Source organism: Arthrobacter sp. PGP41, assembly GCF_002953935.1.
Taxonomy (GTDB): Bacteria; Actinomycetota; Actinomycetes; order Actinomycetales; family Micrococcaceae; genus Arthrobacter.
Window position 1 is genome coordinate 451342 of record NZ_CP026514.1, and the last position, 55150, is coordinate 506491.

Genomic DNA, 55150 nt, shown 5'->3' on the forward strand with positions numbered 1-55150 from the left:
CTCCTTGGCGTGGACGGTCGGTACCGGTTACAGGGCGAGCCTATAACCGGGAGGGATTGTTTTATAAGCAACCTTATGATTTCCTTCTTCTGAGTCTTGCCGCAGGCTTTCGGACCCCCGACCCGAGGGAACCAACGACAATGCCCGAATACCTTCCCGCACTTGCCGCGGATACTACGGCCGCCCACCAACATCAGCCCGAATTCATGGGAAATAGCCCGTCCCGGGCCAAAATGGGACGGCTGCGCCAGACCTTCGAAAACGATCTTGTCCTCGGCTACCTTGACCTGGCCGAGGCCTTGGCCGCCCGCTTCGAAGCCCGCGGACGCGAACGGGCCGACCTGAACCAGGTGGCCTATCTGGGCCTGGTCAAGGCGGCCCGTGGCTTCGACCAGGCAAAGGGCGAGAGCTTCCCCGCCTATGCTGCCCCCACCATCACCGGGGAACTCAAGCGGTACCTTCGCGACCGCACGTGGGTGGTCCGGCCGCCCAGGAACATCCAGGACTTGCGCTCCCGGATGTTCCGGGCAGAGCCGGAGCTGACCCAGTCGCTGGGACGGAACCCCAGCGTGGCCGAACTTGCCGGGGTGCTCGATGAAGATCCCGCCGCAGTGCAGGAGGCAATCTCGGCCTCCAGCAGCATGCACCCGGACTCCCTGGACGCCGTCAACCCGCATTCGGACGCGCCGTCCATCGGTGAAGTGCTGGCATGCCCCGAAACACCGCTGGAGCGCCTGGAGGAGCTCGCCTGCCTGCGCGACGCGATCCAGGACCTGGACACAGCGGACCGGGAGCTCCTCTATCGCCGTTACTTCTGCGAGGAGACCCAGGTGCAGCTGGGGAAGCAGCTGGGCATGTCCCAGATGCAGGTCTCACGGCGCCTTGCCAAAGTCCTGGTGGAGCTCCAGCGAAGGCTTGAGGGCAGCTCGCACCCGCGGGAACTGGACGCAGTCCGAGGGAACACAGTCCACGGAACCGGAGGCCATGGCGCAGGCAGTGCAGCGGCGTCCCAAGCGTCCTTGCGGTCCGTCCACGGGCCGGACAATCCTGCCACGCCGGGTGGGAACCCGGCCCGCAGGGGCACAGCCAGGGGCACAGCCCGGGCAAGGAAGAAGTAGCTGCCCCGCTCCCGCCGGAGCACCGAAGCAGCCCGTCCCGGGACGGGGGGGAGAAGCGGCAGCAGGCAATCCGAGCGCTATCTTGCCTGCTCAGGGGCTTGGCGCCAGTAACGGCCGACAGGTGAGAAAACCGTCCGGCCCCGTTTAGGAGCAGCGGCAGCGGGGAACAGGGAGGACATGGGAAGCACCGAAACATCCAGGCTCAGGGCTGTCCTTTTCGACCGGGACGGGACCCTGGTGGTCGATGTCCCCTACAACGGGAACCCCGACCTTGTCCGGCCAGTGCCTGGCGCCAAAGCCGTGCTGGACGCCCTGCGGTCCGAGGGCATTGCCACCGGCGTGGTCAGCAACCAGTCAGGCATTGCCCGGGGCATGATCACTGCCGCCGATGTTGCCAGTGTCAATGCACGGGTGGATGAACTGCTGGGCCCCTTTGACGTGTGGGAGGTCTGTCCCCACGCCGAGCAGGATGGCTGCCCTTGCCGGAAGCCGGCGCCGGGCATGGTCCACAGCGCATGCCGGAAGCTCGGCATCCGCGAAGCTGAGGCAGCGCTGATCGGTGACATCGGCGCGGACGTCCGCGCCGCGGAGGCAGCCGGCGCCACGGGAGTGCTGGTCCCTACGCCCGTGACCCTTGCCGGGGAAGTGGCTGAAGCCCGCCTGGTGGCGCAGGACCTGGCGGGCGCCGTGCTCCTGCTGCAGGAGGGGCGGTAATGGGGCGCGTCCTGGTGGCCCGCCTGGACAGCATGGGTGATGTCCTGCTGGCTGGTCCTGCAGTCAGGGCCGTGGCCAACGGCAGGATCCCGGACGGCAGCAGGCCCAACCACGTCGTCTTGCTGTGCGGCAGGCAGGGGGAAGCGGCGGCCGGCGTGCTGCCGGGAGCCGCGGAGGTCTACAGCTGGGACAGCCCGTGGATCATGAATCCGGCACCAAAGATGACCGGACCGCACGCCGACAGGCTGATCGACTATGTCCGGAACTCCAGGATTACCGAAGCCGTCATCCTCACCTCCTTCCATCAGTCGCCCCTGCCGCTGGCGCTTTTGCTGCGGCTGGCGGGCGTTGAGCGCATCACCGGGGCTTCCACCGACTACGCGGGATCCCTCCTGGACGTCCGGCTCAAACCGGGGGAGGACTTCCCCGAGGACCAGCCCGAGGCGGAACGCGCCCTGGGCATCGCCGAGGCCGCCGGGTTCAGGCTCCCGGCCAGCGACGACGGCAAGCTCCGCCTTGCGTCCGTGCCGGATGTCCGGGACCTGGTGGGCGGGGAGCCTTATGTGGTGGTCCACCCCGGCGCAGCGGTTCCCGCGAGGGCCTGGCCGCCGCTGCATCACGCGGCCGCCGTCGAACTCCTCCAAGGCGCAGGGCACCGCGTGGTGGTGACGGGCGGTCCCGGGGAAACGTCGCTGACCGCAACGGTGGCAGGGCCCTCGGCGCTGGACCTCGGCGGCCGGACGGACCTGCACACGCTGGCGGGCGTCATGGCGGGGGCGGAGGCGGTGGTCACCGGCAACACCGGTCCGGCGCACCTCGCGGCCGCCGTGGGCACGCCCGTTGCCTGCCTTTTTTCGCCGGTGGTGCCGGCCATCCGCTGGGCGCCGTACGGGGTTCCGTTGGAGCTCCTCGGGGACCAGAACGCAGCCTGCAGGATGACCCGCGCCCGCCTCTGCCCGGTCCCGGGCCACCCCTGCCTGGACTCCGTTTCCCCCGAGGACGTGGTGGCGGCTGTGGAGCGCCTGATGGGCGGAGTGAGCTCTTTCAGTACCCACGTCAGTACCCGTAGAAAGGCCCGTAACAGATGAAGATCCTGCTCTGGCATGTCCACGGTTCCTGGACGGACGCCTTTGTGCGCGGCCGTCATGAGTACCTCCTTCCTGTCCTGCCGGGGGGTGGGCCCTGGGGGCTTGGCCGTGCCGGCAGGGACTGGCCGGCATCTGTGCGGGAGGTGGACCTCGCGGCGCTGGACGCGGAGGAGGTTGACGCCGTCGTCCTTCAACGCCCGGATGAAATCGATGAAGTTGCCCGGCTGCTGGGCCGGCGGCCGGGCGCGGACCTGCCTGCCGTGTATGTGGAGCACAACACCCCCAAAGGCGATTTCCCCAATACCCGCCACCCCCTTGCGGACCAGCGCAGCATCCCGCTGGTCCACGTGACGCACTTCAACAGGCTGGCCTGGGACAACGGCTCTGCGGTTGCAACGGTGATCGAGCACGGAATCCCGGACCCCGGACAGCTCTACACGGGGGAACTGCCCGAACTGGGGGTGGTGGTGAATGAACCCATCCGGCGCGGACGCGTTACCGGAACGGACCTGTTGCCCGCTTTCGCGTCGGTGGCGCCGCTGCAGGTCTTTGGCATGAAGACTGCCGGACTGGCCGCCGCCACCGGGATCGCAGAGTCCCGGCTGACCCCGCGGGGCGACCTGAAGACCCGGGAACTGCACCGTGAACTGGCCAGGTGCCGGGTGTACATCCACCCGATGCGCTGGACCTCCCTGGGATTGTCCCTCCTGGAGGCCATGCACCTGGGCATGCCGGTGGTTGCCCTGGCCACTACCGAAGCGCCCCGCGCCGTGCCGCCGGAGGCCGGCGCCGTCTCCGCCGACATCGACGAACTGCTCCGCTGCGCGCAGCGGCTGGTGGCCAATCCGGAGGAAGCACGACGGCGGGGCGTCGCCGCCCGCGAGGCGGCACTGGAACGCTACGGCCTGGGCAAGTTCCACGACCGCTGGGATGAGGTCCTGGCGGACCTCGGCACCCAGTCCATCCACCGCCACAATGAACGCCTGGACGAGCGGATCCTTGTTCCGGCGCGGGAGAGGAAGGCCCCATGAGAATCTCGATGATTTCCGAGCACGCCAGTCCCTTGGCGGCGCTGGGCGGAGTGGACGCCGGCGGACAGAACGTGCACGTCGCGGCACTGTCCGAAGCCCTCGCCAGGCGGGGCCACCACGTCACCGTCTACACGCGCAGGGATGCAACGGAGCTTCCCGCCAGGGTCCGGGTGGGCCGCCGCCTTGAGGTGGTCCATGTGGATGCGGGACCCCCGCGACACGTCCCCAAGGACGAACTGCTGCCCTTCATGGGCGAGCTGGCCGACGGCGTGGCCAGGGACTGGAGCCAGCGGCCGCCGGATGTGGTGCACGGCCACTTCTGGATGTCCGGCCTGGCCGCACTGGACGCAGCAAGGCGCCCGGATGACGGGTGCCGCGTTCCCGTCATCCAGACCTTCCATGCCCTCGGCACCGTCAAGCGGCGGCACCAGGGCGCAGAGGACACCAGCCCGCAGGAACGCCGCTGGCTTGAACCAGGTGTGGGGCGGTCCGCGGACCGGATCATTGCCACCTGCTCGGACGAGGTGTTTGAGCTCAAGGCCATGGGCATCAGCACCGCCAAGATCTCCATTGCCCCCTGCGGTGTGGACCTGGGCTTTTTCTCTGCTGAGGGACCCGCGGATGCCCGGGCACGCCGGCACCGCATCCTGTCGGTGGGGCGCCTGGTGCCGCGCAAGGGCGTGGATTTGGTGATCAAGGCGCTGCCGTACCTGCGCGAGGCAGGGTTCGACGACGTCGAGCTCCTGATAGTGGGCGGCGGCGGGGATTCCGGGGCGCTCCATGCCGACCCCGAAGTGCGCCGCCTGATGGACCTTGCCTCCGAACTGGGGGTCTCGGAGCAGGTGAGGCTGCAGGGCCAGGTGCCGCGGGGGGCCATGCCGGGGATATTCCGCAGTGCCGATGCCGTGGTGTGCGCCCCGTGGTATGAGCCCTTCGGCATCGTTCCGCTGGAGGCCATGGCCTGCGGCGTCCCGGTGGTGGCCGCGGCCGTGGGCGGCCTCCGTGACACCGTGGTGGACCACGGGACCGGGCTGCACGTGCCGCCGCGGGATCCCGAGGCCATCGCGTCCGCCCTTGCCATGCTGCTGGATAACCCCACGCTGCGGGCGGAGCTCGGAAATGCGGGCAAGCTCCGGGCCCGCACCAGGTACTCATGGGACCGGGTGGCCGCCGAGACCGAAAAGGCCTATCAGCTGGCAGTGGCGGGGGCTCCCGCCGGCGTTGCCCAGATGGAAGGAGCGGCACTGTGACGGCAGAATGGTCCCTTCGTGAAACCGACCTGCGGATGTTAGCCGCCCCGCCGCCCCTGCCCGCAGCCCTGCCCGGATCCGGCTTTGCGGACCCGGTCAGCTCGGACATCGTCTTGACGCACCTGGACAACGTGATGCCGGCGCTGGATTCGCTGCGGAGCCAGTCCAGCCGCCTTGCCGCCTGGGGCGTGGAGCTGGCCCAGCGCCTGCTGCGCGGGCAGCGGCTGCTCGCAGCCGGGAACGGCGGTTCAGCGGCTGAGGCACAGCACCTGACTGCCGAGCTGGTGGGCAGGTTCGACGGCGAACGCGTCCCGTTTTCCGCGATCTCGCTGCATGCCGAATCCTCGGCAGTAACGGCGATCGCCAACGACTACGGCTTCGATGACGTCTTCGCGCGGCAGGTGCGTGCGCACGGCCGGTCCGGCGACGTGCTCATGCTGCTGTCCACCAGCGGCAAGAGCGCCAACCTGCTGCGCGCGGCGGAGGTTGCCGCCCGGCTGAACATCGCCACCTGGGCGCTGACCGGCGTCGGCCCCAATCCCTTGGCGGATGCCTGCGATGAAGCCGTGATGGTTGACGCCCTCAACGCCAACGCCCAGGAAGGGCACCTCATCGCCCTGCACGCGATGTGCCGCGCCTTCGACCTGGAAGTGGGCCGGCGCAGCGGTGCCGATGCGGGCCTGTCACTGCGGGGAGGCCGGCCATGAGGATCGTCGTGGTGGGCGACGTCATGCTGGACGTGGACCTGTCCGGCGACGCCACCCGCCTCAGCCCTGATGCGCCTGTTCCCGTGGTGGACGTTTCCGGCATGAAGCGGCGTGCCGGCGGCGCCGGCCTGGTGGCGCGGATGCTCGCCCAGGACGGCTGGCCCGTGACGCTGGTAACGGTCCTGGGCGATGACGACGCCGGCCGGCAGCTGGAATCCCACCTCACCGGAATGCGGCTGGTTTCCGGTCCCAGCGGATGCTCCTCGCCGGTCAAGACCCGGGTCCGGGCGGGATCGCATCCCGTGGTCCGTTTCGACCAGGGCTGCGGGAAGGCCCCCGTCCCGGACGCCAGCCCGGCCATGCTCCGCGCCGTCGAGAAGGCCGGCGTGATTATCGTGGCCGACTACGGCAGGGGCCTGGCGGCGAACCCCCAGCTACGGGAACTCCTCGCCCGGCTGGCCGGCACCATCCCCATTATCTGGGACCCGCATCCCGCCGGCCCGGATCCCGTGCCGGGCGTCGCCGTGGTGACCCCCAACCTCGCCGAGGCCGGCAAAGCGGCCCAGGCGTTGGCCGGGGAACGCCGGCAGGCCCCGGTGCCCGGCGGCCCCCGCCGGGACCTCCACGGGTCGGAAGCGCATTCGCCAGAGCACCAGCCGGAGGACCCGGCTGTCCAGGCCGGCAGGATCCTGCTGGAGCACTGGCAAAGCCGCGCCGTCCTGGTGACCAAGGGCGAACACGGCGCGGTGCTGCTGCGGGAGGGCGGGAGTTCTCCTGAGGCAGTTCCGGCGCCCCGGGTGGAAGGGGGCGATCCCTGCGGTGCGGGCGACCGGCTCGCGGCCAGCCTGGCCGTGCACCTCCTGGCGGGCAGGGACCTCGGGGAGGCCGCCAGGCTCGCAGTCCATGATGCCGCCGACTTCCTGGCGAGCGGGGGAGTGTCCGCCCTGCCGGACCCCGATTCCGGCCGCGACGCGGGAGCCGCCTCCGACGCCGAAGCCGCTTTCGACGCCTCGACTGCGGCTCCGTTGAGGCCCCCGATCCCCGTGGGCGGCAAGCGGCGTATCAGCGAACCGCTCCTGCTGGCCCGGGTGGTGCGGGACAACGGGGGCAAGGTAGTGGCTACCGGCGGCTGCTTCGACCTCCTGCATGCAGGCCATGTCAGGTCCCTTGCGGCGGCGCGCGAGCTGGGGGACTGCCTGATCGTCTGCCTCAACTCTGATGATTCTGTACGCCGGCTCAAGGGCCCGGAGCGGCCCATCATCGGCCAGCAGGACAGGGCAGAGCTGCTGCTGGCCATGGAATGCGTGGACGCCGTGCTGATCTTCGATGAAGACACCCCGGAAGCGGCCCTGGAACGCCTTCGCCCCGACGTCTGGGTCAAGGGCGGCGACTACGAGGGCGCCCGCCTCCCGGAGGCCGGCCTCGTGGAGAAATGGGGCGGGCGTTGCCTTACCGTCCCCTACCACCCGGCCCGTTCCACCACCGGACTGGCCGACGCCCTCGCCAAGGTGAGCTGACCAGCTGGCCGCCCACCCGCCCCCAAAGTTTTGTATTTCCCAGTGAAAGGAACACCATGACTGCAGAAATGAACGTGCCCGCCCCGAACACCCCCGGCCGCGTGCTCGTAACGGGAGGTGCCTCCGGACTGGGGGCCGCCGTCGTCGACGCCGTCCTCAAGGCGGGCGGCACGCCCGTGGTGCTGGACCGGGACATCAGCAGCGTCTCCGGCGTGAAGGCCTTCGAAGTGGACGTCTCGGACCGCGCCGCCGTGGAGGCCGCCGTGAAGGACGCCGCCGAATCACTGGGCGGTCTGGAAGCCGTCGTCACCGCAGCGGGCATCGACCGCTGCGGCAAGCTCGCCGACGTCGACGCCACTGAGTGGGAAAAAGTGATCGGCGTAAACCTGATGGGCACGGTGTCCGTCGTCCGGGCTGCCCTGCCCTACCTCAAGGCCACGCACGGCCGGGTGGTGACCGTTGCCTCCACCCTGGGCAAGCGCGCGGTGGCCGACGCAACGGCCTACTGCGCCTCGAAGTTCGGCGTGGTGGGCTTCAGCCACGCGCTCGCCGCCGAGACCGGTGGAGAGATTGGCGTGACCACCATGATCCCCGGCGGCATGAAGACGCGCTTCTTCGATGACCGCACCGAGCAGTACAAGCCCCAGGACGATTCCCGCCTCAACGACCCGGCCAACACGGCGCAGGCCATTCTGTTCGCGCTGAACCAGCCCGCCGGCTGCGAGGTCCGCGAAATGCTGATCTGCCACGAGGAAGAAGGCTCCTGGCCCTAAAGGCACCAGACCACCAGACCGGAAACAACGGGAGGAACACCATGCCTACCACTGCCATCGAAACAACAACGGACCAACAACAGGCCGGGCTCGCCGGAATCACCATCCACAACCCGCGCACCGGTGAGGTCCTCTGGACCGTGCCCGAGGCCAAACCGGACGCCGTTGCCCGGACGGTGGAGGCAGCCCGCGGCGCTTCGCCGGACTGGGCGTCCACTGCCCCGGCCCTGCGGGGGGCCGCGCTCAAGGCAGCCGCCCGGGCGCTCGACGCTGCCGCCCGGGAACTGGCTGGATTGAATGCCAGCGAAACGGGCCGGCCGGTGGATGAGTCGCTGGCGGGGATTGCTGCCGGAGTTTCCACCCTGGAGCAGTATGCAGAACTCGGCCCGGTCCACCGCGGCCTCAGCCTCCGTGGCAACGCGCTGGCCTCGGATTACACGGTGGCGGAGCCGCGGGGAGTGGCAGCGCTCCTTACACCGTGGAATGATCCCGTGGCGGTGGCGTGCGGACTGATCGGCGCCGCGCTGGTCACCGGCAACACGGTGATCCACAAACCCAGCGAACGCTGCCCGCGGCTCGGCGAAGCCCTCGGGGAGGTCCTGGCACCGGCATTCCCGCCGGGTGTCTTCCAGACAATTTCCGGTGGAGCCGGCGTTGGCGCGCTACTGGCACAGGCTGAAGTGGACGTCATCGCGCACGTGGGCTCCAGCGCTGCCGGTGCCCGCATTGCCACGGCCGGCGCGCTGACCGGCGCGCATGTCATCCGGGAAAGCGGGGGGAACGATCCCCTGCTGGTTGACCGCGACGTCGATCCCGTCTGGGCGGCAGAGCAGGCGGCAATCGGCGCCTTCAGCAACAGCGGCCAGATCTGCGTGGCGGTTGAACGGATCTACGTCCACGAGGCCATCGCCAGGCAGTTCTGCGCCGCCCTGGAAGCGGAAGCAGCACTCCGCAACGGCAACGGCACGGTGGCCCCGCTGGTGGACGGGCGGATGCGGGACACGGTCCACGCCCACGTGGCCGACGCGCTGCAGCAGGGAGCCCATGCCGTGGAGGGCGGCGTCCTTCCCGACGGTCCGGGCTCTTTCTACCCAGCCACGGTGCTGACCGGATGCACCGACGCGATGGAGGTCATGAGGGAAGAAACGTTCGGGCCGGTTGCCCCGGTGCAGGTAGTGGAAACGTTCGACGACGGTCTCCGGCTCGCGTGCAGCGGCAGGTATGGACTCGCCGCCACGGTCCTGTCCGGCAATATCGCCCACATCCAGCAGGCGGTGGCCGCACTTCCCGTGGGCACGGTGAAGATCAACGAGGTGTTCGGCGGTGCCCCCGGCGGCGCGGCCCAGCCCCGGGGCATCAGCGGCGCCGGTTTCGGCTACGGCCCGGAACTGCTGGATGAGTTCAGCCGGGTGAAAGTGGTGCACATCGCGGCGCCGCCGGCCGCGGACCCCCGTCAGGACCGGTCGTGAACACGTTGCGGGAAGCCGGGGACCTTTCGCAGCAGCGGGCACTCGCCGAGTGGCTGCCCGGGCGGCTGGCGGCGGAAAATCCGGCCATCCTGGTGATCGGTGACGTGATGCTGGACGGCTGGTGGAGCGGCAGCATCGAGCGGCTCTGCCGTGAGGCACCCGCACCGGTGGTGGACCTCCAGTCCCGCCAGTCAGTGCCAGGCGGGGCCGCCAACACTGCAATGAACCTGGCCGCGCTGGGAGCACGGGTGTCCGTTGCCGGCATCATTGGAACGGACGACGCCGGCGTGGACCTCCGGAACCAGCTGGTGGCGGCGGGGATCGACGTCACCTACCTGCTGGACCACCCGGACATGGTCACCACCACCAAGATCCGCATCAGCAGCGGCGGACAGGTGATGCTGCGGATCGACGACGCGGCCAAATCCGTGCCCGCCGAGGCGCTGGCGGAGCTGGCCGCTTCGGTGCGGGCCGCCGTCGAACACCAGGACTCGGTGTTGGTCTGCGATTACGGCACCGGCGTCCTGGCCAGCCCTGTCCGCCGTGGACTGGACGAGGCGCTGGCGGGCAGGGGGCGCGGCGATGCCGAAGGGCGCCCCCTGCTGGTGGTTGATTCGCACGATCCGCGCCCCTGGGCGCCGCTACGTCCGGACCTGGTGACGCCCAACGCGATGGAAACGGCGCGCATGCTGCAGGCGCGGCTGCCCGAGGGGCAGGACAGGGTGGCCGAGGTGGGCAGGCAGGCGGATGCGCTGCTGCAGGCCACGGGCGCAAGGGCCGTGGTGGTCACGCTGGACCGCGACGGCACCGTCCTCTTAAGGCCCGACGGCGTCACGCACCGGACGTGGGCCCGTCCGGCGGCTGAGAAGCAGGCCTCGGGAGCCGGCGACACTTTTGTGGCGGCCCTGACCCTGGCCCGTTCAGCAGGCCTGCCGTTGACGGCGAGCCTGGACCTGGCCCAGTCGGCTGCGGACGTGGTGGTGCACCAGCCCGGCACGTCGGTCTGCAGCACGGCACAGCTCAGCCGCTACCTGAAGGCGTTCGCGGACACCGCCCTGGGTGCCGATGAACTGGAACGGCAGCTGGAACTGCACCGGGCCGAGGGCCAGCGGATCGTGCTGACCAACGGCTGCTTCGACGTACTGCACAGCGGCCACACCCGGTACCTCAACCAGGCCAAGCAGCTGGGCGACATCCTGGTGGTGGCGCTCAACAGTGACGGCTCCGTGCGGCGGCTCAAGGGCACGGGACGGCCCATCAACGCGGTGGCGGACCGGGCCGCCGTGGTGGCGGCCTTGAGCTGCGTGGACTACGTGACCGTCTTCGATACCCCTACCGCGGCCCCGCTGATCCGGCAGCTGCGGCCCGAGGTGTACGCCAAGGGAGGGGACTACACCCCGGAGATGCTGGCCGAAACCCCGGCCGTGGAGGAGTACGGCGGCCGCGTGGCCATCCTGGATTACGTGGCAGAGCGCTCTACCACTGCCGTGGTGAACCGGATCCGCGAAGGTGAAGGGGCGGTGCAGACCAACTAGGGTGGGATATTCGAACTGGTTGGGCAGACTGAAGCGGGGCACGGGCAATGGCGAAACGCGGAAAGCCGGGGGGCCGCGGCAGCCGTCCTGCGGCGGGCGTGGTGGAAATGCCGAAGGGGACCCGTCCGAACGGTCCGGTGGAGGGTGTGTACTACATCGACACCGGGGACTGCGAGCTGATCGCAGACCAGGACAACTCCACCGGCTGGCTCCTGAAGATCAATGGCGTCATGAGTTCGCACATCGACCTGGCGGACCCGCTCTTCCTGGACTTTGAGTACATGCGCTGGATGGCTGCGCTCATCGAGTCCCGTTGGCCGCCGTCGGTCGCTTCCTCCGGTGGCGTGCAGAATCGTGAAGCCCCAAAGCTGCGCGGCCTGCACCTGGGCGGCGGTGCCTGCTCGCTGGCCCGCTACTTCCATGCCGTCTACCCGGACGCCCGGCAGGTGGTGGTGGAACTGGACGGCAAGCTGGCGGAGTACGTGCGCGGCTGGTTCGACCTGCCCAAGGCGCCGCTGCTGCGCCTTCGCGTGGGGGAGGCCCGGGAAGTGACCGAAACCTTGACGGCGGATACCCGCGACTTCATCATCCGGGACGTTTTTGCCGGGGCCGTGACCCCGCGCGCCCTGACCACTGCGGAATTCACACAGCACATTAAGCGCGTCCTGGCTCCCGGCGGGCTGTATGTGGTGAACTCCGGTGACGCGCCGGACCTGAAAAACGCCCGGGAGGATGCCGCCACCATCGCGGCCTCCTTCGAGCACACCGTCATCATCGCCGACCCGGCCATGCTCAAGGGCCGGCGCTACGGCAACATGGTGATGGCCGGCAGCGATACACCGTTCGGCGACGATCCGAAGCTGGCCCGGCGGCTTCTGGGCGGTGCTGTCCCGGCGCACCTGTGGGACGATGCGCAGGTCCGAGCCTTCGCGGCCGGAGCCCCGGCCCGCCACGACCCGCTTGCACCGTCCATTGCTCCGTAGCTGCCGTTTTCACGCCTGAAAACGGCAGCTACGGAGCAACGGAGGAGGGTTTGCCCCGGCCTAGCAGTTTCTCCCGGTGCGCGGCCACCTGTTCCCGGAGCGCCTGGACTACTGCCGCCACCGCAGGCCTGCGCAGCGAGTCCGGCCGAAGCACCATCCAGTAGGGCAGCAGTTCGGCGATTTCGGTGGGCAGGAGGCGGACCAGATCGTCGTGGAGGTCGCCCATGAAGCAGGGCAGGAAGCCGATGCCCGCTCCGGCCCGGGTCGCCTCCACGTGGACAAAGACGTTGGTGGACGTCACGCCGTCCCGCATCCCGGGCACCAGCCGGCGCGGCGCGTCCAGGTCGTCCACCTGCAGCATCGAATCCACGAAATAGACCAGCGGGTGCTCGTTGAGCTCGGCCACGCTGGCCGGGGTTCCGTGCTCGGCCAGGTACGCCCGCGAAGCGTACATCCCCAGCATGTAGTCGCCCAGCCGCACCGCTTCGGCCCTGTGCACCTGCGGTTCGCCCACCACCACTTCAATGTCCAGCCCCGAGCGCTGCTGCAGAGCCCGCCTGGTCATGGTGACCACCTCCACGCACAGCCCCGGGTGGTTCCGCCGCAGCCGTGCCACGGCAGGAGCCGCGATGTAGGCGCTGAACCCGTCCGTCGCGGTCATGCGTACCACGCCGGTAATCGGGTCAGGTTCCTTGCCGGCAGGTCCCAGCGAGCCCACCGCCGCCTCCACCTGTTCGGCTACCCGTACCGCCTGGGTGCCCAGGTCGGTCAGTTCCCATCCCCCCGCCGCCCGTGCCAGCACCCTTCCGCCCAGCGCCTTCTCCAACGCGGCTATCCGGCGGGACACCGTGGTGTGGTTCAATCCCAAGGATTGTGCCGCCGTCGTGAATTTTGCTGACCGTGAGACGGCCAGCAGGACCAGCAGGTCGTCCGGGTTGATTTCCATATCTGCAATTCTGCACACAAAGGGTGCCCGTTTGGCCATTGAATCGCAGACTTTCTGCGGCAATACTCATCTGAGCCCATCGAGTGCTGTGGATCACGGCGCGTGTCGACGCGGACACTAAGGAGAAACCATATGAGCGTAGGACAACGCTCTGCATCAACGGCCGAGTCCGCCCCAAAGGGCGCCGGCCTCAAGAAGATCGTCGCAGCCTCCATGGTGGGCACCGTCGTGGAATGGTACGAGTTCTTCCTCTACGCAACCGCAGCAACCCTTGTCTTTGGCAAGTACTTCTTCCCTGCAACCGGCAACGAGCTGGACGGCATCATCCAGGCCTTCATCACGTACGCCGTGGGCTTCGTCGCACGGCCGCTCGGCGGCATCGTCTTTGGCCAGATCGGCGACAAGCTGGGCCGCAAGCCCACCCTGCAGCTCACCATCGTGATCATCGGTGTGTCCACCTTCCTGATGGGCTGCCTCCCGGGCTTCGCCGAGATCGGGTACCTCGCACCGGCGCTGCTGGTGTTCCTCCGCTTCATCCAGGGCTTCGCGCTGGGCGGCGAATGGGGTGGCGCCGTGCTTCTCGTCGCAGAGCACAGCCCCAACAAGTCCCGGGGTTTCTGGTCCAGCTGGCCCCAGTCTGCCGTTCCGGTGGGCAACCTGCTGGCAACCCTGGTGCTGTACATCATGTCCTCCACCCTCAGCCAGGAGGCATTCCTGGGCTGGGGCTGGCGGGTGGCCTTCTGGCTCTCAGCCGTGATCGTCTTCGTCGGCTACTACATCCGCACCCACGTCACCGAGGCGCCCATCTTCCTGAAGGCCAAGGAACTGGTGGAGCAGGAGCAGGCCGTCAGCTACGGCGTCTTTGAGGTGGTCCGCAAGTACCCGAAGGGCATCCTGCAGGCCATGGGGCTGCGCTTCGCGGAGAACATCATGTACTACCTGGTGGTCAGCTTCGCGATCGTCTACCTCAAGAGCGTCCACAAGTACGACACTTCCTCGCTCCTGTTCGCCCTGCTGATTGCCCACGTCATCCACTTCCTGGTGATCCCTCAGGTGGGGCGGCTTGTGGACAGCTGGGGCAGGAAGCCGGTCTACCTCACCGGCGCCATCGCAGGTGCCACCTGGCCCTTCTTCGCCTTCCCCATGTTCGACACGAAGAATGCGGTCATCATTGTCCTCGCCGTGACCATCGGCCTGTGCCTGCACGCGTTCATGTATGCCGGGCAGCCGGCCATCATGGCCGAGCTCTTTCCCACCCGGATGCGCTATGCAGGGGTGTCGCTGGGCTCACAGGTCACCTCGATCGTCGCCGGCTCGCTGGCGCCGCTCCTGGCAACCCAGTGGCTCAAGGACACGGGCTCATGGGTTCCCACCGCCCTCTACCTGGTGGTGGCCTGCGCCGTTACCACCGCGGCCGTGTTGAGCCTCAAGGAAACCAAGGGCATAGCCCTTGAGGACGTGGACAGGGCCGACGCCGAACGCGAAGGCCTGGCGGTAGCAGCCACCACACGCTGAGCTGCTTGGGTTCGGCCTGCTCCAGTCATACCGGAGCAGGCCGGTTCGTTGACAATCTTTGAACTGGAAGGCTGGGTTAATGGAAGACACGCTGAACGGCCGCAAGGCACTGGTCACCGGAGGAGCAGGCGGGATCGGCGCTGCCAGTGTGCGCGCCCTCGCCGCACGGGGGGCCAAGGTAACGATCGCGGACGTTGACGAGGAAGCCGCGGCAGCGCTCGCGGACGAGGTGGGGGGCACCTCCTGGGCCGTCGACCTGCTGGACGTGGATGCCCTTTCGGCCCTCAGCCTGGACTGCGACATCCTGGTGAACAACGCAGGAATCCAGCGCATCAGCCCCATTGAAGAGTTCGAGCCGGCCGATTTCCGCCGTATTGTCACCCTCATGCTCGAGGCACCCTTCCTGCTGATCCGGGCGGCGCTGCCGCACATGTATGCCAACAATTTCGGCCGGATCATCAACCTTTCTTCGGTGCATGGAATCAGGGCGTCCCCGTTCAAGAGCGCGTACGTTTCCGCCAAGCACGGGCTGGAAGGGCTCAGCAAGGTGACGGCGCTTGAGGGCGGGGCCCACGGCGTCACCTCCAACTGCATCAACCCGGGCTACGTGCGCACCCCGCTGGTGGAGTCGCAGATCGCAGACCAGGCCAAGGTCCACGGCATCCCCGAAGCCGAGGTGCTGGCGAAGATCATGCTGACCGAGTCCGCCATCAAGCGCCTCGTGGAGCCGGAGGAAGTGGCCTCCCTGGTTGCCTGGCTGGCGTCCGACCACGCCGGCATGGTGACCGGCGCCAGCTACACCATGGACGGCGGCTGGTCGGCGCGCTAGCAGGTTGCGGGCGGCACCCAAAAAGCTGGACCGGCCCCAAGGGGCTAGTCCAGCTTTTTGAGCTGCCGGTGGTCGTAGAAGAACACGCCGTGGACGGTGTCCACACCCACGGACGTGCCCTGCAGGAACACCACCAATCCCTCGCGGCGCCCTTTGAAGGGGTCATCCGCCACGACGGCATCACCGATTTTGTAGGGGGACCGTGGGGCGAAGGACCTTGTGACGCGGTTCCATGCCTGCACCAGTACTTTGCTCAGGCTCACAGGCCGGCCCAGGCTGGACGGGTCCTGGATGACGGCTTTGACCATGCGTACCACTCCTCGAAAGCGGCACAGGCCGCTAACCCGCGGTGCAGGTTGCCGGAACGCTCCCAGCAGAGGGCGGCCCTCCCATTCCGGCTGAGCACCTTACGCCAAGGCTAGGCGCTATTCACATCAGTCACACCAGTAACAAGTACTCATTTCGTGACGGCACAGACACTTGCTTGCGGATCCCTTTTTCAGGGTTGGCCGTTGACAATGTCGTCGGCGTTCTCGAAGGCCCAGGCCACCAGCGGAACCAGCAGGGCACTCAATTCGTAGCCGCGTTCGGTGAGGCTGTAGTCCACCCGCGGCGGAATGACCGGCTGCGCCTCCCGGCGGACCAGGCCGTCCCGCTCCAGCGTCTTGAGCGTCTGGGCCAGCATCTTCTCGCTGATTCCCTCGGCCCGGCGCCGCAGGTCGCTCCACCGCTGCTCACCCTCGGACAGGGCGAGCAGGATAAGGACGCCCCACTTGCTGGTGATGTGGTCCAGCACTGTCCTGCTGGGGCACCCCGCCGGGAATACGCCGTCGGCAAGGGCCACGGGAAGGGGCGCCGCCTGCGCAGCGGCCTGGGCGGTACTAACTTTCATGTCAGTACCTTACCTCAAAGTGCGTACTCTCTTTCGGGAAGTATTCCCGTATGGGTGCGGTTGTGAACCATGACAGACACCCCATCGGAAGGAATTTTCATGAGCATCGTCATCACCGGAGCAACGGGCCAGCTGGGCCGCCACGCCGTCGAAGCCCTGCTGGAGCGCAACGTTCACGCGGAGGACATCGTGGCTGCGGGCCGCTCCGTGGAAAAGCTGGCCGGCTTCGCCGGGAGGGGCGTTCGGGTCAAAGCCATGGACTACGCAGATGCCCAGTCAGTGGCGGCCGCACTGAAAGGCGCCCGGAAGGTACTCCTCATCTCCGGCAGTGAGGTCGGCCAGCGGGTGGAGCAGCACCGCACAGTCATCGAGGCGGCAAAGGCTGAGGGCGTTGAGCTGCTGGCCTACACCAGCATCGCCAATGCCGACACCACCGCCATGCTGCTGGCGGCTGAGCACCGGGCCACTGAAGCCATCCTGCGGGAGTCCGGTGTTCCTTTCGTCCTCCTGCGTAACGGCTGGTACCTGGAGAACTACACGGACCAGCTGCCCGGCACGCTGGCGCAGGGTGGCCTGGCCGGCAGCGCCGGAGACGGCAGGGTCAGCGCAGCGTCCCGTGCTGACTACGCCCATGCCGCTGCTGCTGTGCTCGTCGCTGAAGAGCAGGCAGGCAAGGTCTATGAACTGGGCGGTGACAACGCCTTCAGCATGGCGGACCTTGCAGCCGAAATCACCGCTGCCACCGGCAAGGCCATCACCTACCAGGACCTTCCTGCGCCGGAATACGCCGGAATGCTGGCCGGGTTCGGAGTGCCGGACGCATTCGCGGAAATACTGGCGGATTCCGATCTCGGCATTGCCCGCGGCGACCTCCTTGTCAGCACCGGGGACCTGCGCAGGCTGATCGGCCGCCCGGCAACGTCGCTGTCCGAGGCCGTGCGCGCGGCCGCTGCTGCCGTGGCTGCCTGACCGCATCCCCCAGCGCAACGCCGACGCTCTCTCACTTTCCCCAAGCGAGTGAGCGAGCGTTGGTTCATAACCGACATTAAGTGAGAGAGCGTCGGTGGTTGTTCGGAGCTGAACGCCGGTTCCTTGTAGGGCGCGGCAACCACCGGCAGCGGAGAGGCTTCATCCAGGGGCTCCCGCCCGCCGGTCTCTTCGGCAGGGCTCGATGGCCTTGTCTGTCATCCCGGACAGGAGAAGTATCGGGGTGTCACTGCCATTGACCAGGAGGGCGCAAGCTTAAGTACGGGATCCCGGATAACGCCGGGATGTTCCGGCAAGTAATGAGGAGGATCCGTTGTTGGCTACGGAAGCAGGGCGGGAGGCCGGCGGCGACGTGAAAGCAGCGCCAAAGGCGGCCTCAAAGGTGACGTCCAAGGTCCCCGCCGCAGAGAACACGCTGCGCATCCTCAAACTGCTGGCTTCACGGCGGGGGCCGATGGCGGCGTCGCAAATCGCTTCATCACTGGGCCTGCCGCGCTCCAGTGTTTACCACCTGCTGGGAGTGATGGAGGCGAACGGGTTTGTGCTCCACCTGCATGAGGAGCAACGCTACGGGCTGGGCATCAGCGCCTTTGAGCTCAGCTCCGCTTACTCGAGGCAGGAGCCCTTGTCGAGGCTGGGCCGTCCGCTGCTTGCCTCCCTGGTGGATGCGGTCGGCGAGAGTTCCCACCTGGCCGTGCTCCACGGCCGGGATGTGCTCTATATCGTGGAGGAGAGGGCCAAGAACCGCCCCTCCCTGGTGACCGACGTCGGCGTCCGGCTTCCCAGCCACCTCACCGCCAGCGGGCGTGCCATCCTTGCGGCGCTGCCCAAGTCCCAGGTGCGTGCGCTCTACCCCAATGCCGCGGCTTTTACTGCCAGGCATGAGGTGGAAGACGCCATCATGAAGTACTCGGCACTGTCTTCCCACCTGGACCAGGTCAGGCAGCGCGGCTACGCCACCGAACACGGCGAGGTCACGCCCGGCTTCGGCTCCATCGCAGCCGCGGTCACGGACCACCTGGGATGGCCGACGGCGGCAGTCGCCGTGACGTTCCTCGAGGACAAAGTGCCGGCGGAGCAGTGGCCGGTGCTGGCCGGGCGCGTCCAGAAGGTCGCCGACGAACTCTCGGTCCGGATCCACGGCCGCCCCGCAAAGTAGCCACACGCCAGCCACCCAGCCCAACCCAACTAAGTAGCGCTAAGTGTCGTTTTGAGCTGCCAAAACGACACTTAGCGCTACTTAGTTGAGCGGTGGGGGCACGGGTCTGGAATGCCGGACATGGCCCTTCCGAAACCCCTATAAAGCCGTTCCGCAACGGGCTTTAGTTGATACAGAACTTCTTCCACACCACAGACACGAGACGAAAGGAGCCACCATGGCACCCGCCGATTTCACCACCGGTGCCCGCCCGGTCAAAGCAGCCCGCGGCACCGGGCTCACCGCCAAGTCCTGGCAAACCGAAGCGCCGCTGCGCATGCTCATGAACAATCTGGATCCCGAAGTGGCCGAACGCCCCGATGACCTGGTGGTCTACGGCGGCACCGGCCGCGCCGTCCGCTCCTGGGCTGCCTTCGATGCCATCACCCGCACCCTGGAAACCATGGAAAAGGACGAGACCCTCCTGGTCCAGTCAGGCAAGCCCGTGGGCGTGTTCCGCACCAACGAGTGGGCCCCGCGCGTGCTGCTGGCCAACTCCAACCTGGTGGGTGACTGGGCCACCTGGCCCGAATTTCGCCGGCTCGAGGCCGAGGGTCTGATGATGTACGGGCAGATGACGGCGGGATCGTGGATCTACATCGGCACCCAGGGCATCCTGCAGGGCACGTTCGAGACCTTCGCGGCCGTTGCCCGGAAACTCACCGGGGATGAGAACGGCACCCTTGCCGGGACCCTGACCCTGACCGGCGGCTGCGGCGGCATGGGCGGCGCACAGCCGCTGGCCGTCACTCTCAATGAGGGCGCGTGCCTGATCGTCGACGTCGATGAGACCCGCCTGCGCCGCCGCGCCGGCAAGCGCTACCTCGACGAGGTGGAAACCGACCTCGACGCCGCCATCGCCAAGGTGCTCAAGGCCAAGGAGGAGCGCCGCGGCTGGTCCGTGGGCTACGTGGGCAACGCCGCCGAAGTGTTCCCGGAGATCCTGCGCCGGCACAACGCCGGCGAGCTCACCGTGGACATCGTCACCGACCAGACTTCCGCCCACGATCCGTTGTCCTACCTTCCCGAGGGCATCTCCGTGCAGGAATGGCACCGCGAGGCCGAGGCCGATCCGGAGGGCTTCACCAAGAAGGCCCAGGCCTCAATGGCCCGGCACGTCCAGGCGATGGTGGAATTCCAGGACGCCGGCGCCGAGGTCTTCGACTACGGCAACTCCATCCGCGACGAAGCCCGCAAGGGCGGCTACACCCGCGCCTTCGAGTTCCCCGGGTTCGTTCCGGCCTACATCCGCCCGCTGTTCTGCGAGGGACTCGGCCCGTTCCGCTGGGTTGCCCTGTCCGGTGACCCCGAGGACATCCGCGTCACGGACGAGGCCATCAAGGAACTGTTCCCGGAGAACAAGCACCTGCACCGCTGGATCGACGCCGCCGCGGAGCGCGTCGAGTTCGAAGGCCTGCCGGCACGGATCTGCTGGCTCGGCTACGGCGACCGCGCCAAGGCCGGGCTGCTGTTCAACCAGCTGGTCAAGGAAGGCAAGGTCAAGGCACCCATCGTGATCGGCCGCGACCACCTGGACTCCGGCTCCGTCGCCTCCCCCTACCGGGAGACCGAGTCCATGGCGGACGGCTCCGACGCGATCGCCGACTGGCCGCTGCTCAACGCCCTGCTCAACACCGCCTCCGGCGCCACCTGGGTGTCGATCCACCACGGCGGAGGTGTAGGCATCGGCCGCTCCATCCACGCCGGCCAGGTCTCCGTCGCGGACGGCACCGACCTCGCCGCCCAGAAGCTCGAACGCCTCCTCACGAACGACCCCGGCATGGGCGTCATCCGGCACGCCGACGCCGGCTACGAGCGCGCCCTCGACATCGCCAGGGAACGCGGCGTAAGAGTTCCCATGAAAGAAAGCAAGTAATCATGACCGCCATTACCCACGAACCGCTGACCGTTACCCTCGGATCCAGCGGGGTCACGCCTGAGGACGTGCTCGCCGTCGCGCGCCACAACGCGAAGGTGACCATTTCCCCGCAAGCCCTGGAAACGGTGGCAAAAGTCCGCGCCCACATCGACGAGCTCGCAGCCAGCGACATCCCGGCGTACGGCATCTCCACCGGCTTCGGCGCCCTGGCCAACCGGCACATCCCCAATGAGTTGCGCACCCAGCTGCAAAAGAGCCTGATCCGCAGCCACGCCGCCGGCATGGGCCCGGTGGTGGAACGCGAAGTGGTGCGCGGCATCATGTTCCTGCGCGCCAAGACCCTGGCGTCCGGCCGCACCGGCGTCCGGCCAGTGGTCCTGCAGACCATGGTGGATGTGCTCAACGCCGGCATCACGCCGCTGGTCCGCGAGTTCGGTTCGCTCGGCTGTTCGGGCGACCTCGCACCGCTGTCCCACTGCGCCCTGGTGCTCATGGGCGAGGGCGAGGCGGAAGGGCCCGACGGCGTGACGTACGGCGGGCGCGGCGAACAGCCTGTCGCCGTACTGCTTGCCGAACACGGCATCGAACCGGTCACCCTCGCCGAAAAGGAAGGCCTGGCCCTGGTCAACGGCACCGAAGGCATGCTGGGCATGCTCCTCATGGCCATCGCGGACCTTCGCCAATTGCTGACGACGGCGGACATCACCGCGGCGATGAGCGTTGAGGCATTGCTGGGCACGGACCAGGTTTTCCTGCCGGAGCTGCATGCCGCGCTTCGTCCGCACCCGGGGCAGGCTGCAAGTGCCGACAACATGCTGCGTGTCCTGTCCGGCTCGCCCATCGTCGCTTCCCACAAGGTTGGCGACTCCCGGGTCCAGGACGCCTATTCGCTCCGCTGCGCCCCGCAGGTTGCCGGTGCCGTGAGGGACACGGTGGACCACGCAGCGCTGGTGGCATCCCGCGAACTGGCGGCCGCCATCGACAACCCGGTGGTGCTGCCAGACGGAACGGTCAGCTCCAACGGCAACTTCCACGGTGCGCCGGTGGCCTACGTCCTGGACTTCCTGGCCATCGCCGTCGCGGACCTGAGCTCCATAGCGGAACGCCGGACGGACAGGATGCTGGATCCGGCCCGCTCCCACGGCCTGCCGGCCTTCCTCGCGGCCGACCCCGGCGTGGATTCAGGGCTGATGATTGCCCAGTACACCCAGGCCGGGCTGGTCTCGGACAACAAGCGGCTTGCTGTCCCCGCCTCCGTGGACTCCATCCCCAGTTCCGCCATGCAGGAAGACCATGTCTCGTTGGGCTGGCATGCCGCACGCAAGCTGCGGAAGGCGGTGGAGAACCTGCGCCGGGTCCTGGCGATCGAGCTGGTGACGTCGGCACGCGCCCTGGACATCCGCACCGGGCTCTCCGGTGGGGTCTTGACGCCGGGGCCCGCGGGCGCCGCCGTCGTCTCCGCTTTGCGCGGCGTGGTGGAAGGGCCGGGGACGGACCGCTTCCTGTCACCCGAGCTGGAGGCCGCGGACAAGCTCGTGGCCTCCGGGGAGGTCCGCAGGGCGGCCGAATCCGCCGTCGGAACCCTCTCGTGAATCCGAAGAATCTTCAGCGTATGCGTACGAGGCGTCCACCTAATGGAATTTCATCCGACACGTTCCTCCGAGGGGCGCCGAGTGTAGTAGAACTGAAGGTGTAGTGAAAGTCACATCAAAGAGGCTGTGGCGCCGAACGTATACAAAGGGGTAGAAGTTCAAATGAAAGCACGTGGGGCAGTCCTATCAAGGCGCAACGCCCATTCCGCCGCTGTTTCCGACTGGAGAACCCTCAAGGCCGGGGACCGCGTGGAGATCATCAAGCATGCGCATGTGGTTGCCGCCGGGGAGGTGGAGGAGGTGTCCCAGAGCGGAAACGTTCTGTGGCTGGTGCCGGCCGGTCCGTCAGAGAAGCAGCTCTTCCTGAAATCCGACGGCGTGCAGGTGCGCCGCGGGTAGCAGCCCCAGGAGGCACAACAACAGAAATCCCCGCCTACTGTTGACGCAGGGCGGGGATTTCGATTTGTCCGGGGCTTGCCCCGGCAGGATTGCTGGTCAGGCGGCGATGGCCTCGTAGGTCTCGCCGAACGGTACCGATTCGTCCAAGGCTACGGTGTAGCGGCCCGGATGCAGCCTGGTGACCAGGATGCCGCAGGAGGCCTCCTGCGCGGCCACTTCAATCAATTCTGCGACTGCTTCTTCCAGGCCAGCGTGCACTTCGCGGGCGCTGGAAAACTGCAGGTCGATGGTCCGGTTCGCCGGTGCTTCCACAAGGTCGGAAGCAGCCGGAATTCGTTCCAGGGTGGCTGTAGTCATCTACTGAACTTTCTGTGTCTTGTCCCCCAAGGGCCTTCCCATTCTACCGGACGCCGGAGATATGTCAGATGACTGTCCAATGGGAGGCTTGTCCGGCAGGGGCGCCATTCGGGGTCAAGGGCGCGGGCAGGCGTCGTCGACGAGCAGCCGGGCCATGCCGAGGGCGCGCCGGCCGGTACGCGGCGCCATCGAGGACAGCGCCCGTGGCGTAGGCGCCGTTGAGGACAATGAGCAATTCGTCGGCGAGCTGATCCGGGTCCTGCGCCTGGGCGTCGACGGCCAGGGAGAGGAACCAGTCCCGCACTTGCTGCTTGTGCCCCGTGGCCGCGAGGTGGGCCGGGTGCTGGCCTTCCGGGAACTCGGTGTTGGTGTTCAGCATCGGGCACCCGCGGTAGGAGGGTCCGGCAGTATCCCCGGCGAGTACCTCAAAGACTGCGAGGATTTTGTCCCGGGGGACGGGTATGCCAAGGACTCTGATACCCTCGGCGAGCAGATCCAGCGCGCTTTCCCCGCCGCCCGTTGGTCAAGTCGCTCAACACACTTAACACCGACCTCGTGGCCCGCCCGGACAGCCTTCCCGAGGCCAGCACGGTCTTCGTCTCCGGGAATGATGCCGAAGCCAAGCAGACGGTCACGGAACTGCTCACGGAGTTCGGCCATCAGGACGTCATCGACCTCGGCGACTTTACGACCGCGCGGGGCACGGAAATGCTCCTGCCTGTCTGGCTCCGCCTCTGGGGCGCACTCGGCACGCCGGCCTTCAACTTCAAGATCGTCCGCTGATCGCACGGACCACGCGGCAGGCCCGGTTTAACCATCAGGTTAAACCGGGCCTGCTGTAATTAAGTGGATCTAACCGGCTTTCACAGCCAGCACAGGACAGTCCGCTTCGAGGAGGATGCGCTGTGACACGCTGCCCATGATCAGCTTGCCCACCGGTGTCCGCCGGCGCAGCCCGATCACTATCAGCTCTGCATTGTTCTCCTCCGCCGCATCCAGGACCTCGGCGGCGGCGTCATGGCCGCGCACCGGCTGCTTGATCACGTGGTCGATGCCCTGGGTGGCCAGCCGGTCCTCAATGCTCTGGATCTCCGGCTCCTGGGCGTAGCGGTTGTCCACCAGGGCATCGCCCTTGGACGAGTTGATGACCAGCAGCCTCGAGTTGCTCTTCCGGGCTTCGGTGATGGCCTGGGTCAGGGCTGCTTCGCCCTCGGGGGTCGGGACGTATCCCACCACGATCGTCATGGTGTCTCCTTGTTCTGCTGGTTGTCGGTGAGTTGTGCGTCCGGTGCCTGTGGCGCCTTAGCCGTCACTGCCGCCGTCGGCCGTTCCGTCCGCGCGGTGGCTGCCGTGACTTACGCTTCCGCGCGCTTCCAGCGGCACGGTCGCGCCGGAGTTGGCGGGAACCACCGTGCGTGCCGGCCGGTTCCGCCGGACCAGCTTGAACAGCAGCGGCCACAGCAGGATGAGCCCCACAATGATGTAAATTACGACGGCGATCGGCTCACTGAAGAGCCCTGCCGGATCGCCTGCGCTGAGCTGCAGGGTCTTGCGGAGCTGGCCTTCGATGCGCGGGCCCAGGATGACGCCGAGGATGAGCGGCAGGACGGGCAGCCCGAACCGGCGCATCATGAACCCGAGGGCGCCGAGCACCAGCAGGATCACCAGGTCGAACGCCTGCAGGTTCACCGAGTAGGCGCCGAGCGTGGCAAAAAAGAGGATGCCCGCGTACAGGTACGGCCGGGGGAGCTGCAGGAGCTTGGCCCACAGGGGTGCCAGCGGCAGGTTGATCAGCAGGAGCAGCAGGTTGCCGATGAAGAGGCTTGCGATCAGCGCCCACACCAGCGGTCCCTGGCTGGAAAACAGCTGCGGGCCCGGCTGGATGCCGTACGAGGTGAAGGCTGCCAGCATGACGGCGGCCGTGGCGTTGGTGGGCAGGCCCAGGGCCAGCATTGGCGTCAGGGTGCCGGCGGCGGCAGCGTTGTTGGCCGCTTCCGGCCCGGCGACGCCCTCGATGGCGCCCTTGCCGAACTCTTCCGGGTGCTTGCTGAGGCGCTTCTCGGTGACGTAGGAAAGGAACGTGGGGATCTCGGCGCCGCCGGCGGGGAGGGCGCCGAACGGGAAGCCGAAGGCGGTCCCGCGCAGCCACGGCTTCCAGGAGCGGCTCCAGTCCTTCTTGCCCATCCAGGGCCGGCCCACCGGAATCACATGCAGCGGGGTGCGGCGCAGGTGGGCGGCAACCCACAGGGCTTCACCGACGGCGAAGATGGCCACGGCCACCACCACGATGTCCAGGCCGTCCGCGAGCAGCGGCTGGCCGAAGGTCAGGCGGCGCTGGCCGGTGACCGAGTCCATGCCCACCAGGCCGATGGCCAGGCCAAGTGCCAGCGAGGCAAAGCCGCGGAGCCGGGACGAACCAAGGACTGCGGTGACGGCCAGCAGGGCCAGGACCATGATGGCGAAGTAGCTGGGTGCACCCAGGCTCACGGCGAACTTGACCACGATCGGGGCGAAGACGGCCAGCAGTGCGGTGCCGATGGTGCCGGCAACGAACGAGCCGATGGCCGCCGTCGCAAGCGCCTGCGCCGCCCGCCCCGCCTTGGCCATTTTGTTGCCCTCGATTGCCGTCACTACGGACGACGATTCTCCCGGCGTATTGAGCAGGATGGACGTGGTGGAGCCGCCGTACATGCCGCCGTAGTAGATGCCGGCGAACATGATGAAGGCGCTGGTGGGCTCAAGGGCGTAGGTGACGGGCAGCAGCAGGGCCACAGTCATGGCCGGGCCGAGCCCTGGGAGGACGCCGACGGCGGTGCCCAGGACCACGCCGATCACGGCGTAGAGGAAATTCATGGGGGTGAGGGCGGTGGCGAAACCGTCCATCAGTGAGGACCAGACGTCCATCAGAGGATTCCTTCCAGGAGTCCGGCGGGCAGGGCGATGCCGAGGCCGAGGTAGAAGCCGTAGAAGGTCAGCAGGGACAGGGCTACGGAGATGAGCCCGTCGCGGATGTAGTGCCGGCTGCCCAGTGCCAGGACGCTGCCCCAGAACAGGACGGTGCCGGAGATGACCCACCCGGCCCAGTCGATAAGCAGGATGTTCAGGATGAAGGCTCCGGCCAGGGGCAGGATGGTTTTCCAGTCGGCGGGGTGGGTGAGGTCAACATCCTCGCCGCCTTCCGCCTCGCCCTGGCCGCCCCGCATCACGTTGATGGCCAGCAGGACCGCGCATGCAACCAGCAAGCCGGCCACGATGTACGGGACTGTTTTGGGACCCACGGGGTCCGACTGGGAATACGGGGTCACCAGGCCGTTGGCGTCCAGGAAGACAAGGACGCCGGCCGCGCCGAGCAGGAGGGAGACTCCCAGCTCGGCGCGGCCCTTAAGGCCTGTGGTCAGCGGGCTCACGCCAACCCAAGCTTGGTGAGGACGTCCGCCACCCGCTTGTCCTGCTCGGTAAGGAACGTTTCGAACTTCTCGCCGGTGATGAAGGCGTCGGTCCAGCTGTGGGTCTTCAGTGCTTCCTTCCAGCCCTCGGTGGCGTGCATCTTTTCAAGGGCGGCGATCAGGGATGCCTTGTCCTGGTCGCTGATGCCCGGAGGGGCCACGATGCCGCGCCAGTTGGTGAACACCAGGTCGATGCCTGATTCCTTCAGCGTCGGGGCGTCGACGCCCTCGAGCCGCTTTTCGCCGCTGGTGGCCAGGACCCGGACTTCGCCGGACTGGATCTGCTGCAGGTATTCGCCGGCGCCGGAGGCTGCAAAGCCAAGCTTGTTGCCCAGGATCGCGGGCAGGAGGTCCCCGCCGCCGTCGTAGGAAACGAAGTTCACCTTGGTGGCGTCAATTCCCACGGCGCCTGCAAGCTGCATGGGCAGCAGGTGGTCCGGGCCGCCGGGGGAGGAGCCGCCGCCTACGGAGATGGAGCCCGGGTCAGCCTTCCAGGCCTTCACCAGGTCGTCGATGGTCTTGTACGGGGAATCCTTGCCGACCATGATGGCCCCGGGCTCTTCGATGAGCCGCGCAAGCGGGGTGGTCTCGGTCAGCTTGGACTCCGACTTGTTGGTGTAGCTGGCGCCCACCACGCCAAGGCCCATGAGCATGGCGAGGTCGCCGTTGCCCTTCTCGTTGACAACGCGGGCAAGGCCCACCGTGCCGCCGGCACCGGCGAGGTTGAAGACCTCGGTGTTGGTGGAGATCTTCTCGTCGTCGAGGACCTTGGCTGCGGCGCGTGCGGTGGTGTCGTAGCCGCCGCCCGGGGTGTTGGGGACCATGATCTGCAGCCCGGTGATGGGCCCGGCTGCAGCGCTGGAGCTTTCCGAACCGGTGGAGCTCTTGCCGGTGGCACCGCAGCCGGTGGCCATCAGGGCGATGCCGGCAGCGACGGCGGCGACTCGCAATGCGCGGATCTGGCGCATGGTGTTCCTCTTCTCAGTAATGCAATTCTCTACAGGATGATCAGCGGACCTGATCTGTGCTTCCGATGCTAGGGCCCGCCGTGACGGACCTCACTCTTGTGTACGCAGAGAAAGTTAAGTTCATTGCGTTCACGTTTCCGGCGCCCCACCGGGCACCCCGCCCGGCGACCCACCAGGTACCCGTACAAGGCCGGCACGGGGAAGCCTCCTGCCGGAGCCCGGGCGGCGGTGGGATATAGTTCCCGGTACTGCCGCAGGGCCGGCCCACGCGCCAGGAACAGGCACGGCGCCAGGAACAGGCACGGCACCAGGAACAGGCATCAAGAAACAAAAGGAACCACCGCAGTGACTCGACGAAGAGGAATGTCCCTCGCCGGGCAGTACCTTGTGCTGCAGTTGCTGATTGTCCTGGCCGTGCTGGTGGCGGTGGTGGCCATCTCGCTTGCCCAGTCCGCTGCCGCCTTTGAACGGACGGAGGGCCGCAGGGCCCTCTCGGCCGCGGAAGCGCTCGGCAACAATCCTGCGGTGCGGGCGCTGCTGCCGGACGCCGAGCCACGTGTCGGTTCAGCGCTTCCCGCCGTAGCCGAGTCGGTCCGCACCGTCTCTGGCTCGTCCCACGTCACCCTCGCGAAGCTGGACCGCACGGTGGTTGCGGCGTCGGACCCGGGCCTGCTGGGCGAGCCGCTGGAACTGGGCGCCAGCAGGGTCATGGAAGGGCGCGCCTGGACCGGTGTGGTGGACCAAGGCGGCAACGCCGTCCTGTCCGCGCACGTTCCAGTCCTTGACGATGCTGGAAAGATGATCGGGATCGCAGCCATTGGCCGCAACTACCCGTCCACCCTTGAAAGGCTGGGCGACGCCGTCCCCAACCTCCTGACGTACCTCGGCGTAGCCAGCGTCCTGGGAGTGGCGGGATCCCTGCTGCTCTCCCGCCGGGTCAAGCGGCAGACCCTCGGCATGGAGCCCAGCGAGATCACCGGGCTGGTGGAAAACCGGGAGGCGATGCTGCACGGGCTGAAGGAAGGCGTGGTGGCGCTGGACCCCAATGAGCGCATCACGGTAGCGAACGACAGTGCGCGGGAGCTCCTCGGACTGCCGCCGGACTGCGTGGGCAGGAAGCTCGGATCCCTTCCCGTGGACCCGGCGCTCAAGGTGGTCCTGACCCGCGAACAGCCGGACCCGGACCAGCTGGTCCTGGTGGGGGAGCGGCTTGTGGTGCTCAACCGTGTTCCCATCCGGTCCCGCGGCCGGGACATCGGCTCGGTCACTACCCTCAGGGACCGGACGGAGCTGTCCTCCCTCGAACGTGAGCTTGGCGCCACCCGGACTGCCACGGACACGCTGCGCGCCCAGGCCCACGAGTTTGCCAACCAGCTGCATGTCATCTCCGGCCTGATCCAGATCGGCGAATACGATTCCGTGGTGCAGTTCGTCAACGGCGCCACGGTGGACCGGACCAGGCTGAACGACGAGGTAACCAGCCGGATCCAGGACCCTGCGCTCGCCGCACTGCTGATTGCCAAGTCCAGCCTCGCCACTGAACGCGGCGTGGCGCTGCAGCTTGACCCGGCGTCCGCCCTGGGCCCGGTCAGCGACGAACTGTCCCGCGATCTCACCACGGTGGTGGGGAACCTGGTGGACAACGCGTTCGACGCCGTGACGGGACTTCCGGAGGCCGCCGTCAGGGTGCTAGTGGAGGACGGCAGGGACCACGTCACCGTCACGGTGCGGGACACCGGACCGGGCGTTCCGGGCGAGTCCGTGGAGGACATCTTCCGCCAGGGGTTTTCCACCAAGGAGGCAGGCCCGGCCGAGGGCCGCGGATTCGGGCTGGCCCTCTCGAGGGTGGTCTGCCGGCGCTCCGGCGGGGACCTCACGGTGGCCAATGACAACGGAGCAGTCTTCACCGCACGGCTGAGGAAAGGGGCAATGAAGCCATGATCAACGTGCTGATCGTCGATGACGACTTTATGGTGGCCAAGGTCCACGCCGGCTTCATCCAGCGGACGCCGGGCTTCGCCGTGGTGGGCGTGGCCCACACCGGTGCCCGGGCAGTGCTCGAAACGGAGCGGCTGCAGCCGGACCTGGTGCTGCTGGACATCCACCTGCCGGACATCAACGGGCTGGAGCTCATGCACCGGCTGCGGGAGGTGGCCCCCGAACTCGACGTGCTGGTGATCAGCGCCGCCCGGGAAGTGGAGACCGTCCGCAAGGCCCTCCGCGGGGGCATTGTGCACTACCTCATCAAGCCGTTTTCCCAGTCGGACCTCCAGGAGCGCCTGGAGCACTACCGGAGCGCCTACCATGGCCTGGACTCGGCCAAGGATGTGGCCGAGCAGTCGGACGTCAACCGCGTCTTCGGACTGGACCGCACCGAGCGTCCGCTTCCCAAGGGCTGTAGCATCGAAACGCTCAAGCTCGTGGAGGCCACCCTCAACGCCGCCGAAGGTGATCTTTCCGCGGCCGAGGTCGCGGAGCAGCTGGGAACCTCCCGGGTCAGCGCCCGCCGCTACCTTGAGTACCTGCACGATGAGGGGACGCTGGAGGTCAGGCTTAAGTACGGCGTGGGCCGCCCGGAGCGCCGCTACGTGCTCAAGGGCAGGTAGCCCCGCCCCGGGGCCCGGTTCAGCGCAGCAGGGTGTCCAGCAGCCGGGCAGCAACCCGGGCGGTCCTGCCATCGATATCAAACTCCGGGTTCAGCTCGGCGATGTCGAGGTGCAGCAGCTTCCCCGACCCCGCCACCTGCCGGCACACTGCGCTGATGACCGGCAGCGGCACGCCATACGCTGCGGGTGCACTCACGCCCGGCGCCACCGCTGCAGGCAGCACGTCAAGGTCGATGGTCAGGTAAAGCACGTCGATGCCGGCCAGGAAGCCCGCCACGAACTCCCGGACGCGCTCTGCGCCGCAGTCCTCGTCCAGCAGGTACTGCACGCCCAGCTTCCGGGCAGTATCGAAGAGGGCGCGCGTGTTGTTGGGTTCGGAAATTCCGACGACGGCGTACCGGAAGTCGCGCCCGGCGGCTGCTTCCGCGCGGGCCATCTGGAGGAACGGCGTCCCCGAGCTGGGCGCTGGCTCGTCGCGGAGGTCGAAATGGGCGTCCAGGTTCAGGATCCCGAGCCGCTGCCCGCCCTGCACCGCCGCGGAGGAGCTGACCCCAAGGTAACTGGCATACGCGGTTTCATGGCCGCCGCCCAGCACCGCGGGAAGCTGCCCGGCGTCGAGCAAAGCAGCGACAGCCCTCCCGGCGCGTTCCTGGCCGGCTTCAAGGGCGCCGCCGGACACCACAACATCCCCCGCGTCGGCCACGGTCCGGCCGAGGTGGAACGCCAGGGGGCCCAGGGCATGCCGGATGGCGGCCGGCGCGGCCGCCGCGCCGGTGCGGCCCTTGTTCCGGCGCACGCCCTCATCGCTGGCGAAGCCAAGCAGGGCAGCGGGTTTTGCTGTGCGGACCGCGCCCTCGCCGCCCGCACCCTCCTGCGCCCCGCCGTCGTAGGGAACCACCGCCTGCCACCAGCGGCGGTGGCTGGCGTCGTCGCCGTCGAACCTGCCCGTCCAAGGCTGGGGCGGGACATCGACGGCAGGTATCCGAGGGGTCATACCCCAAGCTCACCGTAACTGGACAGCGAAAACCAGCATCGCCGCCGTCGACCTGTCTGGAATCGAAGATCATCGGCGCCTGCCGGCAGCAGGGGCTATTGTGGATCAGTCCCTCCCCGGGGGCCGTACCACCTTGCCTGCGCCGAACGGGCGCAAAAAACAGGCCGGAGAACAGCTTTATGTTTGAAGCCCCCAACATCCTGTTTGCCGCCGCCGGCGTCGCAGTGTTCGTGGCCGCAGTACTCCCCAAGCTGCTGCGCAACATGCCCTTTTCCATGCCGATGGTCTTCCTCGGAGCGGGTATGGCTGCTTTTGCCCTGATCCCCACCCTTCCCGATCCGGACCCCTTGGCGCACAGCGACTTTGCCCTTCATCTCTCTGAAGTGTGCGTGATCATCTCGCTGATGGGCGCCGGACTGGCGCTGGACCGGCCGGTGGGACGCCAACGCTGGGCCACCACCTGGCGGCTGCTGGGAATCGCCATGCCCCTCTGCATCATTGGGCTCACGCTGCTGGGGCTGTGGTTCCTGGGCCTGGGCCTCGGTGCAGCACTGCTGGTGGCCTCAAGCCTTGCGCCCACGGATCCCGTCCTCGCCTCCGAGGTGCAGGTGGGTGAACCGGCGGACCACGACGACGGCACCGACAAAGAGGACGAGGTGCGTTTTGGCCTCACGTCGGAAGCAGGCCTCAATGACGGGCTGGCGTTTCCCTTTGTCTACCTGGCGATCGCCATCAGCATCGTCGGGTCATCCCCGTCGGCGTGGTTCCCGGAATGGTTCGGCGTGGACGTCCTGTGGCGGCTGGCGGTCGGGCTGCTGCTGGGCTTCCTGACCGGGAAGTTGCTGGCGCGGATTTTCTTCTCTGCCCGCGCAGACAGCCTGCGGCTGTCCAACCATTCCGAGGGCTTCGTGGCCCTCGCCGCCACGTTCCTGACCTACGGTGCCACGGAGATGGTGGAGGGTTATGGCTTCATCGCGGTCTTTGTCTGCGCTGTGACCATCCGGGCCGCCGAGCATACCCACGGCTACCACCGGGTGCTGCACTCCTACGTGGAGCAACTGGAGCGGCTCCTGACGGTGGTGATCCTGGTCCTGCTGGGCGGTGCGATTGCCCGAGGGCTGCTGGAAGGGATCGGCTGGGCCGAGGTGCTGGTGGCGCTGGCATTCCTGCTGGTGATCCGCCCGCTGGCCGGCTGGGTGGGGCTGCTGGGCGGCAAGACCGGCCCGCGGGAGCGGATTGCGCTCTCCTTTTTCGGGATCCGGGGGATCGGCTCGCTCTACTACCTTTCCTATGCGCTGGGCAAAGGGAAGTTCGCTGACCAGGCGGAGTGGCTCTGGGCATTCGTGGGGCTGGTGGTGGCGCTGTCGATCGTGGTCCACGGCGCCACCACCTCACCGCTGATGAACCGGCTGGACAGGCTCCGCGAGAAAAAGGCCCGCGCAGTGTCCGGTGATGAGGGGCTGGCCCCCAACACGCCCGTGTAGGTCGGCGCAGTGCCGTGCGGGGGTGTGGGTTCCTGTCCAGACCGCCGCGCTACATCCCCAGGGCGGCCTCGATGGGGCCGACGGCGAAGAACAGCAGGAAAGCAGCGGCCACCGCCCACATCAGCGGGTGGATCTCCTTGACGCGTCCCTGGACGGTGCGGATCAGCACAAAGGCGATGAACCCGGCGCCCAGGCCGTTGGCGATGGAGTAGGTGAACGGCATCAGCGTGAAGGTCAGGAACGCCGGGATCGCAATGCCCCAGTCCTGCCAGTCGATCTTGCCCACCTGGGACACCATCATGAAGCCCACCACCACCAGTGCCGGGGCAACGGCCTCGAAGGGCACCAGGTTGATCAGCGGGGTGAAGAACATCGCCACCAGGAACAGCAGGCCGGTAACGATCGAGGCAATGCCCGTCCGCGCGCCTTCGCCAATGCCGGCGCCGGCTTCCACGTAGATCTGGTTGGAGGACACCGAGGCGCCGCCGCCCACGATCGCGCCGAGGGCGTCCACCTGGAGGACGCGGTCCACGTCCGGGATGTTGCCGTGTTCGTCCACGGTGCCTGCCTCGTTGGCCAGGCCCACCATGGTTCCCATGGCGTCGAAGAAGATGCTGAGCAGGATCACGAACGCCAGCAGCGTGGCTGCCACGAAGCCGAGCTGCTCAAAGGCGCCGAAGGGGTTCGCCTTGCCAATCAGCGACAGGTCCGGGGCGGCCCATCCCGTGAATTTGGGCGCCACCAGGGACCAGCCCTGCGGGTTGAAGGTCTTGCCGTCGAAGCTTGGTCCGATGTGCAGGGTCATCTCCAGGAGCACGGAGATGACGGTGGAGGTGATAATGCCGATCAGGATGGCGCCCTTGACTTTGCGGACCACCAGGGCGATGGTCAGGACCAGGCCGAACACGAACACTGCCGTGGGCCAGCCCAGCAGCTTTCCGTCGAAGCCAAGTCCAACGGGCACGGTGGTGCCGGCCACATCGGGGATGCGGCGGACGAAGCCCGCATTGACCAGCCCGATCAGCGCGATGAACAGCCCGATGCCCACCACGATGGCCGTCTTGAGCCCGTCCGGTACTGCCTTGAAGACGGCAGTGCGGAACCCGGTGAGGACCAGGATGAGCATGGTGACGCCGGACAGGACCACCAGGCCCATCATGTCCGGCCAGGTCAGTCCCGGATTGGTGGCAACGGTGACGGCGACGAAGGCGTTGACGCCCAGGCCCGTGGCCAGCGCGAAGGGGTGCTTTGCCCAGGCGCCCATCAGGATGGTGAGGAGGCCCGCCACGAAGGCCGTCACGGCGGCGACGGCCGTGAACCCCAGCGTGGCGCCGCTGGAGTCCGGGCCGGAGAGGATCAGGGGGTTGAGCACCACGATGTAGCTCATGGCGAAGAATGTGGCGAACCCGCCGCGGATCTCGCGGGAAAGGTTGGAACCGCGTTCGGTGACCATGAAGTACCGGTCCAGGGCAGAGCCTTGCTTAAGCATTAGTCCTCCGGGGAAGTCTGTGGGGATACCTGAATCCTATGGGGACGGCGGCGGGGCGGCAGGCAATTTCGCCTAGTCTGTAAGGAAGCCAACACAAGGAGCCGCCCCAGCATGCGTCCCATCCGCCGCCAGATCCTGGCCCTCGGGCTCGGATTCCTCGTTTTCGCCGCCGCCGTGCTGGGCCTTGCCGGTCCCGCAGCCGCGCATGATGCAGCCGAATCCACCAGCCCCGCCCAGGGCGCCTCGGTCCCGGCGCCCCCGGAACAGGTCTCGGTCACGTTCAACAAGAACCCGCTTGGGATGGGCGCTTCCATCTCCATCAAGGACGCCGCCGGCGCCGAGTGGGCAGAAGGCGCGGTGGAGATCGTGGACAACGTGGCGTCCCGGAAGGTCAGGGCGGGAGCCCCCGCCGGGCAGTACACCGTTGCCTGGCGCGTGGTCAGTTCGGACTCGCATCCCATCGAGGGGACATTTGTTTTTGCGGCCGCTTCCGCTGCGCCGGGCACGTCGCAGGCGGCAAGCCCGACGGCGGCCGGTACGGTTCCTGCCACCGCCCCGGCCGTTGGCAGCGCCCCCGCCATGGGGACCGCCCGGCCCGGAACCACCGCCGAACCCGCGGACCCGGCTGACGCGGCGCAGCCGTTCCAGTGGAGCATCGTCATTTTCGCCGCCGTCGCGGCGGGGCTGCTGGCCACCCTTGCCGTCCTCGCCCGGCGCAGGCTCACGGCAGGCCCGGACGAGGAGGGCTGACGGGCGCCGGCGGGTGCCTTGACGGACGCTAGCAGGGCAGGGCCGCGAAGCTTCCGGTTCCCGGAAAAGCAACGCTGTCCGGATGTACTTTGGCGGAAATCGCCTGGCCCACGGTCTTGGCCTGGCGCAGTACCTCTTTGGGCGACGGGGTGATGAGCTCGCCCACGCCCACCAGGTAGATGCCGATTGCCCGCATGGCAGCGGTGAGGTTGCGGCCCACGGCGATCCCGAAATCGTTGATCATGCGCCGCAACTGGCTGTGGGCGCACCGGGTCAGGACAATATGGTCCGCCACCAGGATGCCCGTAGGCGTGTGGACTTCCCACTGCGGAGCGGCGGTTCCCGGCGCAGTCCCGGCCAGCATGGTCAACTGGACGGCGCGGGTAGTGTGCCGCACGTCCACGGCGTGGCTGGCGGCGTAGTTGCGCAGGTGCCGCAGGATCTCGTTCCGTTCACGAAGGGTGACGGAATCGGCTGCGTCGCAGCGTTGAAGGGAAGCTGTGTTGGCCGGCTGCGCGGCGCCAAGGATGTCCAGTCCGTCCACCACTATCGAGTCCACTCCGCGGCGGCACAGCTCGGCGGCCACGGCAAGGCCGGACAGGCCGGTGCCAATGATCACAGTGGTGGTCTGCTCGGTCCCGGCATTCCCAGGCATGCTTGACACTACAGGTTCCCTCCTTCGAAGTTTCGGCAGGTGCAGGCGTCCTCGCCGGCGCGCGTCCCGTTACCCCCAAAGTCCGGCCGCAGTACATTGGCGGGCACCCCTGACGGAAAGAGGCAGTAGGCGTCCCGGACCAACAATGTCCTGAAGACTACAGAACATTTCCGGCGGTGGATAGCCCAAGCCGAAAACACTTGCCTCCCCGTTGAAGGCGCTTTCCCGGACACCCCGGAAGGCCTGTGGACAACCGGACTTTCCGGGCCTGTGCAGGCTTGCTAAGGCAGGGGCGACGGAGAATAGTGGGAAGCGGAAGCAGGCCTTTCTTCCCAGCTCAGGCGGGGGTACGGGTGCACGGGGAATGGTCCGGCTTCTGGCAGAATAGGCGCAACATCAGGCAGTATCGCGAGGAGGCGGCCCCATGGGCGCACCAGAGTTGCATCCGGACCCCCAGGACGGCGGCAGCACTGCTGCTCCCGAGGGGATCGTGGTTGGCGTGGACGGTTCGGACCACGGCCAGTGCGCGCTTGTATGGGCCGCGCGCGAGGCCCGGCGCCGGCGCCGTCCGCTGCATATCGTCACTGCGTACTCCGTGCCGATCTTCGCCGCATCGGGCCTCGACGGCGGCTATGCAACCGTGGACGACTCCGTGATCCGCGAAGGCGCCGAGGCGGTGGTCAAGCAGGCCCTGGACAAGATATCCACCTACGACATCGATGTCACCGCGTCCGTGGAGAACGGCGATGCCTCCGGCGTGCTGCTCGAGATGTCCCGGACTGCCGAGCTCCTGGTGTTTGGCACCCGCGGACGTGGCGGATTTGTGGGCAGGCTCCTCGGCTCGGTGAGCAGCGCCCTGCCCGCCCACGCCAAATGCCCCACCGTGACGGTCCCGCTGATCTGCGCGGACAGGCTCGGCGAAACCACCGAGGACAGGCGCATCAAAGCCGAGCAGGCCAAAGCCGGGCACCAGCGCGTGGAGAACGTGGTGGTGGTGGGCGTTGACGGCTCGGAGCAGGCACGGGTGGCCGTCCTGGAGGCCGCAGAGGAAGCAGAACGCATGGGCGCCACGCTGCGCGTTGTCTGCGCCGTCCCGCAGTACAGCGGCTCGCTGGCATGGGTGCCGGCCCCCATGGACCGCAAGGCCCTCTTCGCCGACATCCAGCTGACCCTGGACGCCGGCATGGCGTGGCTGCGCAGCCACTTCCCCAACCTCCACGCCGAATCGGAGCTGAAGGACGGCTCGCCCGTTGACGTCCTCGTCGAGGAAAGCCGGCATGTGGAACTCGTGGTTGTGGGTACCCGCGGCCGGGGCGGCTTCACGGGAATGCTCCTGGGCTCAACGTCCGACGGCATACTCCACCATGCCAAGGGCCCCGTGATGGTGGTTCCGGACCGTGAGGACCGCCGCCTGGCGGACCGTGCCAAGTTCGGCCCGGTTCTCGGTTCATCCTGACGAGATCCTGCTGCCAGGAGCTTCGCGATGGCTGCCGACCCGCCAGGAACGGCCGGGCAGGGCCCCCGCCAACAGCCCGGGCACACCGCCCCTGCCTTGATTCTTGACCTCAGCCAGGTGGGCGGCAGCATGCTTCCGCTGGTGGGCGGCAAGGCGGCCAGCCTCGGCGAGCTGATACGGGCCGGATTGCCGGTGCCGGAAGGGTTCTGCCTGACCACGGCGGCCTACAGGGAGGCTACCCGGACAGTGCAGGACGGCGTGCTCGCAGAGCTCGGCAAATTCCAGGCAGCCCTGCGCACGGGAACGCCCGGCGGGAACACGGAACTGGCTGGGATGGCCGGCAGGGCACGGGAGTCCGTTCGCGCCGCCCCGGTTCCGCCGCGGATTGTTGCCGCAGTTGAGCAGGCCTACGCGGCGCTGGGCAAAGCGGCTCCGGTGGCGGTAAGGTCCTCCGCCACGGCAGAGGACCTTCCGTTCGCGAGCTTCGCCGGCCAGCAGGACACCTACCTGAATGTCATAGGCATCGGCGCTGTCCTTGAGGCCGTGCGGGACTGCTGGGCATCCCTCTGGACGGACCGGGCAGTGGCCTACCGGGCCGCGCTGGCGATCAAACCGCACGAAGTAGCCCTCGCCGTCGTGGTTCAGCGGATGGTTGACGCCCAGGCCGCCGGAGTGATGTTCACAGCCAATCCACTGACCGGCAGGCGCCGGGAAGCTGTCATCGATGCTGCCCCGGGGCTCGGGGAGGCGGTGGTTTCCGGAGCGGTCAATCCGGACCACTACGTGGTGGACACCGAAAAATCCAGGGTCCTCGAGCGCAAAATTGGGGACAAACGCGTCATGGCGCGGCCCCTGCCCGGCGGCGGAACCGAGGTACGGGACATGCCAGGCCAAGCAGACGCCGCCAGCCTTTCAGACGAACAGGCCATTGGGCTTGCAGCCCTGGGCTTGCAGGCTGAAAAGCACTTCGGTTCCCCGCAGGACACCGAATGGGCCATCGACACCGGCGGGGCACTCTGGCTGACGCAGTCGAGGCCCATCACCACGCTGTTCCCGGTGCCGGAACGCCAGTCCGGAGCCGAAGGGACGAGAGTGTACCTGTGCTTCAGCCTCGCCCAGGGCCTCACCCGCCCCCTCACTCCCATGGGCCTGGCATCACTGCGGCTCGCGGGCTCCTCCGTGGCCAAAGCCGCCGGGTTCGCAGTCCCGGACCCCCGGCGCGGTCCACCACCGTACGCGGAGGCAGCCCAGCGCCTCTACTTCGACCTCACAACGCCGGTCCGGAGCAGCGTGGGGCGGCGGCTCCTTCCACGGGTCTTCGACGTCATGGAAGCCAGATCCGCCATGGTGCTGCGACAGGTTTTTGCGGACCCCCGGTTTTCGGTGACCCGCAAGACCCCGCTCGGACTCCTGCGCCATGTCCTGCCGGCAGCGGTCCGGGCCCGCGTCCCCGAGACCGTGCTCCGGGGACTGTTCCGGCCCAAGGCGGCGCTGCGCCGGCTGGACCGCTTCACCCGGGAATTCGCCGAGGACCTCGAACTGGAGGCCGGGGCGGGACCCGTTCAGCGGCTCGACCATGCGGAGCGTCTCCTGGGCAGCCGGATCTTTGCTGTGGTTCCCGCCATCCTGCCCTTGCCCGCGCTGGGATTCGCCACGCTGTGGCTGGCCGGAAAGCTCCTCGGCGGCCGGGACCGCTGGAAGGACCTGGAGAAGGTGCTCCGGGGCCTGCCGCGGAACGTGACCACCGAGATGGACCTGGACCTGTGGCGGCTTGCATCAGCAGTCAGGGACGACCGCGGGTCACGAACGGCCTTGGCGGAAGGGCAGCCATCCAAACTGGCGGCGGAGTTCAAGGCCGGCAACCTCCCTGCCGTCCTGCACGCGGGCCTGGTACGATTCCTCGACCGCTACGGGCAGCGGGCCGTGGCCGAAATCGATGTGGGCATGCCCCGGTGGTCGGATGACCCCACGCACATCCTGGGTGTCCTTGCCAACTACCTTCGCCTCACTGATCCCGCCATGGCGCCGGACGTGCAGTTCAGCAGGGCGAACGCAGAGGCAGAGGCTGAAGTGGAGCGACTGGTTGCCGAGGCCCGGCTCCGCGGCAGGGTGCGTGCGCTGCTGGTTGCTGCCGCACTGCGCCGCACCAGGATCTTCGCCGGGCTGCGGGAACTGCCCAAGTACCAGCTGGTCCTGGGCCTCGCCGAAGTACGCAGGCAGGTGGCCCACGTGGGAGCTGCGCTGGCATCCACCGGCCAGTTGGAGCACCCGGAGGACATCTTCTTCCTCGACTTCGAGGAAGCCCGGCATGCCCTGGACAGCGGGGACGCGAATGCCACCAGCCAGCCGGGAAAGCTGCGCGAACTCGTCCTGGAACGGCGCGCCGCCTACGCCAGCGAACTTGGCCGGCGGCGGATCCCAAGAATCCTGCTTTCAGACGGAACCGAACCCGAACTGCTCCATGCTGCGGCCGCCGGAATGGCCGCCGGGGCCGGGAACGGCACGCTGTCCGGCAGCCCCGCATCAGCGGGCTCGGTTACCGGTCCCGCCCGGGTAATCCTGGACCCGGTGGGGGCGCGCCTTGAACCCGGGGAGATCCTGGTGGCGCCGTCCACCGATCCCGGATGGACCCCCTTGTTCCTGACTGCCGGCGGCCTGGTGATGGAAATGGGCGGGCCCAACTCGCACGGTGCCGTGGTGGCCCGGGAGTACGGCATTCCCGCCGTGGTGGGGGTTCCGGAGGCCACCTCGCGGCTTGCCACCGGGCAAAGAATAACGGTCGACGGCGGAGCTGGAACCGTTGTGCCCGACTAGCCCCCTGCGGGCCGGGCCGGGCAGGTGTAGGGAGCGTTCCCGAGGCGTACCCTTGGAATATGGGCTCCAACGACGGAGGCAGCGGGACAATGAGCGGCCCGGATGTGCTACCGGGACGCGGCGAAATCGCGGGACGCGGGATGAACCGGTCCGTTCTCCGGTGGGTACCTGCAGCGGCCGTTCCCGCAGTGATCGCAGCTGGGGTGCTGGTGGGGTCCATCCCGGCACGGGCCGGCGATCCCCTTCCTGAGAAGACCCCGGCCGAAGTGGTCGCGCTGCTCGCTTCCCACACCGCGCACACCTTTTCAGGCACCGTGGAACAGTCCTCGGACCTGGGGCTGCCGGAGTTGCCGGCAACCGGTCCTACATCCGGTCCGGCCTCGTCCGGCGGGGCAGCGTCGGCGATCGAGCTCCTTACCGGCAGCCACACTGCGCGGATCTTCGTGGACGGCAAGGACAAAGCACGCATCCAGGTAATGGACCGGCTCGCGGAACGGGACATCATCCGACGCGGCGGTGACGTCTGGTTCTACTCGTCCAGGGACAACACTGCAGCGCACCTGGCACTGCCGGCCCACGCCAGCGACCTGCCGCTGACGGACCCCGGGCATCAGCTTCCTGGCGATCCCCCAACTGATCACGTCCCGGACGGGATGCCCGTCCCGAGAACACCCCAGGAACTGGCAGGGAAGTTCCTTGCCGCGGCGGACAGCTCGACGGCCGTGACGATCGGCCCTGGCCTCAACGTCGCAGGCCGCCCCGCATACAACCTCGTCCTTGAGCCCCGAACGGAGGGAACACTTGTTGGCAAGGTGGCCATCGCCGTCGACGGGGAGAACGGCATGCCGCTCTCCGTGAAGGTCACCGCGCGCGGCGCGGAGGCGCCGGCGTTCAGCGCCGGATTCACCAGCCAGTCCCTGGAAGCCCCTGACGACTCCCTCTTCAGCTTCGTCCCGCCGCCCGGCAGCACGGTAAAGGAACTGCAGCCCCAACATCCCACGCGCTGGCCGCTCAGCTCCGGGTTGCCCGGCAACCCCGGAATGCGCATCACCCCGGACCAGCTCGCCGCCGATGTCCAAGGCAAGGCCCGGCCCTACCTGACAGGGTCAGGCTGGGAGACCGTCGTGGAACTTCCGGCAGGAACCGAAGCCGGAACAGCCCTTAACCAGGCGCTGGCGCAGAATCCGGCGCTGGCCCAGGCCGCCGTCGTTGTTCCTGGCGGGCGGGTGCTCTCCACTGCACTGTTCACCGTCCTGTTCACCGACGACGGCCGCATCTATGCGGGCATGGTCCCGGCGGGCACGCTGCAAGCCGCCTCCTCGGCCCCGTGACGGGCGCAGCAGGGCTTCGCGGACCCTGGGCGTACGGCCTGACCATCGAAACACGGGGACTGACAAAGCATTTCGGCCGGCAGGTGGCCGTGGACAGCCTGGACCTTGCCGTGCCGCCCGGCGCCGTCTTTGGCTTCCTGGGGCCCAATGGCTCCGGAAAGACAACCACCATCCGGATGCTGCTGGGCCTCGCGGCTGCTTCCGCCGGGACGGTCAGGCTGCTCGGAAAGGAGATGCCGGGCAGCTTCCAGGATGTCCTGCCGCGCGTGGGGGCGCTCGTTGAGGGGCCGGCCTTCTACCCGTTCCTGTCCGGAACGGCGAACCTGCACCGGCTCGATGCCGCGGGCAGGCACGCCGATCCCGCAACGCGAAAGGCAAGGGTGGGCACGGCGCTGGAACGGGTAGGGCTCAGCCACGCCGCCGGCAAGCGTGTCCATGCCTATTCGCTGGGCATGAAACAACGGCTGGGGATCGCCAACGCCCTGCTGTCGCCCCGCGAACTGCTGGTGCTGGATGAGCCCACCAACGGCCTGGACCCTCAGGGCACGCGGGAAGTGCGGAACCTGGTACGGTCCCTGGCAGCAGACGGAACCACCGTTTTCGTCTCCAGCCACCTGCTGGCCGAGGTGGAACAAATCTGCACCCACGCCGCCGTCATGAGTGCGGGCAGGCTCGTTGCCCAGGGTCCCCTTTCGGACCTGCGCCGGTCCGGCAGTTCGCGCATCCGCCTAGTGACCCCGGATCCGGGCCAGGCGTCCACTGTCCTGGCCCGGCTGGGGCTGGCGCCGGAGGAAGGACCGGGCCGTCCGGACGGGCAGGTGCTGACCGCCGACCTTGCCCGCCACGGCCCCGGGGCGGGACACCCTTCCCCGGAGGAGCTGGTGGCCGAGCTGGTGCAGGCGGGCGTCCGGGTCCGCGGCTTTGCGGTGGAACGGGAGAGCCTCGAGGAGCGGTTTGTCGCCTTGACGGGGGAGGGGTTCGATGTTGCCCAGTAGCGTTCCGGAGCAGGACCTGGAAACATCCGCCGGCAGGGCAGCGGCGCCCCCGCGCGGAGCCGGCTGGTCCCTTTTGGGCTCGGAAATGGCGGTATTGTTCCGGCGCCGGCGAACCTGGGCCCTGCTGCTGGCACTGGCCGCTATCCCGGTCCTGATTGCGGTGGCCGTCCGGGTCTCCTCTGCCGTTCCTCCCGGGCGGGGGCCGGCCTTCCTGGACCGCATTACGCAGAACGGGCTGTTCGTGGCGTTCACCGCCATGCTGGTGTCCGTCCCGCTATTCCTGCCGCTCACGGTGGGGGTGGTGGCGGGGGACACCATCGCGGGCGAGGCAAACCTGGGAACGCTCAGGTACCTGCTGGTTGCGCCGACGGGCCGTGTCCGGCTGCTCCTGGTGAAGTACGCAGGAGCGCTGGCCTTTTGCGTGGCTGCGCCGGTCACGGTGGCCCTTGCAGGGGCCGCCATCGGGGCCGCGCTTTTCCCCGTGGGGCCGGTCACCCTGCTGTCAGGGGACGTCATCCAGCCTCCGGAGGCCGCGCTCCGCGTCCTCCTGATCGCCGCATACCTGGCCGTCTCCTTGGCCGGGCTGTCCGCGATTGGGCTGTTCCTGTCCACCCTCACCGTGGTTCCGGTGGGTGCCATGGCCGCCACGGTAGTGCTCTCCGTGGTGTCCCAGGTCCTCGATCAACTGCCACAGCTCGAATGGCTGCACCCGTGGTTGTTCAGCCACTACTGGCTGGGCTTCGGGGACCTGCTCCGCCAGCCCGTCCTGTGGGATTCGTTCGCCAGCAACGCCCTGCTGCAGGCGGGATACGTGGCCGTGTTCGGCGCGCTCGCCTACGGCCGGTTTGTCACTAAGGACGTCCTGAGCTGAACTGCGCGCCTACTAGGCGGCCGGCTTAGTAGCCGTCCGCCTAGTAGCGTGCGGCGTAAGGGTAGAGCTGCATCCCGGCCATGGCGCTGAGCCGGGTCACCCCGATGCCCTCCTGCGGGTTCAGCGCGTGGACCACCTGCCCGTTCCCCAGGTAAATGGCTACATGGTAGAAGTTCGACGGCGAGCCCCACACCAGCAGGTCCCCGCGCCGTGCCTGGGAGAGGGGTACGTGCGTGGAGGCGGAGGCGTACTGCTGTGCGGCCGTGCGCGGAAGGTTCTTTCCGGCGGCCGCGAACGCCGCCTGCACCAGGCCCGAGCAGTCAAAACCGTAGGGGCCGGTTCCGCCCCATTGGTAGTAGTAGGGCGCGCCTACCTTCCCCAGGGCCGCAGAGATGGCTGCCTCATAGGTTCCTCCGCCCAAGGGCGGGGCGGGCGCCGGAGCGGGGACTGGTGCCGGTGCCGGGGCGGGCGCCGGAGCGGGGGCGGGCGCCGGAGCGGGCGCCGGTGCTGGAACCGGTCCGGGACGCGCAGCGAGGCGGGGCGGGCGCAGGGGCTGGGGCAGCTGCGGGCGGGGGAGCCGCGGGAGCGGGGACTGCCGGCGCCGCCGGTGTTGCAGCGGCGGGCCGGTCGCCCGCCGTGGTCCGCTGCTCCCGGGCTGCCGCAGCTGCCGCCGGTTTATCGGCCGCAACCGCCAGCGCCGCCAGCCGGGCCTCTTCCCGTTGCCGGTCCAGGGCGTCCACCCGGGCCGATTCCAGTGCCACGGTGGTGTTCCGCAGCTGGGCCAGCTGGTCCACCAGGACGGTGCGCTGTGCCTTGGCGTCCGCTACGGCCTTGGCGGAGGCTGCGTTGGCTTCGTCCGCCTGGGACTTCCGGATTTCGGCAGTTCGTGCTGCCTCATCCGCGGCCTTGGTGGCCTCCCCGGCTGCCGCGGTGAGGGAACGTGTTGCCTCAGCGGCGGCGTCTGCAGCCTCAAAGGCCCGGCTCCGGCCGGCCGAGAGCGCCTGGAGGGTGGCTGCCTGCTGAAGGGTTTCGCCGCCGCCACTGGCAAACGTGCCCAGCGTGGGGTTCAGGCCGCCGTTACGGTAGAGGTCGCCGGCCAGCTGCCCCACCTGCCGGCGGGTCTTGTCCTGCCGCTCGTGCGCCGTCGCAGCCCTGGCTGAGGCCGCGGCCGCTGTGGAGCTGCGCTGCTGCAGCTCCACCAGGGCTTCGCTGTAGGCGTTGTTGGCCTGCATGGCCGCGGCAAACGCGGCCTGCCGGGACTCTGCCGCGGAGCCAAGGATCTGTTCGATCGCGGCCACCTGGTCCGCGGCAGCGGCCTCGCTGGATTTGGCGGCGGCGATGTCCTCTGCCGAGGGGACTTCCGGCGAGGCCGGCACGGAAAAGGAGGGCCGTTGCGGCGCGGACAGGGCGGCTGCGGGCGCTGCGGCAGTCCCCATCATCACGACGGCGGCACACACCACAGCGGACTTGCCAAGGGAAGTGCGCAGTGACTTGCGCAAGGAATTGTCTGAAACCATCTGCGGGAACCTCGAAGCGGTAGGGCTGGAGGTCCTGGTGGAGGCACAACAGTGCCCCTCTGATGCCCGCCAGCAGTCCGAGGTTACGTGACCTCTTGCACTTTGGCAACAAGAGCCACATCAATAACATAAAACACAACAGTGTCATTTGGCTGGACCAGCGGAACGGCGTGTCGCCCTGGCTGTACAGGACAGTCCGGCGCGGCCTGGCTAGGCGTGCTGATGGGCCTCGTGTTCGGAATGGCTGGCTGGTTCCAGCTGGAAGGTGCAGTGGTCCGTGTCGAAGTGCGAGCCCAGGCAGGTGATCAGCTTGTCCAGCAGCTGGTCCGCGCCGCGGGCGTTGAGCACCCCGTCCTCCACCACCACATGCGCGGAAAAGACCGGAACACCGGATGTGATGGTCCAGATGTGGATGTCGTGCACGTCCGTGACGCCCTCGACCGACAGGATGTGCTCGCGGATCATTTGTACTTCCACCCCCTTGGGGCTGGCCTCCAGCAGAACATCCACCACGTCGCGGAGCAGCGACCAGGCCCGCGGCAGGATCAGCAGGGCGATCACCACGGACGCGATGGTGTCCGCGGCCTGGAAGCCGGTCACCATGATCACCACGGCGGCAGCTATGACGGCGAAGGAACCCAGCAGGTCACCCAGCACTTCCAGGTAGGCGCCGCGCACGTTGAGGCTCTCCTGGTGGGCGCCGCGCAGGATCAGGAGCGACACCACGTTCGCTGCCGCGCCAAGGACGGCGGCGAACAGCATGATGTTGGTCTGCACTTCCGGCGCCGCACCGATCCGGCGCACCGCTTCGGTGAAGATGACCACGGAGATCACCACCAGGATCAATGCGTTGGCCAGCGCGGCAAGCACCTCTGCGCGCTGGTAGCCATAGGTTCTCTGGTCGCTGGCAGGCCGTCCCGCTATCCACGCGGCCAGCAGGGCAATGGTCACCCCCGCGGCGTCGGAGAGCATATGGCCTGCATCTGCCAGCAGGGACAACGATCCGGAAAGGACGGCGCCCACCACCTGGACCAGGACCACGGTAAGCGTGATCACCAGGACGGCCACCAGCCGTTTCCGGTGCCGGCCGGTCGCGGTGATTCCGTGGGTATGGCTGTGGTCGTGTCCCATGCCTACAAGGCTAGCCCCAGCCGAGCTCGTGCAGCCTGTGGTCATCTATCCCGAAGTGGTGGGCGATTTCGTGCACCACTGTCACCGCAACTTCGTGGATGACGTCCTCACGTGAGGAGCAGATTTCCAGGATGGGTTCGCGGTAGATGGTGATCCTGTCCGGCAGCGAGCCGGCGTCCCACCAGGAATCACGTTCAGTCAGGGGCACGCCCTCGTAAAGCCCCAGCAGGACCGTATCCGGGTCCTCTCCGGGTTTTGGCACGTAGTCGTCCTCGATGAAGACCGCCACGTTGTCCATGGCACCGGCCAGTTTTTCCGGGATGCTGTCCAGGGCGTCCTGGACGGCGGCCTCGAACTCGTCCTCGGGCATGGTGAAGCGAAGGGGCTCGCTGGGGCCTTCAGGAACGGTCGGCAGTCCCGGCGGCAGGCTGGCTGGCATACCTGGATTCTAGCGGGAAGCGGACGGCCCGGCCCCGCGCGCAGCCTTGCTCCTGCGCCGGGTCAGCCCCACGCCAACCAGGCACACCAGTCCGCCAGCCAGGCCCAAGGCGCCGGGAATTTCACCGAGCAGCAGCCAGGAGATCAGGATGGTGGTTCCGGGCACCAGGTACGTGGTGGCGGCCAGCTTCCCCGCATCCACCAGTGAGAGCGCGTAGGCCCAGGTGGTGAAGGCGATCGCTGTTGGAAAGACGCCAAGGTAGGCGAGGCCCCAGGTTGCCTGCGGCGGCGCGGCCTGGACCTCGGCCATGAGCTGGCCGGCAAAGGGCAGGCAGCACGCCGCGCCCACAAGTATCCCGAACCACGTGGCCTGCGCGGCGGGAAACTTCCGCAGCACCGGCTTCTGGATGATGACGCTGACTGCGGCGAGCACGGCGGCAAGGAGGCATAGCAGCACCCCTGCCACGTCCGCCGTCGTGCGTTCCCCTGGCGTGGAAGCCTGGCCGGACCCGAAGGCGATCAACGCCACCCCGGCGAAGGCAACCAGGCTCCCGATGATCAGCCACCGCGGAAAGCCCTCCTTGAGGAAGACGCCGGCCATGATGGCCACAAGGATGGGGTTGACATTGATCAGCAAGGCACTGGTGCCGGCGTCAAGCACGTGCTCTGCGGCGTTCAGCGCCACGTTGTACCCGCCGAACCACATCACTCCGTAGGCGAGGATGGGCCACCATTCCCGTCCCCGCGGCAGCAGCCTGCTCTTCAGCAGTTGGGGGAGGACCAGCAGGGCCAGGACGACGGCGGCAATCGCCAACCGGCCGAGCGTCAGGGGGCCGGGGGAAAAGTGCGGGCCTATCGCCCGGATACCCACAAAGGCCGATGCCCAAAGGACCACGGTCACCACCATGGCGGCCACTCCGAGCGCCTTCACCCGGGTGGCGGCTGCTTGGGGAGGTGCGGAGGCGGTCCGGCTGGCGGGGCTGGTTGAAGGCATGAAGCAAATCTAGCTGCGGGCCGGCGGCGCTGGCTGGCGGAAATCAGCCATGTCTGGTCAAGTTCCTGCCAAAAGGCGTGCCTCCGTGCAGCCGCGGGAACAGGCTCCTCGGCTAGGATGCGGTTTATGGTCTCAAGCCCGGCTGCACCCCGCGATTCTGCACGCCTTACAAGGAAAGTCATCTGGATCATCCTCGCGCTGGTCGTGGCGGGTTGTGTTGCCTGGTACGCGGTGCTGACGCTGGGGAAGTCACCGGATCCTGCCTCCCAGTCAGGTGGCGCCGAGCAGCTTGTCCGGACAGACAGCCACCGGTTGACCAGCCCGGCGGTGGAGAAGGCGCAGCTGGTGGAGTTCCTTGACTTCGAATGCCCGTCCTGTGGCTCCATTCATCCGGTGGTGGAGGAATTCAAGGCGGAGTTCGGCGACAGGATCACGTTCGTCCACCGGCACTTCCCCTTGTCGGCCCACCCGAACTCGGGGCAGGCGGCCCTGGCTGCCGAGGCCGCGGGCCAGCAGGGGCAGTACCAGCAGATGGCGGACAGGCTGTTCGAAACCCAGTCCCAGTGGGCCGGGAACCAGGCATCCCAGGCCCCGCTGTTCCGCACCTTTGCCGAGCAGTTGGGGCTGGACCTTTCCCGCTTCGATGCCGCCGTCGCCGATCCCAGGACGGAGGAGCGCATCCTTGCCGACGTTGCGGACGGCAAGGCGCTGGGCGTGACTGGAACGCCCACCTTTTTCCTGGACGGCGAAAAGCTCACGCTCACTAGCAAGGCCGATTTCCGGCAGAAGCTCGCGGACGCCGCCAAGTAGGACCGGGTTTCAGCCGGGGCTACCGGGCGTCCGCCCATTCCAGCAGGCGTTCCACCGGCCAGGTGGTGATGATGCGGTCAGCGGGGACCCCGTTCCGTTCGGCACGCTCCGCCCCGTACTGCAGGAAATCCAGCTGGCCCGGTGCATGGGCGTCGCTGTCGATCGAGAACAAGCAGCCGGCATCGAGCGCCAGCTGGATCAGCGCGTCCGGCGGATCCTGCCGTTCCGGGCGGGAGTTGATCTCCACTGCCACGTTGTGTTCGGCGCAGGCGGCGAACACCTCCTTGGCATCGAAATCCGACGGCGGGCGCGTACCCCGGGATCCCTCCACGAGGCGTCCGGTGCAGTGGCCAAGGACATTTGTGTGCGCGTCCTGGATGCCGCCGAGCATCCGCCGGGTCATGGTCCTGCCGTCCGAGCGGAGCTTTGAATGGACACTGGCCACCACAATGTCCAGGCGGTCCAGCAGTTCCGGTTCCTGGTCCAGGTCCCCGGACTCCAGGATGTCCACCTCGATGCCGGCCAGCAGCCGCACAGGGTTGGCAGCCCGGGCAGCTTCGATCGCGGGGTGGGTGCCGTCGTTGATCGCGTCCACCACATCCAGTTGCTGCAGGAGGCGTTCCGCCGAGAGCCCGTTCGCGATGGTGAGGTTGGGGGAGTGGTCCGTCAGTGCAAGGTATTCCCTGCCCAGCACCCCGGCGGCCGCCACCATCAGCTCGATGGGGGAGCCGCCGTCGGACCATTCACTGTGGCTGTGCAGGTCGCCCCTCAGGACCTCCCGGATGGTAGCCCCGCCGGAAGCCAGCGGCTGGACGCCCTTCTCGCGGAGGTCGGCGAGGTAATCCGGGACCTCTCCCTCCACTGCCTGCCGGATCACCTGGTACGTCCGGTCGCCGATGCCCTTCATTGACTTCAGCCGGCCGTTCCGTGCACGGGCAGCCAATTCCTCCGGCGGCAGCGGGCTGATGGCAGCCGCCGCCTTGCGGAACGCCTGGACCTTGAAGGTGGCAGCGCGTCCGCGCTCCAGCCAGAAGGCGATCTCATTGAGCGCTGCTACGGCATCCATCCGTCCATCTTGACCCGTCCAGCCTGCCCTGTGGCGGTGTTTTGGCCGATTTTGGATAATTCCTGCCTAGGCCCTATAGTTTTAGAGTCCAGTTCGGAGAAACGCAAAGGACAAAGACGGAAAGCATCGCTTGACGCCTTTTATTTTGTTCCGAACGGGTTCTGGCCCCCATCGTCTAGCGGCCTAGGACACCGCCCTTTCACGGCGGCGGCACGGGTTCGAATCCCGTTGGGGGTACGCAAGGAACTGGTCAGGCAGGCAGAAAATGTCTGGTAGGCTGGAAGCCTTGAAAAAAGCGGTAGAGATACCGCGAAAGCAAGAAACGCAAGGCCCTGTAGCGCAGTTGGTTAGCGCGCCGCCCTGTCACGGCGGAGGTCGCGGGTTCAAGTCCCGTCAGGGTCGCTCTGATTGTTGGAAGCAATTCCGGCTCTCATGGTGACTAGTCACCTAGGCTCTGTAGCTCAGTTGGTAGAGCGTTCGACTGAAAATCGAAAGGTCACCGGATCGACGCCGGTCGGAGCCACCACTGGGAAGCATCAGTTCTTCGGAACTGGTGCTTTTCTGCTTAACGGCTGCCCCTTTACGCTTGCCCCGCTGTTCCAGCCTTGACCTGACGTGCCCCGCCTGTCCGCGGACCTCCCCGCGGCTCCTGCCTTCTGCCGTAACCCTCGGCCAAGGGATAGGGTTGGGAGCAACAGAAGGGGGAGTGCCTGATGGAATACCAGAACCCACAACCCGAGGCGGCCATCCAGGCCCGCGCCGTGCCGGTCCCGGCTTCCGCGCTGGGCCGCACCGTGATCTCCGAAACAGCAGTGGCCAAGGTGGCGGGGATCGCCGCCCGCGCTGTCCCCGGGGTCTATTCCCTGGGGTCCGGACCATCACGCGCACTGGGCGCCATCCGGGACGCCGTCGGCAGTTCGGACCATGCTGCCGGAGTGCATGCGGAAGTCGGCGAAACCCAGGTGGCCGTGGACATCAGCCTGGTGGCAAGCTACGGGACCCCCCTCCACTCCCTCGCAGACCAGGTCCGGGCCGCCGTCTACCGTGCGGTGGAGGAACTGGTGGGACTCCAGGTCATCGAGGTCAACGTGGAGGTCACTGACGTCTACGTGCCGCCTCCCGTAAAGGCAACAACGCCCGGCCCCACCGAAAGGGAGGCACTGCTGTGAACCTCACCGTAGCCGGTATGGCCATGGGCGCGTTCGTCGCCTTTATGTCCCTGCAGTTCGGCCTGTGGGGCTTCCTTATATCCCTGCTCTTCATGGCGGTCGGGGCGTTGCTGGGCCGTGCCGCGGAGGGCAAACTGGACCTGCGCGGCGTGCTGGATGCCATCATCGGCCGGCGCTCATCCTCATGAGTTCGCCTGCGCCGGCCGTGCGGGCGCAGGTGCTCAACGGCCATAACCGGATCAGTACGCAGGCGCTGACGAGCCTCGCGAAGGCGGCCGCCGCCCAGGCACTGGGCGTCGACGCCCAGGACGTCAGGGCGGACTGGACTGACGACGACGGCCTGCTGGCACTGTCCCTCGTCGCGCCGATCAGCGCACCGCCACTGCGGGCGGCAGCCCTCGACCCCAACCGGCTGGAGGCTTTCGGAGGCTCCATCTGGGACCGCGGCGTCAGCGCCAAAGCCCACATCCTTACTACCGTGGCAGAGCTAAGCGGAGCACAGCTGAGCCGGGTGGATATCAGGATCAGCGGCGTCAGGATCAGCCATGCGGGGAGGGTCCAGTGAGCCGCACCCGGCGGCAGGGCAGCAGCGCGGAAGCTTCGAGCCCGCAGGCCCGCGTCCGCAGGGCGGATGGGCCTGACATGGACCGCATTTTGCGGCGGGAAACCCATTCATCACGGGCAGTAATGTCGACTGTCGCCGCCGTCGTCGTCATGGTGCTTGCCGCGTACGGCCTCCTGGAAGCGGCCGTGCACGCCATCGGCGAACCTCCGTGGCTCATCGATCCCCAAGCGGCGGCACAGCGCATCGTGGCCCTGCCCGCAGGGATTTCCCCGCTGCTGCTGGGCGCGATCGGTGCCGTGCTGGCGATGGTTGGCCTGCTTTTCTTCCTCAACGGTGTACTGCCCGGACGGCGCGCCCGGCACCTTCTTACGCCCGGCGGACGCGGCGGGGCCGGGCCGGCTGTGGTGGTGGATGATGAGGTCATCGCATCCTCGCTTGCCAGGCGTGCCCGGCTGGCCGCCAACGTCACGCCCGAACAGGTGATGGTGGTGGTCTCCCAGCGGCAGGTGGTGGTGAATGTCCGGCCAACGTCCGGCGTGCCCGTCCGGGAGGAAAACGTGCTCGCCGCTGTCCAGGACGAGCTCAACGAGATGGGGCTCGAGCCCGCACCCGGGGTCCGCATCAACGTGGCGCCCTCCGGGGTGATCGGGGCATGAACAGCACGCCGCGCCTCCTCAACCGGGTCCTGCTCGCTGTCCTGGGCCTCAAGCTGCTGGCAATAGGAGTGCTGTTGATGCTGCTGGCAGCGGTGCCGGCGGTCAGGCCGTGGTGGCATTCCTGGTCCGCGGGCCTTTGGGACGCAGCCAACAGCGCCTTCAACGCCACCCGGTTCCCTGGCCGTTCGGAGAGCTGGCTATGGATTGTGGTGGCCTTGGCCCTGTTGCTGCTGATCGGCCTCATGGTCGCCTGGATCGCGCAGCAGGGCAAGGGCCGCTCCAACCTGCTGGCAGCCGAGTACGATCCCGGCGACGTTCCCGGGGACGTCCGGATCAGCGGGGGAGTGGCGGAGCAAGCCCTAAAGCAGGCCCTCGCCGGCCGGCCGGACCTGGCCGGTGCCACTGTGGTCACCTATGACGTCAAGGGGTCCCCGGCCTTGAAGGTGCGGCTCCTGCCCCGGCAGGGCGTGGCGCCGCACCTGCTCGCCGCCGAGGTGGCCGAGCTGCTCGATTCCCTTGACGCTGTAGTGGGCAGGAAGATTCCTGTACTCATCCACATCGGCGCCGGGGCGCGGACGCGCTTCGGCAGGGCCGAGCGCGTCCGCTGAACGCCTAGTTCCGGGTGAGGTAGACGGCGCAGTCCACGGGCACCTCATGCATTTCTCCCCATTCCGAGGCAGGCGCCGTGCCGCTGGACAGCTGCACGGAATAGCCCTCAGGGATAGGCGCGGAGGCAAAGCCCATGTTGGACAGGACCAGCACATCTCCGTTGTGGAATCCCAGCAGCCCGCTTTCCGGTGCGTGGACCTCGGCCCATTCAAGGGAACCCTTGCCCAGGCTCCGGGCGGACCGGAACGCCAATGCAGCCCGGTAGAGTTCCAGGGTGGACCCCTCCTCGATTTCCTGCTGGTCGACAGCAAGCGGACCGAAGCTTTCGGGCTGCGGAAGCCAGGGCGGAGCCGCTTCGCCCTGGAAGGATCCTGAGAAGCCATAGCCGGGTTGTTCCGCCGCCCAGGGCAGCGGGACCCGGCAACCGTCCCGGCCGGTTTCTGCCCCCTGCGTCCGGAAAAAGGTAGGGTCCTGACGGGCTTCTGCCGGAAGCGTGGTGTGCTCAGGGAGCCCCAGTTCCTCGCCCTGGTACAGGTAGGCGGAACCCGGCAGCGCCAGCTCCACCATGGTGGCGGCCCGGGCCCGGGCCAGTCCCAGGGCGGCGTCCGGCTGCTCATCGTCCGCCGCGATGCCCTTGGGAAAGGTGGTGGGATCCTTGAGGCCGAAGCGGGTGGAATGGCGGACGGTGTCATGGTTGCTCAGCACCCAGGTACACGGTGCCCCCACGGCTGCGGCGGCCTTCAGGGACGCGTCGATTGCCTCGGACATCCGTTCCGCATCCCACCCGGCCATCAGGAAGTCGAAGTTGAAAGCCTGCTGCATTTCGTCCGGCCGGACGTAAAGGGCCAGCCGCTCCGCTGGTTCCACCCAGGCTTCGGCCACCATCATCCGGTCGCCGCCGTACTCCGACAGGACGCGGTGCCAGTCACGGTAGATCGCATGCACGCCGTCCTGGTCGAAAAAGGGCGACGGCGGATAAACGGGGGAGACGGCGCGGTGCGGTTCCTCCGCATCGGTGTGTGCGCCGGGCGCGTCACCGGGAAGGGACGGTTCCCTGTGCACCTCCCCTTTGCCCTCAACCGAGGTGCCTTCAACCATTGCCGCCACCCCGTCCCAGTCGGGCAGGCCGGCCTCCTTGACCATGCCGTGGGCAACGTCCACCCGGAAACCATCCGCTCCGCGGGCCAGCCAGAAGCGGAGTACGGAGCGCATCTCCTCCTGTACTTCCTGGTTGTCCCAGTTCAGGTCCGGTTGCTTCGTGTCGAACAGGTGGAGGTACCACTCGCCGGGGGAGCCGTCCGCTTCCGTGATCCGGGTCCAGGCCGGTCCTCCGAAAATCGATTTCCAGTTGTTTGGTGCCCGGTTGCCGTCGCCGGATCCGGGTACCCCATCCTTCCCGGGGCGGAAGATGTAGCGGTCGCGTTCAGGGGACCCCGGCGGCGCCGCAAGGGCCTCCCGGAACCATGCGTGTTCGTCAGAAGTGTGGTTGGGGACCAGGTCAACAATGACCTTCATGCCACGGCGGTGAGCTTCCTGCAACATCGCATCGAAGTCAGCCAGGGACCCGAACAGGGGGTCAACCTGGCGGTAATCGGCCACGTCATAGCCACCGTCGGCCTGGGGCGACTTGTAGAACGGGGAGAGCCAGATGGCATCCACGCCCAGCCGTTCCAGATAGGGCAAGCGGTCCATGACCCCGGGCAGGTCGCCCATGCCGTCGCCGTTGCCGTCTGCGAAGGACCGGGGATAGATCTGGTAGACGACGGCGTCAGTCCACCATTCACGGGAAGCGTCGGAGGCAGGAACGGCCGGGTTGGACATTTGGTTCCTCTCAGATAACTTTTTGATGTAAACGCTTGCATAACCACGAGCAACCTTACTAGTGTGATGGTCACCACATCAACCTCACCTAGATAACGCACTGCCGACTTACTTGTCACTCAGCGAGGAGCCTCAAGCATGAAAACCCCTAGATTCCTACTTCCGGCTGCGACCGCCGGCGTCCTGGCCCTTTCCCTGACCGCATGCGGTGGCGGGGGCGGCGGCGGGACCACTGGTGGTGGCGGCGGCGGCGATGCCGAAAAAAACCTGGACAGCCGGGGCCCCATTACGTACGTCCAAGGCAAAGACAACAGCAACGTGGTGCGTCCGCTGATCGACAAGTGGAATGCAGCCCACCCGGACGAGAAGGTCACGTTCAAGGAGCAGACCGACCAGGCGGACCAGCAGCATGACGACCTGGTGCAGAACTTCCAGGCCAAGAACGCCGATTACGACGTAGCGAGCGTTGACGTCGTATGGACCGCCGAGTTCGCAGCCAAGGGATGGCTGCAGCCCCTCAAGGACAAGATGGCCGTAGAAACCAAGGGGATGCTTGAACCCACGGTAGAAGCCGGTTCGTACAAGGGCACTCTTTACGCAGCCCCGGTGTCCTCCGATGGCGGCATTCTCTACTACCGCAAGGACCTCGTGCCGGAAGCACCCAAAACATGGGACGAGATGATGGGGATGTGCTCCATCGCAAAGCAGAACAACATGGGCTGCTACTCAGGACAGTTCAAGCAGTATGAAGGCCTTACGGTCAACGCCTCCGAGGCCATCAACTCGGCCGGCGGATCCGTCCTTAATGACCAAGGCAAGCCGAACCTGAACACCCCTGAGGCAGAAAAAGGCCTGAACAACCTGGTTGAAGCCTTCAAGAACGGGAACATCCCGGCCGAGGCCATCACCTACCAGGAAGAGGAAAGCCGCCGGGCCTTCCAGGAAGGCAAGCTGCTCTTCCTCCGCAACTGGCCCTACGTCTACAACCTGGCCACCACTGAGGGTTCCTCCAAGGTGAAGGACGTGCTGGGCATGGCTGCCCTGCCGGGCAAGGACGGCCCCGGTGCCTCCTCCCTCGGCGGCCACAGCGCGGCCATCAGCGTCTACTCGGACCACAAGGCCACTTCCCTGGACTTCGTGAAGTTCCTGATCGAGGAAGAGCAGCAGAAGTTCTTCGCCACGCAGGGCTCGCTGGCTCCGGTCTTCAGCGCACTCTATGAAGACCAGGAACTGGTTGCCAAGCTGCCGTACCTGCCGGTGCTGAAGACCTCCATCGAGAACGCTGTTCCGCGTCCGGTAACCCCGTTCTACCCGGCTGTCACGCAGGCGATCCAGGAAAACGCCTACGCTGCACTGAAGGGTGAGAAGCCTGCCAAGGACGCGCTGTCTGACATGCAGAAGTCCATCGAGTCCGCTGGCGCAGGATCGTAGTTTAGCTATGGCAACCGAATTGGGCCCGACGCCGGTAAAGCCGGCGTCGGGCGCCCCCGATGTACACCACGGTCCCAAGGGCGTAGGCGAAGACAACGCGATCCTCAGCCAAGGCAAATGGGCCTCCTGGCTGTTGGCTCCCACCATCATTGCCCTGGGCATCGTCATTGTTTACCCCATCATCAGCGCAATTGTGATGTCCTTCCAGAAGGACGCGGGCCTGGACCCGGTCACCGGCCTGTTCACGGCCGGGGGCCCGGCAGGTATCCAAAACTACGTCAACTGGCTGGGGCAGCAGTGTGCCG

The 55150-nt window shown here is 67.6% G+C and carries 53 protein-coding genes, 3 tRNA genes and 1 pseudogene (1 of these 57 cut by a window edge); 39 read left to right on the forward strand and 18 right to left on the reverse strand.

The window, feature by feature from the left end; translation table 11 throughout:
• Positions 1–140: 140 nt before the first annotated feature.
• From C3B78_RS02125 to C3B78_RS02175, 11 genes are all read left to right on the forward strand, one after another.
• Positions 141–1118: a sigma-70 family RNA polymerase sigma factor gene (locus tag C3B78_RS02125; protein WP_104996604.1), complete on the forward strand. Its 978-nt coding sequence runs from the start codon at positions 141–143 to the stop codon at positions 1116–1118.
• A 177-nt stretch (positions 1119–1295) separates the two neighbouring features.
• Positions 1296–1832: a D-glycero-alpha-D-manno-heptose-1,7-bisphosphate 7-phosphatase gene (locus C3B78_RS02130; RefSeq protein WP_104996605.1), complete on the forward strand. Its 537-nt coding sequence runs from the start codon at positions 1296–1298 to the stop codon at positions 1830–1832.
• Positions 1832–2920 (forward strand): glycosyltransferase family 9 protein, encoded by a 1089-nt coding sequence (locus C3B78_RS02135; RefSeq protein WP_104996606.1) that lies wholly within the window; start codon positions 1832–1834, stop codon positions 2918–2920. Before C3B78_RS02130 ends, C3B78_RS02135 begins: the two co-directional genes overlap by 1 nt.
• Complete coding sequence (locus C3B78_RS02140) at positions 2917–3951, forward strand: glycosyltransferase (protein WP_104996607.1); 1035 nt, start codon at positions 2917–2919, stop codon at positions 3949–3951. Before C3B78_RS02135 ends, C3B78_RS02140 begins: the two co-directional genes overlap by 4 nt.
• Positions 3948–5201, forward strand: coding sequence for a glycosyltransferase (locus C3B78_RS02145; protein ID WP_104996608.1), 1254 nt, complete (start codon positions 3948–3950; stop codon positions 5199–5201). Before C3B78_RS02140 ends, C3B78_RS02145 begins: the two co-directional genes overlap by 4 nt.
• Positions 5198–5908 carry a D-sedoheptulose-7-phosphate isomerase gene (locus tag C3B78_RS02150; RefSeq protein WP_104996609.1) on the forward strand — a complete coding sequence of 237 codons (711 nt, stop codon included), beginning with the start codon at positions 5198–5200 and terminating at the stop codon, positions 5906–5908. Before C3B78_RS02145 ends, C3B78_RS02150 begins: the two co-directional genes overlap by 4 nt.
• Positions 5905–7425, forward strand: coding sequence for a PfkB family carbohydrate kinase (locus tag C3B78_RS02155; protein WP_104996610.1), 1521 nt, complete (start codon positions 5905–5907; stop codon positions 7423–7425). Before C3B78_RS02150 ends, C3B78_RS02155 begins: the two co-directional genes overlap by 4 nt.
• A gap of 56 nt (positions 7426–7481) precedes the next feature.
• The gene (locus C3B78_RS02160) at positions 7482–8198 is read left to right on the forward strand and encodes an SDR family oxidoreductase (protein ID WP_104996611.1); all 717 of its coding nucleotides are present in this window, start codon (positions 7482–7484) and stop codon (positions 8196–8198) included.
• 41 nt (positions 8199–8239) lie between these two features.
• Positions 8240–9667: an aldehyde dehydrogenase family protein gene (locus C3B78_RS02165; protein ID WP_104996612.1), complete on the forward strand. Its 1428-nt coding sequence runs from the start codon at positions 8240–8242 to the stop codon at positions 9665–9667.
• Complete coding sequence (rfaE2, locus tag C3B78_RS02170; protein WP_104996613.1) at positions 9664–11202, forward strand: D-glycero-beta-D-manno-heptose 1-phosphate adenylyltransferase; 1539 nt, start codon at positions 9664–9666, stop codon at positions 11200–11202. The genes C3B78_RS02165 and rfaE2 overlap by 4 nt, the downstream gene beginning before the upstream one ends.
• Positions 11203–11249: 47 nt before the next feature.
• Complete coding sequence (locus tag C3B78_RS02175) at positions 11250–12185, forward strand: spermidine synthase (RefSeq protein ID WP_104996614.1); 936 nt, start codon at positions 11250–11252, stop codon at positions 12183–12185.
• A 28-nt stretch (positions 12186–12213) separates the two neighbouring features.
• On the opposite strand, the gene C3B78_RS02180 is transcribed toward C3B78_RS02175, so the two are convergent.
• Positions 12214–13131: a LysR family transcriptional regulator gene (locus C3B78_RS02180; protein ID WP_104996615.1), complete on the reverse strand. Its 918-nt coding sequence runs from the start codon at positions 13129–13131 to the stop codon at positions 12214–12216.
• A gap of 132 nt (positions 13132–13263) precedes the next feature.
• On the opposite strand from C3B78_RS02180, the gene C3B78_RS02185 reads away from it, so the two are divergent.
• Together C3B78_RS02185 and C3B78_RS02190 are read left to right on the forward strand one after the other, a co-directional pair.
• Entirely contained in the window at positions 13264–14646 is a 1383-nt protein-coding gene (locus C3B78_RS02185; RefSeq protein WP_104996616.1) for an MFS transporter, read from the forward strand.
• Between the two features lie 79 nt (positions 14647–14725).
• Positions 14726–15475 carry a 3-hydroxybutyrate dehydrogenase gene (locus C3B78_RS02190; RefSeq protein WP_104996617.1) on the forward strand — a complete coding sequence of 250 codons (750 nt, stop codon included), beginning with the start codon at positions 14726–14728 and terminating at the stop codon, positions 15473–15475.
• Positions 15476–15519: 44 nt separating this feature from the next.
• Here C3B78_RS02190 and C3B78_RS02195 read toward each other — a convergent pair whose 3' ends face one another.
• Both C3B78_RS02195 and C3B78_RS02200 read right to left on the reverse strand, forming a co-directional pair.
• On the reverse strand, positions 15520–15783 hold the full coding sequence (locus tag C3B78_RS02195) for a hypothetical protein (protein WP_104996618.1): 264 nt from the start codon (positions 15781–15783) through the stop codon (positions 15520–15522).
• A gap of 191 nt (positions 15784–15974) precedes the next feature.
• Entirely contained in the window at positions 15975–16367 is a 393-nt protein-coding gene (locus C3B78_RS02200) for a winged helix-turn-helix transcriptional regulator (protein WP_104996619.1), read from the reverse strand.
• 99 nt (positions 16368–16466) lie between these two features.
• On the opposite strand from C3B78_RS02200, the gene C3B78_RS02205 reads away from it, so the two are divergent.
• From C3B78_RS02205 to C3B78_RS02225, 5 genes are all read left to right on the forward strand, one after another.
• Positions 16467–17336 (forward strand): SDR family oxidoreductase, encoded by an 870-nt coding sequence (locus tag C3B78_RS02205; protein WP_104996620.1) that lies wholly within the window; start codon positions 16467–16469, stop codon positions 17334–17336.
• 370 nt (positions 17337–17706) lie between these two features.
• Positions 17707–18513 carry an IclR family transcriptional regulator gene (locus tag C3B78_RS02210; protein WP_104999589.1) on the forward strand — a complete coding sequence of 269 codons (807 nt, stop codon included), beginning with the start codon at positions 17707–17709 and terminating at the stop codon, positions 18511–18513.
• A 217-nt stretch (positions 18514–18730) separates the two neighbouring features.
• Positions 18731–20428 carry a urocanate hydratase gene (locus tag C3B78_RS02215; RefSeq protein WP_104996621.1) on the forward strand — a complete coding sequence of 566 codons (1698 nt, stop codon included), beginning with the start codon at positions 18731–18733 and terminating at the stop codon, positions 20426–20428.
• Positions 20429–20430: 2 nt separating this feature from the next.
• A complete protein-coding gene (gene hutH, locus C3B78_RS02220) occupies positions 20431–22023 on the forward strand; it encodes a histidine ammonia-lyase (RefSeq protein ID WP_104996622.1) in 1593 nt (530 codons plus the stop codon).
• Between the two features lie 162 nt (positions 22024–22185).
• Positions 22186–22422, forward strand: coding sequence for a hypothetical protein (locus C3B78_RS02225; RefSeq protein WP_104996623.1), 237 nt, complete (start codon positions 22186–22188; stop codon positions 22420–22422).
• A 96-nt stretch (positions 22423–22518) separates the two neighbouring features.
• Here the strand turns inward: C3B78_RS02225 and C3B78_RS02230 are convergent, their stop codons facing one another.
• Entirely contained in the window at positions 22519–22779 is a 261-nt protein-coding gene (locus tag C3B78_RS02230; RefSeq protein ID WP_104996624.1) for a hypothetical protein, read from the reverse strand.
• 64 nt (positions 22780–22843) lie between these two features.
• A complete protein-coding gene (locus C3B78_RS02235) occupies positions 22844–23158 on the reverse strand; it encodes a hypothetical protein (protein WP_234005495.1) in 315 nt (104 codons plus the stop codon).
• Positions 23159–23334: 176 nt separating this feature from the next.
• Here C3B78_RS02235 and C3B78_RS02240 point away from each other — a divergent pair, with 176 nt between their 5' ends.
• A complete protein-coding gene (locus C3B78_RS02240) occupies positions 23335–23562 on the forward strand; it encodes a hypothetical protein (protein WP_234005496.1) in 228 nt (75 codons plus the stop codon).
• 69 nt (positions 23563–23631) lie between these two features.
• On the opposite strand, the gene C3B78_RS02245 is transcribed toward C3B78_RS02240, so the two are convergent.
• The 4 genes from C3B78_RS02245 to C3B78_RS02260 are packed head-to-tail and all read right to left on the reverse strand — an operon-like array spanning position 23632 to position 27193.
• Positions 23632–24024 carry a universal stress protein gene (locus C3B78_RS02245; RefSeq protein ID WP_104996625.1) on the reverse strand — a complete coding sequence of 131 codons (393 nt, stop codon included), beginning with the start codon at positions 24022–24024 and terminating at the stop codon, positions 23632–23634.
• Between the two features lie 57 nt (positions 24025–24081).
• A complete protein-coding gene (locus tag C3B78_RS02250; protein ID WP_104996626.1) occupies positions 24082–25683 on the reverse strand; it encodes a tripartite tricarboxylate transporter permease in 1602 nt (533 codons plus the stop codon).
• Entirely contained in the window at positions 25683–26186 is a 504-nt protein-coding gene (locus C3B78_RS02255; protein WP_104996627.1) for a tripartite tricarboxylate transporter TctB family protein, read from the reverse strand. Before C3B78_RS02255 ends, C3B78_RS02250 begins: the two co-directional genes overlap by 1 nt.
• The gene (locus C3B78_RS02260; protein ID WP_104996628.1) at positions 26183–27193 is read right to left on the reverse strand and encodes a Bug family tripartite tricarboxylate transporter substrate binding protein; all 1011 of its coding nucleotides are present in this window, start codon (positions 27191–27193) and stop codon (positions 26183–26185) included. The genes C3B78_RS02255 and C3B78_RS02260 overlap by 4 nt, the downstream gene beginning before the upstream one ends.
• A 363-nt stretch (positions 27194–27556) precedes the next feature.
• Here C3B78_RS02260 and C3B78_RS02265 point away from each other — a divergent pair, with 363 nt between their 5' ends.
• Both C3B78_RS02265 and C3B78_RS02270 read left to right on the forward strand, forming a co-directional pair.
• Complete coding sequence (locus C3B78_RS02265) at positions 27557–29134, forward strand: sensor histidine kinase (RefSeq protein WP_104996629.1); 1578 nt, start codon at positions 27557–27559, stop codon at positions 29132–29134.
• The gene (locus tag C3B78_RS02270) at positions 29131–29799 is read left to right on the forward strand and encodes a response regulator (RefSeq protein ID WP_104996630.1); all 669 of its coding nucleotides are present in this window, start codon (positions 29131–29133) and stop codon (positions 29797–29799) included. Before C3B78_RS02265 ends, C3B78_RS02270 begins: the two co-directional genes overlap by 4 nt.
• 19 nt (positions 29800–29818) lie before the next feature.
• Here C3B78_RS02270 and hutG read toward each other — a convergent pair whose 3' ends face one another.
• Positions 29819–30793, reverse strand: a complete 975-nt coding sequence (gene hutG / locus C3B78_RS02275; RefSeq protein WP_104996631.1) for a formimidoylglutamase — start codon at positions 30791–30793, stop codon at positions 29819–29821.
• A 179-nt stretch (positions 30794–30972) separates the two neighbouring features.
• Between hutG and C3B78_RS02280 the strand changes: the two genes are divergently transcribed.
• Positions 30973–32277, forward strand: coding sequence for a cation:proton antiporter (locus C3B78_RS02280; protein WP_104996632.1), 1305 nt, complete (start codon positions 30973–30975; stop codon positions 32275–32277).
• A gap of 49 nt (positions 32278–32326) precedes the next feature.
• Here C3B78_RS02280 and C3B78_RS02285 read toward each other — a convergent pair whose 3' ends face one another.
• Positions 32327–33766, reverse strand: a complete 1440-nt coding sequence (locus tag C3B78_RS02285; RefSeq protein ID WP_104996633.1) for an NCS2 family permease — start codon at positions 33764–33766, stop codon at positions 32327–32329.
• Between the two features lie 111 nt (positions 33767–33877).
• Between C3B78_RS02285 and C3B78_RS02290 the strand changes: the two genes are divergently transcribed.
• Complete coding sequence (locus C3B78_RS02290; RefSeq protein WP_104996634.1) at positions 33878–34516, forward strand: copper resistance CopC family protein; 639 nt, start codon at positions 33878–33880, stop codon at positions 34514–34516.
• 28 nt (positions 34517–34544) lie between these two features.
• Here the strand turns inward: C3B78_RS02290 and C3B78_RS02295 are convergent, their stop codons facing one another.
• A complete protein-coding gene (locus tag C3B78_RS02295; protein ID WP_104996635.1) occupies positions 34545–35171 on the reverse strand; it encodes an FAD-dependent monooxygenase in 627 nt (208 codons plus the stop codon).
• A gap of 424 nt (positions 35172–35595) precedes the next feature.
• On the opposite strand from C3B78_RS02295, the gene C3B78_RS02300 reads away from it, so the two are divergent.
• Genes C3B78_RS02300 through C3B78_RS02320 form a run of 5 tightly spaced genes read left to right on the forward strand, consistent with a single transcriptional unit; the run spans position 35596 to position 42638 of the window.
• Positions 35596–36627, forward strand: a complete 1032-nt coding sequence (locus C3B78_RS02300) for a universal stress protein (RefSeq protein ID WP_104996636.1) — start codon at positions 35596–35598, stop codon at positions 36625–36627.
• A 27-nt stretch (positions 36628–36654) separates the two neighbouring features.
• Positions 36655–39441: a PEP/pyruvate-binding domain-containing protein gene (locus C3B78_RS02305; RefSeq protein ID WP_104996637.1), complete on the forward strand. Its 2787-nt coding sequence runs from the start codon at positions 36655–36657 to the stop codon at positions 39439–39441.
• 59 nt (positions 39442–39500) lie between these two features.
• The gene (locus C3B78_RS02310) at positions 39501–40772 is read left to right on the forward strand and encodes a LolA family protein (protein WP_324778418.1); all 1272 of its coding nucleotides are present in this window, start codon (positions 39501–39503) and stop codon (positions 40770–40772) included.
• Positions 40769–41767 carry an ABC transporter ATP-binding protein gene (locus tag C3B78_RS02315; protein ID WP_104996638.1) on the forward strand — a complete coding sequence of 333 codons (999 nt, stop codon included), beginning with the start codon at positions 40769–40771 and terminating at the stop codon, positions 41765–41767. Before C3B78_RS02310 ends, C3B78_RS02315 begins: the two co-directional genes overlap by 4 nt.
• Positions 41754–42638 (forward strand): ABC transporter permease, encoded by an 885-nt coding sequence (locus tag C3B78_RS02320; protein WP_104996639.1) that lies wholly within the window; start codon positions 41754–41756, stop codon positions 42636–42638. Before C3B78_RS02315 ends, C3B78_RS02320 begins: the two co-directional genes overlap by 14 nt.
• 40 nt (positions 42639–42678) lie before the next feature.
• On the opposite strand, the pseudogene C3B78_RS02325 reads toward C3B78_RS02320, so the two are convergent.
• The 4 genes and pseudogenes from C3B78_RS02325 to C3B78_RS02340 form a co-directional block, all read right to left on the reverse strand.
• A pseudogene (locus C3B78_RS02325) lies at positions 42679–44077 on the reverse strand (C40 family peptidase).
• A gap of 288 nt (positions 44078–44365) precedes the next feature.
• Positions 44366–45286 (reverse strand): cation diffusion facilitator family transporter, encoded by a 921-nt coding sequence (locus C3B78_RS02330; RefSeq protein WP_104996640.1) that lies wholly within the window; start codon positions 45284–45286, stop codon positions 44366–44368.
• 10 nt (positions 45287–45296) lie between these two features.
• The gene (locus tag C3B78_RS02335) at positions 45297–45725 is read right to left on the reverse strand and encodes a metallopeptidase family protein (RefSeq protein WP_104996641.1); all 429 of its coding nucleotides are present in this window, start codon (positions 45723–45725) and stop codon (positions 45297–45299) included.
• A 9-nt stretch (positions 45726–45734) separates the two neighbouring features.
• Positions 45735–46718: a DMT family transporter gene (locus tag C3B78_RS02340; protein ID WP_267895220.1), complete on the reverse strand. Its 984-nt coding sequence runs from the start codon at positions 46716–46718 to the stop codon at positions 45735–45737.
• Positions 46719–46844: 126 nt separating this feature from the next.
• Here C3B78_RS02340 and C3B78_RS02345 point away from each other — a divergent pair, with 126 nt between their 5' ends.
• Positions 46845–47528: a DsbA family protein gene (locus tag C3B78_RS02345; protein WP_104996642.1), complete on the forward strand. Its 684-nt coding sequence runs from the start codon at positions 46845–46847 to the stop codon at positions 47526–47528.
• A gap of 19 nt (positions 47529–47547) precedes the next feature.
• Here C3B78_RS02345 and C3B78_RS02350 read toward each other — a convergent pair whose 3' ends face one another.
• Positions 47548–48594 carry a PHP domain-containing protein gene (locus tag C3B78_RS02350; RefSeq protein WP_104996643.1) on the reverse strand — a complete coding sequence of 349 codons (1047 nt, stop codon included), beginning with the start codon at positions 48592–48594 and terminating at the stop codon, positions 47548–47550.
• Positions 48595–48758: 164 nt separating this feature from the next.
• On the opposite strand from C3B78_RS02350, the gene C3B78_RS02355 reads away from it, so the two are divergent.
• From C3B78_RS02355 to C3B78_RS02390, 8 genes are all read left to right on the forward strand, one after another.
• Positions 48759–48831, forward strand: a tRNA-Glu gene (locus C3B78_RS02355).
• Between the two features lie 91 nt (positions 48832–48922).
• A tRNA-Asp gene (locus tag C3B78_RS02360) sits at positions 48923–48996 on the forward strand.
• A 48-nt stretch (positions 48997–49044) separates the two neighbouring features.
• Positions 49045–49120 (forward strand) — tRNA-Phe (locus C3B78_RS02365).
• Positions 49121–49307: 187 nt separating this feature from the next.
• Positions 49308–49763, forward strand: a complete 456-nt coding sequence (locus C3B78_RS02370; RefSeq protein ID WP_104996644.1) for an Asp23/Gls24 family envelope stress response protein — start codon at positions 49308–49310, stop codon at positions 49761–49763.
• Positions 49760–49951, forward strand: a complete 192-nt coding sequence (locus tag C3B78_RS02375) for a hypothetical protein (RefSeq protein ID WP_104996645.1) — start codon at positions 49760–49762, stop codon at positions 49949–49951. Before C3B78_RS02370 ends, C3B78_RS02375 begins: the two co-directional genes overlap by 4 nt.
• Positions 49948–50328: a hypothetical protein gene (locus tag C3B78_RS02380; protein ID WP_104996646.1), complete on the forward strand. Its 381-nt coding sequence runs from the start codon at positions 49948–49950 to the stop codon at positions 50326–50328. Before C3B78_RS02375 ends, C3B78_RS02380 begins: the two co-directional genes overlap by 4 nt.
• Complete coding sequence (locus tag C3B78_RS02385; protein WP_104996647.1) at positions 50325–50984, forward strand: hypothetical protein; 660 nt, start codon at positions 50325–50327, stop codon at positions 50982–50984. The genes C3B78_RS02380 and C3B78_RS02385 overlap by 4 nt, the downstream gene beginning before the upstream one ends.
• On the forward strand, positions 50981–51592 hold the full coding sequence (locus C3B78_RS02390) for a hypothetical protein (RefSeq protein ID WP_104996648.1): 612 nt from the start codon (positions 50981–50983) through the stop codon (positions 51590–51592). The genes C3B78_RS02385 and C3B78_RS02390 overlap by 4 nt, the downstream gene beginning before the upstream one ends.
• A gap of 4 nt (positions 51593–51596) precedes the next feature.
• Here C3B78_RS02390 and C3B78_RS02395 read toward each other — a convergent pair whose 3' ends face one another.
• Positions 51597–53414, reverse strand: coding sequence for a glycoside hydrolase family 13 protein (locus tag C3B78_RS02395; RefSeq protein ID WP_104996649.1), 1818 nt, complete (start codon positions 53412–53414; stop codon positions 51597–51599).
• 138 nt (positions 53415–53552) lie between these two features.
• On the opposite strand from C3B78_RS02395, the gene C3B78_RS02400 reads away from it, so the two are divergent.
• Together C3B78_RS02400 and C3B78_RS02405 are read left to right on the forward strand one after the other, a co-directional pair.
• Positions 53553–54845: an ABC transporter substrate-binding protein gene (locus tag C3B78_RS02400; protein WP_104996650.1), complete on the forward strand. Its 1293-nt coding sequence runs from the start codon at positions 53553–53555 to the stop codon at positions 54843–54845.
• 7 nt (positions 54846–54852) lie between these two features.
• Positions 54853–55150 carry the 5' portion of a carbohydrate ABC transporter permease gene (locus C3B78_RS02405; RefSeq protein WP_104996651.1) on the forward strand. The gene runs 737 nt beyond the window's last position, so 298 of the gene's 1035 nt are visible here — the first part of the coding sequence; the start codon lies at positions 54853–54855; its stop codon lies off the right edge, out of view.

What these genes read in the sequence shown, in the direction of transcription:
- C3B78_RS02320 (WP_104996639.1), top strand. Translation starts at nt 41,754, where the DNA reads ATGTTGCCCAGTAGCGTTCCGGAGCAGGACCTGGAAACATCCGCCGGC.
- C3B78_RS02350 (WP_104996643.1), bottom strand. Translation starts at nt 48,594, where the DNA reads ATGGATGCCGTAGCAGCGCTCAATGAGATCGCCTTCTGGCTGGAGCGC.
- C3B78_RS02305 (WP_104996637.1), top strand. Translation starts at nt 36,655, where the DNA reads ATGGCTGCCGACCCGCCAGGAACGGCCGGGCAGGGCCCCCGCCAACAG.
- C3B78_RS02200 (WP_104996619.1), bottom strand. Translation starts at nt 16,367, where the DNA reads ATGAAAGTTAGTACCGCCCAGGCCGCTGCGCAGGCGGCGCCCCTTCCC.
- C3B78_RS02260 (WP_104996628.1), bottom strand. Translation starts at nt 27,193, where the DNA reads ATGCGCCAGATCCGCGCATTGCGAGTCGCCGCCGTCGCTGCCGGCATC.
- C3B78_RS02155 (WP_104996610.1), top strand. Translation starts at nt 5,905, where the DNA reads ATGAGGATCGTCGTGGTGGGCGACGTCATGCTGGACGTGGACCTGTCC.
- C3B78_RS02400 (WP_104996650.1), top strand. Translation starts at nt 53,553, where the DNA reads ATGAAAACCCCTAGATTCCTACTTCCGGCTGCGACCGCCGGCGTCCTG.
- C3B78_RS02285 (WP_104996633.1), bottom strand. Translation starts at nt 33,766, where the DNA reads ATGCTTAAGCAAGGCTCTGCCCTGGACCGGTACTTCATGGTCACCGAA.
- C3B78_RS02370 (WP_104996644.1), top strand. Translation starts at nt 49,308, where the DNA reads ATGGAATACCAGAACCCACAACCCGAGGCGGCCATCCAGGCCCGCGCC.
- C3B78_RS02310 (WP_324778418.1), top strand. Translation starts at nt 39,501, where the DNA reads ATGGGCTCCAACGACGGAGGCAGCGGGACAATGAGCGGCCCGGATGTG.
- C3B78_RS02190 (WP_104996617.1), top strand. Translation starts at nt 14,726, where the DNA reads ATGGAAGACACGCTGAACGGCCGCAAGGCACTGGTCACCGGAGGAGCA.
- C3B78_RS02345 (WP_104996642.1), top strand. Translation starts at nt 46,845, where the DNA reads ATGGTCTCAAGCCCGGCTGCACCCCGCGATTCTGCACGCCTTACAAGG.
- C3B78_RS02245 (WP_104996625.1), bottom strand. Translation starts at nt 24,024, where the DNA reads ATGACGATCGTGGTGGGATACGTCCCGACCCCCGAGGGCGAAGCAGCC.
- C3B78_RS02395 (WP_104996649.1), bottom strand. Translation starts at nt 53,414, where the DNA reads ATGTCCAACCCGGCCGTTCCTGCCTCCGACGCTTCCCGTGAATGGTGG.
- hutH (WP_104996622.1), top strand. Translation starts at nt 20,431, where the DNA reads ATGACCGCCATTACCCACGAACCGCTGACCGTTACCCTCGGATCCAGC.
- C3B78_RS02185 (WP_104996616.1), top strand. Translation starts at nt 13,264, where the DNA reads ATGAGCGTAGGACAACGCTCTGCATCAACGGCCGAGTCCGCCCCAAAG.
- C3B78_RS02390 (WP_104996648.1), top strand. Translation starts at nt 50,981, where the DNA reads ATGAACAGCACGCCGCGCCTCCTCAACCGGGTCCTGCTCGCTGTCCTG.
- C3B78_RS02140 (WP_104996607.1), top strand. Translation starts at nt 2,917, where the DNA reads ATGAAGATCCTGCTCTGGCATGTCCACGGTTCCTGGACGGACGCCTTT.
- C3B78_RS02125 (WP_104996604.1), top strand. Translation starts at nt 141, where the DNA reads ATGCCCGAATACCTTCCCGCACTTGCCGCGGATACTACGGCCGCCCAC.
- C3B78_RS02380 (WP_104996646.1), top strand. Translation starts at nt 49,948, where the DNA reads ATGAGTTCGCCTGCGCCGGCCGTGCGGGCGCAGGTGCTCAACGGCCAT.
- C3B78_RS02215 (WP_104996621.1), top strand. Translation starts at nt 18,731, where the DNA reads ATGGCACCCGCCGATTTCACCACCGGTGCCCGCCCGGTCAAAGCAGCC.
- C3B78_RS02280 (WP_104996632.1), top strand. Translation starts at nt 30,973, where the DNA reads ATGTTTGAAGCCCCCAACATCCTGTTTGCCGCCGCCGGCGTCGCAGTG.
- C3B78_RS02270 (WP_104996630.1), top strand. Translation starts at nt 29,131, where the DNA reads ATGATCAACGTGCTGATCGTCGATGACGACTTTATGGTGGCCAAGGTC.
- C3B78_RS02145 (WP_104996608.1), top strand. Translation starts at nt 3,948, where the DNA reads ATGAGAATCTCGATGATTTCCGAGCACGCCAGTCCCTTGGCGGCGCTG.
- C3B78_RS02165 (WP_104996612.1), top strand. Translation starts at nt 8,240, where the DNA reads ATGCCTACCACTGCCATCGAAACAACAACGGACCAACAACAGGCCGGG.
- C3B78_RS02265 (WP_104996629.1), top strand. Translation starts at nt 27,557, where the DNA reads ATGTCCCTCGCCGGGCAGTACCTTGTGCTGCAGTTGCTGATTGTCCTG.
- C3B78_RS02330 (WP_104996640.1), bottom strand. Translation starts at nt 45,286, where the DNA reads ATGGGACACGACCACAGCCATACCCACGGAATCACCGCGACCGGCCGG.
- C3B78_RS02230 (WP_104996624.1), bottom strand. Translation starts at nt 22,779, where the DNA reads ATGACTACAGCCACCCTGGAACGAATTCCGGCTGCTTCCGACCTTGTG.
- C3B78_RS02335 (WP_104996641.1), bottom strand. Translation starts at nt 45,725, where the DNA reads ATGCCAGCCAGCCTGCCGCCGGGACTGCCGACCGTTCCTGAAGGCCCC.
- C3B78_RS02340 (WP_267895220.1), bottom strand. Translation starts at nt 46,718, where the DNA reads ATGCCTTCAACCAGCCCCGCCAGCCGGACCGCCTCCGCACCTCCCCAA.
- C3B78_RS02160 (WP_104996611.1), top strand. Translation starts at nt 7,482, where the DNA reads ATGACTGCAGAAATGAACGTGCCCGCCCCGAACACCCCCGGCCGCGTG.
- C3B78_RS02295 (WP_104996635.1), bottom strand. Translation starts at nt 35,171, where the DNA reads ATGCCTGGGAATGCCGGGACCGAGCAGACCACCACTGTGATCATTGGC.
- C3B78_RS02135 (WP_104996606.1), top strand. Translation starts at nt 1,832, where the DNA reads ATGGGGCGCGTCCTGGTGGCCCGCCTGGACAGCATGGGTGATGTCCTG.
- C3B78_RS02205 (WP_104996620.1), top strand. Translation starts at nt 16,467, where the DNA reads ATGAGCATCGTCATCACCGGAGCAACGGGCCAGCTGGGCCGCCACGCC.
- C3B78_RS02290 (WP_104996634.1), top strand. Translation starts at nt 33,878, where the DNA reads ATGCGTCCCATCCGCCGCCAGATCCTGGCCCTCGGGCTCGGATTCCTC.
- C3B78_RS02225 (WP_104996623.1), top strand. Translation starts at nt 22,186, where the DNA reads ATGAAAGCACGTGGGGCAGTCCTATCAAGGCGCAACGCCCATTCCGCC.
- C3B78_RS02175 (WP_104996614.1), top strand. Translation starts at nt 11,250, where the DNA reads ATGGCGAAACGCGGAAAGCCGGGGGGCCGCGGCAGCCGTCCTGCGGCG.
- C3B78_RS02300 (WP_104996636.1), top strand. Translation starts at nt 35,596, where the DNA reads ATGGGCGCACCAGAGTTGCATCCGGACCCCCAGGACGGCGGCAGCACT.
- hutG (WP_104996631.1), bottom strand. Translation starts at nt 30,793, where the DNA reads ATGACCCCTCGGATACCTGCCGTCGATGTCCCGCCCCAGCCTTGGACG.
- C3B78_RS02195 (WP_104996618.1), bottom strand. Translation starts at nt 15,783, where the DNA reads ATGGTCAAAGCCGTCATCCAGGACCCGTCCAGCCTGGGCCGGCCTGTG.
- C3B78_RS02250 (WP_104996626.1), bottom strand. Translation starts at nt 25,683, where the DNA reads ATGGACGTCTGGTCCTCACTGATGGACGGTTTCGCCACCGCCCTCACC.
- C3B78_RS02180 (WP_104996615.1), bottom strand. Translation starts at nt 13,131, where the DNA reads ATGGAAATCAACCCGGACGACCTGCTGGTCCTGCTGGCCGTCTCACGG.
- C3B78_RS02235 (WP_234005495.1), bottom strand. Translation starts at nt 23,158, where the DNA reads ATGCTGAACACCAACACCGAGTTCCCGGAAGGCCAGCACCCGGCCCAC.
- C3B78_RS02130 (WP_104996605.1), top strand. Translation starts at nt 1,296, where the DNA reads ATGGGAAGCACCGAAACATCCAGGCTCAGGGCTGTCCTTTTCGACCGG.